Raw genomic sequence first — 57,671 nt, 5'->3', positions numbered from 1 at the left:
CAAGGGTTACATCTACAAGGGTTTGAAGCCTGTTTACTGGTGCCCTGACTGTAAGACAGCTCTTGCAGAAGCAGAAATCGAGTACGCAGAAGACCCATGTCACTCTATCTACGTAAAATTTAAGGTTAATGATGACCAGGGCAAGCTCAAGGCTTTGGGAATTGAACCTGAGAAGTGCTATTTTGTAATTTGGACAACAACCACATGGACACTTCCTGGTAACGTTGCAATTTGCCTTGGACCTGATTTTGATTATTCCATCATCAAATGCGGTGATGAATACTATATTATGGCAGAAGCACTTGCTGCTGATGCAATGAAGGAAGCCGGCAAAGAGGATTACGAAGTTGTAGGCACAATGAAGGGTATTGAGTTTGAATACATGAAGGCTCAGCATCCTTTCCTCGACAGAGAATCCCTTGTAATCGTGGGCGACCACGTTACTTTGGAAAGCGGTACAGGCTGCGTTCATACAGCTCCTGGCCATGGTGTTGAGGACTATGATGTATGCAAAAATTATCCTGAAATTCCGATCGTAGTTCCTGTTGATGCTGACGGCAGACTCACTGAGGAAGCAGGTCAGTTTGCAGGCTTGCTTACAGGAGATGCAAATAAGCCTATTGCACAGCATCTTGACAGCATTGGCGCATTGTTTGCTCTCAAAAAGATTATCCACCAGTATCCTCACTGCTGGAGATGTAAGAATCCTGTTCTCTTCAGAGCAACAGACCAATGGTTCTGCTCTGTTGAAGACTTTAAGGACGAAGCTGTAAAGGCTATCAACGAGGTTGAATGGATTCCTGGTTGGGGTAAAGACAGAATTACATCAATGGTTAAGGAGCGTAAAGACTGGTGTATTTCCCGTCAGCGTAAATGGGGTGTTCCTATTCCAATCTTCTTCTGCAAGGACTGCGGCGAGCCTTATATTGACAGAGATGCCATGATGGCAGTAGCAGACCTTTTCAGAAAAGAAGGTTCAGACGCTTGGTTTAAATATGACGCTTCTGAGATTTTGCCTGAGGGTACAAAGTGTCCTAAGTGTGGCGGCACACACTTTAACAAAGAACAGGATATCATGGACGTATGGTTTGACAGTGGCTCTTCACATGCTGCTGTTTTGGAGCAGAGAGATTATCTCAAGTGGCCTGCTGATTTGTACCTTGAGGGCGCAGACCAGTACAGAGGCTGGTTCCAGTCATCACTTCTCACTTCCGTTGCAACAAAGGGAACAGCTCCTTATAAGGCAGTTCTTACACACGGATGGGTTGTTGACGGTGAAGGAAGAAAGATGAGTAAGTCTCTCGGAAACGGTATCGACCCACAGGAGATTGTTGAGCAGTACGGCGCAGATGTACTCAGACTTTGGGTTGCTTCTTCCGACTACCATGCAGATATCCGTATTTCAAAGGATATCCTCAAACAGCTTTCTGAAGCTTACAGAAAGATTAGAAATACTGCAAGATATATTCTGGGTAACCTTAACGACTTTAACCCTGATACAGATATGGTTGATGTTGAGGACTTGTACCCGATTGATAAATGGGCTATTGCAAAGCTCAACGAGCTTAACGACAAGGTAAGAGCAGGTTATGATGCTTATGAGTTCCATCAGGTATATCATAGCATTCACAACTTCTGCGTTGTTGATATGTCTAACTTCTATCTTGATGTTTTGAAGGACAGACTTTACACAGAAAAAGCAGACAGCGCAAGCAGAAGAGCTGCTCAGACAACAATTTATATGATCCTTGACGCTATGACAAGAATGATCAGCCCAATCCTTGCATATACATCAGATGAAATCTGGAGATATATGCCACACGGCAGCAACTGCGATAAGGAATGTGTCCTCTTTAACGAGATGCCTGCTAAGGTTGACGTTGATATTGACGCTGAGTTTATGGCTCGTTGGGACAGAATTCACGAACTCCGTGACCTTGTTAAGAAGTCAATCGAGGTTGCAGTTAAGAACAAGCTTATCAAAAGCTCTCTTGAATCAAAAATCGTTCTTACCTGCGGCGGTGATAACTATGAGTTTGTTAATTCCGTTCTCGGTGAACTTACTGCTGTATTCATTGTTTCAAAGGTAGAACTTGTTAAGGGCGACAGCGACGAAATCAATGTAGTTGTTGAAAAGGCAGAGGGTGAGAAGTGCGAACGCTGCTGGGTTTACAGTGATACTGTAGGTCAGAACAGTGAGCATCCTACACTTTGCGCACGTTGTGCTGAAATTTTGAAATAATAATTGTGAAAAGCGGCGTGGATAACACACCGCTTTTCTTATAATATAAAAGCTAAAAGAGGTGTTGTGATTGGCAATTATAGCCCTTGGTTTGGCGGCTTTGCTTGTGGCGGCAGACCAACTTATAAAGTATTTTGTTGTGGCTTACTTACAGCCTGTAGGTGCAGTCAGTGTTATAGATAATCTTATAGACCTTGTATATTATGAAAACACAGGAATGTCCTTCGGTATGTTTGAGGGCGCAAGATGGATATTTGTTATCTTTACCGCAATAGCAATGGTGGTTATGGTGTATCTTTTGTTCAGAAATAAGAACGAGAAAAAGCTCTACTATATTTCCATTGCGCTGATTATCGGCGGAGGAATAGGAAACATGATAGACCGTATTCTTTACGGATATGTTATAGATTATTTCAGACTCTCATTTTTCCCGCCTATCTGTAATTTTGCCGACTACTGTGTTGTTTTCGGAGCGGTTTTGTTTGCAGTTTACGTATTGTTTTTCTCAGACTTTTTTAAATCGGAAAAGAAACTGGAAAACAGAGAAAAAATTGAAAAGTAAGGTTATAAAATGGACAGAGTTTTGAATTTTACTGCCGGCGAAACAGAAGCAGGCACAAGACTTGATAAATACCTTGCAGATATGGTTGAAGATTTGACAAGGTCTGCGGCGGTACTGCTTCTTGAAGACGGAAAAGTTACTGTAAACAAAAAAAGCGCAGCTAAAAACTATAAGATAAAAACAGGGGACGAAGTGGAAATTTTAATCCCCGAACCTGTTGAATACGAAGCTAAGGCGGAAAATATACCTTTGGATATTGTTTATGAAGATGACAGCCTTTTGGTTGTCAATAAGCCGAAAGGAATGGTGGTTCATCCTGCCGCAGGAAACTACGAGGGAACGTTGGTAAATGCGCTGCTTTATCACTGCAAAGACAGTCTGTCAGGTATAAACGGGGTTTTGCGTCCCGGAATAGTTCACAGAATTGATAAAAATACCAGCGGATTGCTCATTGTAGCTAAAACAGATTTTGCTCATAAGGGACTTGCTGAGCAGATAAAAGAGCACAGCTTTACCAGGGAATATGAAGCTGTTGTCTGCGGAAGATTTAAAGAGCCTGAGGGCACTGTAAATGCGCCAATAGGCAGGCACCATGTGGACAGAAAGAAAATGTGTGTTACTGAAAAAAACAGCAAAAATGCGGTTACACATTACAGGGTTTTAGAGGAGTTTAGAAACTATTCTCATATAGCCTGCAAGCTTGAAACAGGCAGAACTCATCAGATAAGGGTACATATGGCGTATATGGGACATCCTGTAGCCGGTGACGATGTTTACGGAAAGCCTTTAAATGATTTTACAGGACAATGTCTTCATGCTAAGAAAATAGGATTTATCCATCCTGTGACCGGCGAGTATTTGGAATTTGATTCAAATTTGCCGGAGTATTTTTCAAATTTTTTAGAAAAATTGAAGAAAATCGGATATTGACAGAAATATATTAAAAAAATGCCCTGAAAGACTTGAAAAAAGTCTGATTATATGGTATTATTTTAGAGCGTTTGAAACCGTCACGTTTTGTGATGGGGTTCAAATAACGGCGAAAGCCGTCATTTTGAAGCGGACAGTCCTCTGCCCAAAGGGGTACGAATGTCTGAAAATATTAGGAGGATGTTTATGGACGCATTAAAGACAATTGCAGCTAGTTCTGTAAAAAGTGAAATCCCTGAGTTTTCAATCGGTGATACTGTAAAGATTTCAGTTAATATCCGTGAAGGCGAAAGAGAAAGAATTCAGATGTTTGAAGGCACTGTTATTGCAAGAAAGGGCAGCGGTGTTGCTGAAACATTTACTGTTCGTCGTGTTTCTTACGGTGTTGGTGTAGAGAGAGTATTCCCTGTACATTCACCAAACGTAAAGGACATTCAGGTTGTTAGACACGGTAAAGTTAGAAGAAGCAAGCTGTACTATCTTCGTGACAGAGTTGGTAAGGCTGCTAAGGTTAAGGAAGAAATCCGTAAGTAAAACCTACTGGAAGGGGCGGTCTTACCCGTCCCTTTTTGCTTTTTTAGCTTAATTTTTTTAAAGAAGTGGTACTCATGAAAAAAAGTAAAAAAAATGACGAGATTTACTCAACAATAGAACCATTAGATAATTCCGGAGTTGCCGGAGTGTACGATATTTTGCGTTCTGTTTTAATTTCTGCGTCTATTTTGATACTGATAATTACATTTGTTTTTACAATGGTTATTGTTGACGGACGCTCTATGCAGCACACCTTGGAAAGCGGAGATAAAATCATTGTAACCAAGATGGGATATCAGCCAAAAGACGGCGATGTTATTGTTGTGGGTAAATCCGAAGATGGTTATTCAAAGCCCATAGTTAAGAGAGTTATTGCTACTGAAGGTCAAACCTTGGAAATTGATTTTGAAAATCAGCAGGTTATTGTTGACGGAAAGGTTCTTGATGAACCTTATATTTCCAGTGAAACTATTGAGGGAACAGCAGAAATCCCTGAGGTAATTCCGGAAGGATATGTTTTTGTTATGGGTGATAACAGATATATATCCATGGACAGCAGATATAAGGATATAGGTCTTGTAAATGTTGATGATATCGTTGGAAAAGCCGTTTTTGTGGTATTTCCTTTTGACAGATTTGGATTTATTGAGTAAAAAATCTAAAAGCTATTGTAACAGACTCTTATCTGTTTTATAATAGATAAGAGCCTTTATATTAAAAAGGAGGAGATCAGATGGGCAGATACAAATACGATGATAATTTTGATTATACACAACATAGCTATATGGGTACTGCAAACAACGATGATGCTATGGAAACCGTTGTGCTTCACAAAAGAGGTTTCGTAAGCGGTTTGTTTGGATGGATACGCTGTTTGGTTATCTGTGTTATTTTAATCGTGGTTCTGCTTGTATTCTTTTTCCGTCCGGTCACTGTAGTGGGCGATTCTATGGAGGATACTTTGGCTGAAAATGACACCATTATCCTCACAAATTTCTTGTATACGCCACAGCAGGGAGATGTTGTTGTTATAAATGCCGACAACGAATCCGGAGAAAGTACAGCTTTGATTGCCAGGGTAATTGCCGTGGGCGGTCAGAGTATTTCTATCGAGGAAGATAAAAACAGAGTTTTGGTAGATGGTAAAATAATAGACGAGCCTTATGTAAAGGGCGAAACAACAACAGGAATTGAGTGGGACGTGCCTTCCACAATTCCGGACGGTTACGTTTTTGTTATGGGCGACAACAGAGAAACTTCTGTTGACAGTAGACACCAGGCTGTCGGCCTTGTACATGAAAGCGACATCATCGGTAAAGCTCAGTTTTTAGTTTATCCATTTGACAGAATTTCAGTTATAGGTTAAAATTTAAAATTGATTAGGATGAAACGGTTTTATTTATTAAAGCCGTTTCAAATTTTATATGTAGATTTGAAAGGAAAGTTATGAGCGAAATTCAAAATATACAATGGTTTCCGGGTCATATGACCAAAACCAAAAGAAAAATACAGTCATCTCTGAAGCTGGTTGACGCAGTTGCAGAGATTATCGACGCAAGAATACCTGTAAGCAGCAGAAATCCGGATTTGGCTGAAATCGTCGGCTCAAAACCACGTGTTGTGCTTTTAAATAAGTGTGATATGGCTGACCCCAATGCAACTGCAAGATGGATTGAATATTTTAAAGCCAATAAAATAGTGGCTATTCCTGTTGACTGTAAAAGCGGAAAGGGACTTAACAAGTTTATACCGGCAGTTAAAGAGGTTCTTGCAGAAAGAATTGCCGCATGGAAAAATAAAGGAATGGTAAACAGAAGCATAAGAGTTATGGTTGTTGGAGTTCCGAATGTTGGAAAATCTTCATTTATAAACAGAATTGCAAAGCAAAACAGAGCTAAGGTAGAAGACAGACCGGGCGTTACAAGAGGTAATCAGTGGTTTACAGTAGCAAAGGGCTTTGAACTTCTCGACACCCCGGGAGTTTTGTGGCCAAAATTTGACGATAAGGTAGTTGGAGAACACCTTGCGTTTATGGGCTCTGTTAAGGATGAAATTGTGGATACAGAGCAGCTTGCTTCCCGTCTTTTGGAGTTTCTTTCAGTGAAAAGCACACCTCAGTTTGTTGAAAGACTGAAGCTTGCAGAGGTTGATTACAAAAATATGCAGGGCTATGAGCTGCTGGAGGTTGTGGCAAGAAAAAGAGGAATGCTTATATCCGGAGGAGAAGCAGACACAGAGCGTGCCGCATCAATGGTTTTGGATGAGTTCAGAGGGGCAAAGCTTGGCAGAATAACACTTGAGCTTTCTGAGAATATGTGAGGTTAAAATGGATTGGCTTTATTATGAAAATACAGCGTACGAAAAGGGATATAACCTTGTGTGCGGAGTGGATGAAGCGGGAAGAGGCCCTTTAGCGGGACCTGTATGTGCCGCCGCTGTTGTTTTGCCTAAAGGACTTATTCTTGAGGGTGTAAACGACTCCAAAAAGCTTACCGAAAAGAAAAGGGAAGCTCTTTTCGACGTTATAACAGAGCAGGCTCTTGACTGGTCTATAGCTTTTGCAACGGTTGAAGAGATTGAAGAAATAAACATTTTAAATGCCGCAATGCTCGCCATGAAAAGAGCGGTTGAAGAACTTAAAAATCCCGTGGATTTTGCCATCATAGACGGAAACAGAAAACCGCCATTGGAAATAGACTGCGAAGCAGTGGTGAAAGGCGACGCAAAGTCTATGTCGGTTGCCGCAGCTTCAATACTTGCAAAGGTTTCAAGGGACAGAATTTTGCGTCAGTATGCAGTTGATTATCCTCAGTACGGATTTGAAAAGCACAAGGGCTACGGCACAAAAGTTCATGTTGAAGCATTAAAAAAATACGGCCCTTGTGAAGTTCACAGACCCAGCTTTTTGAAGAAAATACTGAAATGATGTGGTGAAATAGTGGGAAGCTTTTTGAATATATTTGGCAGTAAGGAAATAAATCATCTTGATAAGGGAAAATTCGGGGAAGATAAGGCCTGCAAATACCTTAAAAAGAAAGGCTACAAGATTGTTGAAAGAAATTATCGCCTGAAATTTGCCGAAATAGATATAATAGCCAGGGATGAAAAAACCTATGTTTTTGTAGAGGTTAAAACACGAAAGCTGGGGTCTGTTATTCCTGCCTGTGTATCGGTTAACTTCAAAAAACAACAGAAAATAATGAAAGCTTCCTGCTGTTATTTAGCAGGTAAAAATATAAAGCCTCCAATGAGATATGATATCATAGAGGTGTACACCGACGAAAAACTAAAAAATTATGAGATAAACCATATAAAGAACGCTTTTGGAAGCAGGTCTGACTATGCGATTTTTTGATTTACACTGCGACACCCTGTACAGGGCTGTTACAGAAAATAAAACACTGAACGAAAACTTTTATAAACCTCAGAAAAACAGTTTTTCTCAGGGGGTTTTGTTTGAGGGGGATGAGCTTCCGCCTTTTCAGCTTTCCTTTGACAGAGGTAAAAAGTATTGTCCGTGGATTCAGTGTATGGCTGTTTGGATTCCAGATGATGTAACTGACGACTACGGTAAAAAGCTGTTTGATAAAGCATATCTGAAGCTTAAAAAAGAGTGTGAAGAAAATCATATGACAGTTTGCCGTGATTTTTCCGATTTAAAGTCTGTAGCTGAAAACAAGAAGCATGGTGTTATTTTTACTTTGGAAAACGGCAGACTTATAAAAAATATTGATGACTTAACTGCTCTTAAAAACTGCGGCGTGAATATGATAACTCTCACATGGAATGGTGAGAATTCTTTGGGAAGCGGCGTAAAGGCGGAGAGGGATTCAGGACTTACACCCCTTGGAAAAGATGTTATAAGGGAAATGAACCGATTGGGGATAGTGGTGGATGTGTCCCACAGCTCCGATAAGTTATTTTATGAGGCTGCTCAGATTTCAACGGCTCCTATTGCCGCAAGTCACAGTAATTCGAGAAAAATAACCGATAATCCCAGAAATATTACCGACGAACAATTTAAAATAATATGTCAAAAGGACGGAGTTGTTGGTCTTAATTTTTGCCGAAGCTTTTTAAACTACAATCCTGAGAAATCGGTAATCGAAGACATTCTAAGACACACAGAACATTTCCTCTCTTTAGGGGGAGAAAATCACCTGTGCATTGGCTCTGATTTTGACGGAACAGATATGCCAAAGGGCATTACCGGGATTGAAAGTATGGAAAATCTTTACGAGCTTTTCCTGAAACATAACTACAGCGAAAGGCTGGTTTCAAAACTTTTCTTTGAAAATGCCTATAATTTTTTTGAAAACTTTGACATTTAGCGCTCTATGGTGTACAATGTTATCTTGTATAGAAACTGTAAAAGAACCCGAAAGGATGGTTTTATGTTATATAACAGCACAGAAAATAAAAAAGAAGTCGTTTCTGCAGCTCGTGCCATTGCACAGGGCATCTCAAGCGAGGGCGGACTTTTTGTACCTTGTGATTTTCCTGCATATGACAAAAGTGTGTTTGAAAATCTCTGCAAAATGAGCTACAACGAAAGAGCAAAAAAGATTTTAGGAGATTTCCTCAGCGATTTTACTGCTGAAGAAATTGCTCAGTGTGTTGACAGCGCCTATACAGCAGAAAAATTTGAGAGCGACAATCCTGCTCCTCTCAAGGCAGAAACCTTTGACGGCAAAGAGATGAATATTTTGGAGCTTTGGCATGGCCCTACATCCGCTTTTAAGGATATGGCTTTGCAGATTCTTCCTCATCTCCTTACAAAATCTTTGCAGAAAACAGGCGACGGTAAGGACGCAGTTATCCTCGTTGCGACTTCCGGTGACACAGGTAAAGCCGCTTTGGAAGGCTTTAAGGATGTTGACCACACAAAGATTATTGTTTTCTATCCTGTTGACGGCGTAAGCCCTATGCAGAAAAAACAGATGAACACCCAGGAGGGTTCAAATGTAAATGTTTGCGCAATCGAGGGCAACTTCGACGATGCTCAGACAGGCGTTAAGAAGATTTTTACAACAGAGGAAATCATTGAAAAGCTTGATAAAAACAATATGCTTTTCAGCAGCGCAAACTCCATTAACTGGGGCAGACTGCTTCCTCAGATTGTTTATTATATTTCAGCTTACTGCGATATGGTTAACAGTGGTAAGATAGCTATGGGTGACAAGATAAATATTGTTGTTCCTACAGGTAATTTCGGTAATATTCTTGCAGCTTACTACGGCTACTGCATGGGTATGCCTGTAAACAAGTTTATCTGTGCTTCAAACTCCAACAATGTTCTTACTGATTTTATCAACACCGGAGTTTATGACAAAAACCGTGATTTTTACACTACAGTTTCACCGTCTATGGATATTCTTGTTTCCAGCAACCTTGAAAGACTTCTCTATAAGCTTTCCGGAAACGACGATGTAAAGACCGCTCAGTGGATTAAAGAGCTTAAAACAACAGGTAAGTACACTGTTGACGATGAGGTTAAATCTCAGATTCAAAAGCTTTTCTATGGCGGCTACTGCGACGATACTGCAACAAAGGAAACAATCGGTAAGATGTACAAGGAGAACAACTACCTCTGTGACACACATACTGCGGTTGCAGTAAATGTTTACGGCAAGTTTGTTGACGAGACAGGCGATAAAACTCCTTGCGTTCTTGCATCAACAGCAAGCCCATACAAGTTCTCAAGAGCTGTTATGGAGGCAGTTTCCGGTAATAAGGATCTTCCTGAGGATGATTTCGCTATTGTGGACATGCTCAAAGAGCTTACAAACACTCAGGTTCCAAAGCCTCTTATGGCTATTAAGGACAAGAAGGTTCGTTTTGAAGACGTGGTTAAGTCCGAAAACATGGCAGGCTACGTTTTGAATGTACTTGGTGTAGAGTGATGTCACTGTTTGCTATTGCGGACACACATCTTTCCATTGGTACTGACAAGCCAATGGATATTTTTAAGGGCTGGTCAGATTATGTGGAAAGACTTGAAAAAAACTGGCGTCTTCTGGTAAAAGAGGATGACACTGTGGTGATTGCCGGAGATATTTCCTGGGCTATGAAGCTTGAAGAGTGTGAAAAGGATTTTACCTTCCTTGAAAATCTTCCTGGTAAAAAAATCATCCTAAAGGGTAATCATGATTACTGGTGGGCAACCAAAAAGAAAATGGACGAGTATATTGAAAAAATGGGATTTAAAACCCTCAATATACTTTTCAACAACAGTTATTCCTGCGGTGATTTTGCTTTGTGCGGAACAAGAGGCTGGTGTCTTGAGCCTGAAAGCGAAGAGGACACAAAGGTTTTAAACAGAGAGCTTGGAAGATTGAAAACTTCCATAGACTGCGCTAAAAAGCTTGACTGCAAGGAAATGGTTGCTTTTTTCCACTATCCGCCGGTTTTCGGGGATAAGGAATGTACACCCATTATAGATTTGCTCATTGAAAACGGCATAAAAAAGTGCTATTATGGACACCTGCACGGTTCCATGGCAAAGAGATATGCGGTTAACGGAATTTACAGGGATATAGAATTTAGACTGATTTCCTGTGATAATATAAATTTTACACCGTTTTTGGTTAGATAATCGGTGAAAAAATCTTGAAAATATTAAAAAAACTATAGCAAAAATCTTATTTATATGCTATACTAACATAGTTATTGCGTTGTTAAACAGGAGGAAATGAAAATGGCTTTAAAAAATACCAATAAAACTGATACAAACACATATGTACTTGAGATTACTGTAGACGGCGATGCTTTTAAAAAGGCAATCGACAAGGTTTACCGTAAGCAGGTTAAAAACATTAACATACACGGATTCCGTAAGGGTAAGGCTCCTAAGGCTGTTATCGAGAAAATGTACGGAAAAGAAGTTTTCTATGATGATGCAATGCAGGAGTGCTATCCAGAGGCTCTCGAAGCAGCTGTTAGAGAAGCAGACCTTAAGCTTGTTGCTGTAGACGCTTTGGAGGCTGTTGAAGCAGGAGACGAGGGCTTCACATTCAAGGCTACAATCATTGTTGAGCCAGAAATCACAATCGAAGGCTACAAGGGAATCGAGTTTAAGAAGAAGTCAACTGAGGTTACAGAGGACCACATCAACGATGAGATTGAGAAGGTTAGAGACAGAAACAGCAGAATGGTAACTGTTGATAACAGAGCTGCAGAGAACGGCGACGTTGTTGTTATTGACTTTGAGGGATTTGTTGACGGCGAAGCTTTCGACGGCGGCAAGGCTGAAAACTATAACCTCAAGCTCGGCGCAGGCCAGTTTATCCCAGGCTTTGAAGAGCAGATTTGCGGACACAACACTGATGAGGAGTTCTCAATCAACGTTAAGTTCCCAGAGGACTATCAGGCAGAGGATCTCGCAGGCAAGGATGCAGAGTTCAAGATTAAGCTCCACGAGATAAAGACAAAAGAGCTTCCGGAAGTTAACGATGATTTCGTTAAGGATGTAAGCGAGAAGGAAACACTTGAAGAGTACAAGGAAGAGCTTAAGGAAACAATCGGCAAGCGCCTTCTTGAAGAGGCTGACAAGCACAAGGAAAATCAGCTTGTTGAAAAGCTTATCGAGCTTGTTCAGGGCGAAATTCCTGAGGCTATGTACAACAACATGGTAAGAGATATGATCAGAGAGTTTGACATGCGTCTGCGTTCACAGGGCATGGATATGGAAACATACCTCAGATATGTTGGCATGGACATGAAGGGTCTTGAGGATATGTACAAGCCAGAGGCTGAGAAGAGAGTTAAGATCAGACTTGCTCTTGAGAAGATTGCAGAGCTTGAGAACATCGAAGTTAATGACGAGGCTATTGAGGCTGAGTACAACAAGCTTGCAGAGAACTACAAAATGGATGTAGAAAAGGTTAAGGAAATCATCGGCAAGGATGGCCTTGTTGAGGATATCAAAGTAGAAAAGGCAATGGATCTCGTAAGAGAGAACGCAATCGAGAAATAATTTAGCAATATTATTATATTTCGCAGACGCTTTTTTGGCGTCTGCGAAAAGCCTATAAAATGGTTTTTTATTTTTTGGCAGCCGGCATGGATGTTTAACAAAAAATGTTCATTATTCCTGATAATGGTGAATAAAATATGTTTGGCTGCCGATAATTCTTTCCTGAAAGGATGGTATATTTATGAGCTTAGTACCTTATGTAGTAGAGCAGACCAGCCGTGGAGAGCGTTCATATGATATTTTCTCCCGCTTGCTCAATGATAGAATTATTATGCTGAATGAGGAAGTTAACAGCACATCAGCAAGTCTTATAGTTGCTCAGCTTCTTTACCTTGAGGGTCAGGATCCTTCTAAGGATATAAGCTTTTACATCAACAGCCCGGGCGGTTCTGTTACCGACGGACTTGCAATCTATGACACAATGCAGTACATCAAGTGCGATGTTTCTACAATCTGCATGGGCATGGCTGCAAGCATGGGCGCTTTCCTTCTTGCTGCCGGTACAAAGGGCAAAAGAATGGCTCTTCCAAACAGTGATATTATGATTCACCAGCCAAGCGGCGGCGCACAGGGTCAGGCAACTGACATTGAAATCCATACAAAGCACATTCTTCACACTAAAAAGCGTCTTAATGAAATTCTTGCAAAGAATACAGGACAGCCTTTTGATGTGATTGCTCGTGACACAGAGCGTGACAACTTTATGACCGCTCAGCAGGCTTTGGAGTATGGACTTATTGACAAAGTTATTGAGAAAAGATAAGAGAGGTTTAATTGATGCCCAGTAAAAAAAATGATCAGCAGGTGAGATGTTCTTTTTGCGGCAAACCACAGGAGCTTGCCGGAAGAATGATCGCAGGCAACGGGGTATATATCTGCGACCAGTGTGTTGAGCTGTGTATGTCTATAATTGAAGACGGAGAAATGGCAGCTCATAACCACGAAGATAACGAGGTTGTATTTGATAATTCACATCTTTTAAAGCCAAAGGAACTGAAAGCTATCCTTGACGATTATGTTATTGGTCAGGACAGTGCCAAAATCACATTGAGTGTTGCGGTTTATAATCACTATAAGCGTATTTTAAACCACGACGAGGATGTGGACTTTGCTAAGAGTAATGTGCTTTTGCTGGGACCTACCGGTGTTGGTAAAACATTGCTTGCACAGACTTTGGCAAAAGCTCTTGACGTTCCCTTTGCTATTGCGGACGCCACAACACTTACCGAAGCAGGTTATGTGGGCGAAGATGTTGAAAACATTCTTCTCAAGCTGATTCAGGCGGCTGATTATGATATTCAGGCGGCTGAAAACGGTATAATCTATATTGATGAAATTGATAAAATTGCAAGAAAATCCGAAAACCCATCTATAACAAGAGATGTAAGCGGTGAAGGAGTTCAGCAGGCGCTGCTGAAAATTTTGGAAGGCACAGTTGCCAATGTTCCTCCACAGGGAGGCAGAAAGCATCCACAGCAGGAATTCTTGCAGATAAACACAAAAAATATTCTCTTTATTTGCGGCGGAGCTTTTGAAGGTCTTGAAAAGATAGTTGAAAGACGTCTTGGTTCTTCTGCAATGGGATTTGGAGCAGATATCAAGTCTAAGGTTGAGCTTGATTCCACAGACTGGATGAAGGATGTTATTGCTCACGACCTTGTAAAGTTCGGAATTATTCCTGAGCTTGTGGGCAGACTTCCGGTTATCACTTCTTTAAGCGGTCTGGATGAAAATGCTCTTGTAAGAATTTTGACAGAGCCTAAAAATTCCATTGTTAAACAGTATAAGAAGATTTTTGAGCTTGACGGTGTTGAACTTGATTTTGAAAAGGGTGCTCTTCTTGCTATTGCAAAGAAAGCCTGCGAACAGCACACCGGAGCCAGAGGTCTTAGAGGAATAATGGAAGATACATTGATGAAATTGATGTTTGAAACTCCTTCCGACCCTGATATTGAGAGAATTACAATAACAGCCGGAGTGGTTAATCATACCGATAATCCGGTTATTAAAAAGAAATCAAAGCGTAAAATTGCGGTGAAAACTGTCAAAAGCCTTGAAGATGGTAAAAACGATGACGATATCTCCGGCAATTCCGCATCTTAATTAAGTATGGAAGCTGTGTGTTGTACTTTTTTCAACATACAGCTTTTGTGGATTTTATTTATTTTAGAAATTTTAAAGTTAGGAGGCAATGATATGAATGTACAGGAAGGTATGACTTCTATCATGCCGGTTTTGCCTCTCAGAGGACTTGTTATTTTCCCTGGTATGCTTATACATTTCGATGTGGCAAGGGAAAAATCCGTAAACGCATTATACAGCGCAATGGGTTCAGACCAGCATATTTTTGTGGTTGCACAGAAAGACCCTGCAATAGATGCTCCTCTGAAAGATGACGTTTTTGAAACAGGTGTAGTGGCAAAAATAGTACAGCTTGTTAAGCAGCCTGAAAATATGGTGAGAGTTGTAATTGAAGGCCAGTATCGTGCTGAAATTAAGGAATATAATGCAGACGGCGAGTTTATTTCTGCCATAGTTGAGCCGGTAAAATATATTAAAAACAAGACAACGGTAATGAATTTGGCATTGGTCAGATCAGTTAGAAATGTTTTCGAGGAATATCTGAAATATATGCCTAAAATGCCGTCAGATATATTATACAAATCTCAAAATGCCAAGAATGCCGATGATTTTTCAGATTTTATCGCAGCAAATATTCAGGCGGGATTTGAAAGCAAGCAGAGAATACTTGCTACTAAAGATGTTACAGAAAGACTTGAGTTTATACTTGATTTTCTCACAAATGAAGTATATCTTTTAAAAATAGAAAGAGAGCTTACCGATAAAGCGAGGGCGAAAATTGACGAAAGTCAAAAGGAATACATGCTCCGTGAACAGCTCCAGATAATCAAAAGCGAGCTGGGCGAGGACGAACCTGACGATGAAATACGTGAGTACGAAGAGAAGATAAGAGAGCTGAAGCTTCCCGAAGAGGTTGAAACAACTCTTTTGAAAGAGTGCGCTAAACTTGATAAAACTCCGTTTATGAGTCAGGAAGCTGCGGTTATAAGAACTTATCTTGACACATGCCTTGAACTTCCATGGAATGTGTACTCAGAAGACGATATAGATTTGAAAAGAGTAGCTGAGTCCCTTGATAAAAACCATTACGGTTTGAAAAAAGTAAAAGAGAGATTTTTGGAGTATTTGGCAGTTAAGAAAAATGCTCCGGATATGAAAGGCCAGATAATCTGCCTTTTAGGCCCTCCAGGCGTTGGAAAAACTTCTATTGCAAAATCAGTTGCTGAGGCGATAGGTAAAAAATATGCGAGAGTTGCTTTGGGCGGCGTGAGAGATGAAGCAGAAATCAGAGGTCACAGACGCACATATGTGGGTTCAATGCCGGGACGCATAATAAATGCAATGAAGCAGGCAGGAACTATGAATCCGCTTATTGTTCTTGATGAGATTGATAAGCTTGCTTCCGACTATAAAGGCGACCCAACATCGGCTCTTCTGGAGGTTTTGGACAGCGAGCAGAACAACACATTCACTGACCACTACATAGACTTGCCTTTTGATTTGTCTGACGTTATGTTCGTGACAACGGCAAACGATTACTCAACAATCCCTGCACCTTTGAGGGACAGAATGGAGGTTATAGAACTTCCAAGCTATACCCTTGTTGAGAAAATCAATATTGCGAAAAAGCATCTGATTCCAAAACAGCTTAAAAACTGCGGATTAAATGCTAAAGATTTTAAGTTTACACCTAAAGCTGTTGAGATTATTATAAACAACTATACAAAAGAAGCCGGCGTTAGAAATCTTGAAAGAACAATAGCTTCCGTTATGAGAAAGTCTGTTTATAAGAAGCTCACAGAGGATATTGAGAAGATTACTATTTCAAATAAAGATTTGGAAGAACTGCTGGGACCTGCAAAGTACAGCGATTCTGAAAAATCAAATAAAGATGAAGTTGGATATGTAAACGGCCTTGCATGGACTTCCGTTGGCGGAGAGCTTTTGCCTATTGAAATTGCAGTGATGCAGGGAACAGGTAAAATCGAACTTACAGGATCTTTGGGCGATGTTATGAAGGAGTCTGCAAAAACTGCCGTTACATGTATCAGAAGTCATGCGGATGAATTGAACATAGATCCTATGTTTTATTCAACAAAGGATATCCACATTCATGCGCCTGAGGGTGCTGTTCCAAAGGACGGACCTTCTGCCGGTATCACAATGGCTACTGCTCTGTATTCAGCCTTGTCAAACAAAAAGGTTAGACACGACGTCGCTATGACAGGTGAGATAACACTTAGAGGAAAGGTTCTACCTATCGGCGGACTTAACGAGAAGAGTATGGCAGCCTATAAAAACGGGATTAAAACCGTAATTATCCCGAAAGAAAACAGCCGAGATTTAGCTGAAATTGACGAAGATGTTAAAAACAATGTGACTTTTATACCGGTTTCCGATATAAAAGAAGTGTTGAAAATCGCTGTTTTAGATAAAACAGAAAAAACCCCATCGGGCAGAAAAAAGACAAAAAAATCACTTAATGCAAGTGGTATTGACGAAAGTATGAAGGAGGTTACCCTTTGAACATAAATAATGTGAAATTTGAGTTTGCTGCGGGAACTTCCTCACAGCTTCCGCCTTCTGAAAAGCCGGAGATTGTATTTTCAGGACGTTCCAATGTTGGAAAATCCTCCCTCATTAACAAGCTTGTAAACAGAAAGGCCTTGGCTCGTGTAAGCGCAACTCCGGGAAAGACCGCAACAATAAACTTTTTCAGCGTTGACAGATTTCATCTTGTGGACTTGCCCGGTTACGGATATGCTAAAGTTTCACGTTCAGAAAAAGAACGCTGGTCAGAGCTTATGGAGGGCTATTTTGCCCAGGACAGAAACTTTTGTCTTGTGGTTCAGATAGTTGACATAAGACATAAACCATCTGCAGATGATATGCATATGATAAATTTCCTTGTTGAAAATGGTTTTCCTTTTATTATTGTTCTCACTAAAAAGGACAAGCTTAAAAAGTCCCAGTTTATAAAGAGAATGGAAGAACTCAAAACAGAATTGGGAGAGTATGAGGGAATTTCACTTTTTCCTTTTTCTGCTCTTAACGGAGAGGGCGCAGAGGAAATAAGAAATGTTATAGATGAATGTGTAGATGATTTTTATTCCACTGAAAGGACAGAAGAATTTGATGAAGAATAATTTTAACAACAGTGTAAAAGTTAATTCCAAAGGTCATTTAGAAGTTGGCGGATGTGACTGCTTGGAGCTTGCCGAAAAATACGGAACACCTTTATATGTTCTCGACGAAACTATGATTAGAAATATTTGCAGAGAATATTTGCAGTCTTTCAAAAAATATTATGACGGAAACGGTCTTCCTCTTTATGCTTCAAAGGCTCTTTGCTGTATGGAAATGTGCAGAATAGCAAAACAGGAAAATATAGGTCTTGATGTTGTTTCAGGCGGTGAAATTTACACAGCTTTGAAGGCAGGTTATCCAGCTGAAAAAATACATTTCCACGGAAATAACAAGACTGTAGACGAGATAGAAATGGCTGTTGAGGCCGGTGTTGGCAAAATCGTTATGGACAACCTCAGCGAAATCCAGAGAGTTAATAATGCAGCTGAGAAATTCGGTAAAACAGTAAATGTTTCCATGAGAATTAAGCCCGGTGTTGACGCTCATACACACGACTTTATCAGAACAGGTCAAATCGACTCCAAGTTTGGATTTGCCCTTGAAACAGGAGAAGCTTTTGAAGGTGTAAAAGAGGTTTTGAAAGCTAAAAACCTTAATTTTACCGAACTTCACTGCCATATAGGTTCACAGATTTTTGATATTGCTCCTTTTGTTGCAGCTGCTGAAATTATGATGGACTTTATTGCAAAAATCAAAAATGAGCTTGGACATCAGATAACAGAGTTAAACCTGGGCGGCGGTTTCGGTATAAAATATGTGGACAGCGATAAGCCTGTTGCATATGAGAAATATATGGAAGCTGTTTCTAAGGCTATAAAGGCAAAGGCTGAAGAGCACAATATTCCTGTTCCTTATATATACATTGAGCCGGGCAGATCAATTGTAGGTGAAGCCGGTGTAACTCTTTACACAGTTGGTTCAGTAAAGGAAATACCAAATGTCCGCAGTTATGTAGCTATTGACGGCGGTATGACTGACAATATCAGATACGCTCTTTACGGTTCTGCATATACTGTAATAAATGCATCAAAGGCAGATAAAGACGCTGACTATAAAGCTACTATTGCAGGTAAGTGCTGTGAGAGCGGTGACCTGGTTCAGGAAAACTGCATGATTGCAAAGCCTGATGACGGAGATGTTATAGCGGTTCTCTCAACAGGAGCATATAACTATTCCATGGCTTCTAATTATAATAGAAATCCGAGACCTGCCATTGTAATGGTTAAGGATGGAGAAAGCAGAGTTATTGTTAAAAGAGAATCCTATGAAGATATTATAAGAAACGATATCTGATATTGAATTTGATAGGTGGCTGATTTTTATGCATAAACTTGAAGATTATTTGCCTTTTTGGGAAAAATTGAATAAAGAGGAACAGACATTGCTTAAGGATAACTGCAAAACTGTTAATTATAAAAAAGGCAGTCATGTTTACAGTGCTTCTGAAGAATGTCTTGGAGTCCTTGTTATTTTAAAAGGGAGTCTGCGTACTTATATATTGTCAGATGAAGGCAGAGAAGTTACTCTTTATAATCTTTATGAAAATGATGTTTGTGTTCTTTCAGCTTCCTGTGTCCTTTCTCAGATAACTTTTGATGTTTTTGTAGACGCCAGGGAGGATTGCAGTCTTTTACTTATATCTCCTGCGGCATTTTCTTCTGTAATGAAAACAAATGTATATGCAGAAAATTTTATGCTGAGGATTACAGCTGAAAGATTTTCTGATACTATGTGGGCAATGCAGCAAATTCTATTTATGGGATTTGATAAACGTCTTGCTATTTATTTACTGGATGAAATGAACAGGAAAAATACCAATGTAATTAAAACAACTCATGGTGACATAGCCAAAGAAATAGGAAGCGCCAGAGAAGTCGTAAGCAGGATGCTTAAGAGTTTTGCGGAAGATGGTGTTGTAAGTATAAACCGAGGTGCTGTTGAGATAATTAACAAAAAATATCTGCAAAACCTGGTAAGAAACCAATAAAAATAAGTTTATTTAAGAGCCGGATATTACTGAATTCAGTGGTATCCGGCTTTTTACACATATTATTTTTGTGATTGTAATAAGTGCACAAAAAAATATATAAAAAATATACATTTTAACTATTGTTGTCTTTTTTTTGTTGTGATATACTATATATTGTAAGTGGCATACGTGCCAATTTTAGCATTTATTATGAGAAAGGAGAAAAACAAAATGCAAAAAAATATCACAAAAAAAGCATTATCTGTTTTGCTGGCTTTGACGATGATAATGGGAATGTTTTCAATGATTTCCTTTAGTTCATCGGCAGCAGAGAACACAAATTTGGCAACAGGCAAAACAGCTACTGCTGACAGCAGTGAAACAAATGATTTTGCTGCACCGAAAACCGTTGACGGAAGCGATTCAACCCGTTGGGCAAGTGCTGTTGCTAACGCACCTCACTGGGTTCAGATCGACATGGGCGAGCCAACAGAGATTGCTGCTGCAACTATACACTGGGAGAGAAATACTGTAAAAAGTTTCGAGATTCAGTATTCAGACACAGCTGCTGCAGATTCTTGGAAAGTAGCTTACAGCTATTCAAGTACTGAACTTTATGATGGCTGGAATACAAAGGTAAATTTTGATACTCCTGCAACAGGTAGATATTTTAGAATTTACATTAAAGATTTCGCCGATAGAGGACAGGACGAATCAGGCAAAGAGGTAACTTGGAATACAATTTCAATTTTTGAAATTGGACTTTTTGCAGAACCACTTGTAATTTCAGACCATACACTTGCAGAATTAGTAAATTCTATAACTGCTCCTGAAATCACAGCTGACGACACAACTGTTCCACTTCCTGAAGTTCCAGAGGGCTTTAAAGTTACATTTGCAGGCAGTAACTATGATAATGTTATTACACCTGAAGGTAACATTGCAACTCCTCTCGTAGACAAGCAGGTGAAAGTTGCTTATGAGGTAACTGACGGACAAGAAACAAAGAGAACAGCTGATTTGACAGTTACAGTTCCTGGAAAGGTTGCTGCTTCAGCTGAAGAGAATAATGCTAAGCCGGTTGTAATTCCAGAAATCGCAGAATGGATTGGCTCAACAGGCGATATGACAATTACTGAGAGCAGTAAGGTTGTATATGCTTCTGAGGATCTTAAAGCAACAGCTGATTTGTTTGCTGCTGATTATCTTGAAGTTACAGGCATGGAACTTGCTGTTACAGCAGGCACAAAAGAAGATGTTGCCGCTGGTGACTTCTATCTTGCTCTTGATGCAGAAGACACAATGAATCTTCGTGACGAAGGTTACTATGTGAATATAGCTGACGGTGCAGCTTATGTAACTGCTAATACAGCTACAGGTGCTCGCTGGGCAACAGTGACATTCCTCCAGATTCTCAAGCAGAACGGAACAACAATTCCACAGGGTGAGATGAGAGACTATCCTAAGTATGAAATCAGAGGATTTATGCTTGACGTCGGCAGAATTCCAATCGAAATGGAAACAATCTACGATATCGCTAAGACAATGTCTTGGTACAAGCTTAATGACTTTGAGCTTCACCTTAACGATAACCTTATATTCCTTGAGGACTATGTAAACGCAGGTCTTGATCCTCTTGATGCATATTCTGCATTCCGTATGGAAAGTGATATAACAAACGACGAGGGCGAAGGTATCACAGCTGAGGACCTTTACTATACTAAGGATGAATTCAGACAGTTGATTACAGATTCAAGAGCAATCGGTGTAAATATTGTTCCTGAGTTTGACTTCCCTGCACACTCTCTTGCAATCACATCTGTATTTGATGAACTTGCGGTTGATTATATAAACGGAAGCGGCCGCTCATATGCAGACCATTTTGATCTTTCAAATCCTGAATCTACAGAACTTATTAAGGATATCTGGGATGAGTATTTGGACGGAGAAAATCCTGTATTTGACGAACTGACAACTGTAAATGTTGGTGCTGACGAGTACACACACAATAATGAAGATTACAGAAAGTTTGCAGATACTATCCTTAAGTACATCCAGCAGGAAAAGGGCAGAACTGTAAGAATTTGGGGAAGCCTTTCAACTATCACAGGTACAACACCTGTATACTCTGATGATGTTCAGATGTATATCTGGAACACAGGTTGGGCTAATCCTAAGGCTATGCTTGAACAGGGTTACGACCTTATCAACATCAACGACGGAAGTGTTTATATTGTTCCTGGTGCAAACTACTACTACGATTATCTCAACCCAACAAGCATATACAACAATTGGAAGCCAAACGTAATCGGCGGAACAACAATTGCTGAAACTGAAGATCAGATGCTCGGTGGCGCTTATGCTATTTGGAACGACTGCATCGACACAAGAGATAATGGTATCTATGAGTATGATGACTTTGACAGATTCTATAAGCCAGTAGCAGCTTTCAGTGAGAAGCTCTGGGGTGAAGGAACTGAGAAAACAGCTACTGAGTTGGCAGAAACATTTGAGGAAACTTCAACAGCTCCTGGCACAAATCCTTACAATGAAGTAGAGACAACAGCTAATGACAAGACATTTGCTGAGTATACTTTTGATGATGGCACAGGCACAGATGTAACCGGAAACGGCTATAATCTTACAGATAACTCTGAGAATGTAACATATACAGACATTGCTGAAGGTAATCAGGCTCTGGTTCTCAACGGTGATACAAGCTATGTAGAAACACCAATCGAGTATCTCCCAGTTGATACAAATCTTACAATAAGAGTTAAGAGAACCAGCTATTCTAACGAAGAGCAGATACTCTTTGAAAGTGATTATCAGCCTGCTAACGGTGCAGGTAAATATGCAATTCAGGCTGTTCAGGCTGATACAGGAAAGGTTGGCTTTGTAAGAGGCGCACGTACTTATACATTTGACTATGAACTTCCTGTAGGTGAGTGGGTAACACTTACATTTAAGGGAGAGCAGAACTTTGCAAGTCTTTATGTAAATGGTGAACTGGTTGATTCACTTGGATCAACAGCAGGTCTTGCGATGAGAGCTACACTTTCATCACCATTCAATAGAATAGGAAGCAAGACAAATGCATTTATCGGTCTTGTTGATTATGTAAAGGCTGATAATCTCAATGCACCAGACGAGACAATTATTTCAAATGACAGTTTCACAGTTGAGTGTGATAACCAGAACCCTGCTGCAGGATCTGAAGGACCAATTTCCTATGCATTTGATAACAATCTCAATACATTCTGGCATTCAAATTACACACCAATGCAGGCACTTCCTGCTAACATCGAAATTCACGCTAACGAAGGAACAACACTGGATGTTGGAGCTATAACATATGTTCCAAGACAGTCAGGCGATAACGGTTACATTACATCTGCAACATTCTATTACAAGAACACAGAAGCAGGTGTAAATGAATGGACTGAAATCACTTCTGTAAATTGGGCTGCTGATTCTTCAACAAAGAAGGTTAACTTTGATTCTATTATTTCTGCTACTGATATTAAGATCACAGTTAAAGCTGGTAAGAATAACTACGGTTCTGCTGCTGAATTCTATCTCCACAACCAGATGGATGCAAGTAATGCTGAAGGTCTTAACAATGCAAAGGCAAACGCTGATGAAGTAATTGCAGAATATGCTGATATCATGAATAACGAGAAGTTTGCAGAGGCTTATAATAAGGCAGCAGAGCTTCTTGAAAACGGCGGAACACAGGAAGAGTATGACGCAGCTGCATCTGCACTTGCTGCAATGAACGCAGTTGTTATTCGTGGCGGAGATATTGACGGAAGCGGTAATGTTACAGTTTCTGATGCAACAATTATTCAGCTTATCGTATCCGGAAAAACTATAGATAATGCAGATACATATAGTAAGTACTCAGATATAGATTTGGATGGTAGTGTTGATATTGAAGACGCAACTATAATTCAGACATATCTCACAGGTGCATCTGACATTTTTGGAAAGACAGTTTAATATTAATTAACATTTAATTTGATTATTTAACTAGAAGGTTAAATAATTATTGCGTATGTCGTCGGGCATAATTAAATGTCCGGCGACTTTGCTAATTAGAACAAAAGGAGGAGAACAATGAAAAAGATATTATCAGTTATTTTGTGTACGGCTTTATTGATTTCATCAGTATTGTCTGTTGGCTTTGTATCTGCTACGGAAAAAGTTAATACATATACAGGAACAGTTAATGACCTTAATACAGTTGAAAGTGTATACAATGATATAGCCTTAAATACACAAGATGACTTTACGGGAAATGTTGCCTTAGGTAAGACGGCAACCGCCTCCGGTTCCGAGAGCGATGTTTGGACTCCTGATAAAGCGGTTGATGGTGATAAAACTTCTGCTGATTCACGCTGGGCATCAGCAAGAGTGTATAATGTTACTCCAATAGTACCTCAATGGATTGCTTTGGATCTTGAGAAAGAAGTAACAAATATAACCGATATTACATTGACATTTGATAAGCTTGCATGGTCTACAAATTTTGATATTCAGACAAGAGCTTCAGAGGATGACGAGTGGGTTACTGTAAAAAATGTGACTTCAGATTCCGGCACAGAGCAAAATAAAGTATTTACAATAAATGACGTTACTGAGCTTGACAGATATGTTCGTTTCTATTTTAACGAGTTGAATTCTTCAGCTGCATGGGGAACAATCTCTATTAAAGAAATTGAAATTAACGGAACTCAGTCAGGCGGAGATGACTCAGAGCTTGTAGAAGTGACAGGAAATGTGGCACAGGGAAAAAATGCTACTGCTTCCGCTTCTGAAAGTTCAACATGGACTCCTGACAAAACAGTTGATGGCGATAAAGAAACCGCCGATTCACGCTGGTCATCCGGAAGAACTATGTGGAATGATCCGGTAGAACCTCAGTGGCTTGAACTTGATTTGAAAACAAATGTAACAGATATTACAGAAGTAAAAGTATACTTCAACGCTAAGGTTTGGGCAACAAAATATCAGATTCAGACAAGAGCTTCTGTTAATGATGAGTGGAGAACAGTAAAAGATATTTCTGTTGCTGCAAGCGACGAAACAAACAAAATAGATACCTTTACTGATATAACTGAACTTGACAGATATGTTCGTTTCTATTTTACAGAAATTAACTCAAAGGCAGTATGGGATTCTATTTCCGTAAAAGAAATTGAAATTTACGGAACTCAGCTTATCGACCCAAATGCACCTGCTTCAGCAGCAGAGATAATGAATAAGATAACATCACTACCTGAACTTACTGTAGACTCAACTTCTATTGAACTTCCTCAGGTTCACAGTGATTATAAGATATTTATCAAGGGCAGCGAGGTTAAAAATGTTATCAGCCTTGATAACGAAGTAACACCTTATAATATCGGAGACAGAGATGTTTCTGTTATTGTTAGAGTTGAAAACAAAGAAAACGCTGAAGATTATGCGGAGAAAAGCTTTGTTGTTACTGTTCCGGATAAAACAGCTGAATTTCCAAACATCTATCCTCCGGTTGAAAATCCTAACGAGGAGCCTGCAGTAATACCCAATATTCAGGAATGGTATGGCTATACAGGTAATTTTACAATCACTTCTGATACAAGAATTGTTTATAACGATGAAGCCAATTTGGGCATTGCTAAAGTTGCAGAGAACTTAAAAGAGGATCTTTTGGATGCTTATGGACTTGACCTTCAGGTTGTTGCCGGCACAGATGGAAATCAAAATGATATTTACATTGAAGCAATGACAGATGATACATATGATGTCGGTGACGAAGGTTATTTTATGATAACAAATCATCTGGGTCTTAAAATTTACGCTCCAGGCTATACAGGTGCTTATTATGGAACAGTAACTCTTGAGCAGATTTTGTTCCAGGATAATACTCTTGATGTTCCAATGGGTGTTATAAGAGACTATCCAAACTATGAAATCAGAGGAGTTATGATAGATATCGCTCGTGCTCCGTATAGAATTCAGATGCTTAAAGATTATGAGAAAATGCTTTCATGGTATAAGATAAACGAAGTGCATCTGCATATAAATGATAACATTCATAATCCTAACGGCGATGTTACAAGTTATGAGCATTGGAAGGATACAGAGGGATATTTCAGACTTGAAAGCGAAACATTCCCAAGTCTTACATCTACAGCTAAATCAAACGAGTATTATAATGAGAGTATGGGCGGAACACCTTCCTATACAAAAGAAGAGTGGAAAGACCTTCAGACCTATGGAATGGATTTCGGAGTTGATACAATAACTGAAATTGATATTCCGGGACATTCTTTGGCACTTACAAAATATGTTTATGAAAATGCTGATGAGGCTGCAGAAGCGGGAATCACAGGTCCGGTAAACAGCACCAGAAACTGGGAACTCTTGTCATTGGAAGATGGCAGATTTGAAAATTCCCTTAAGATGGTTAAACTTTTGTTTGAAGAGTATCTTGATGAAGATGATCCAACATTCCTTTCAGACACAGTTCATATAGGTATAGATGAATACTGGAATATTAAGTCTAACGAAAGTGCTAACATGGTAAAGCTTATTGACGAGTTAAAGGCACTTTTGGAGTCAAAAGGAAAGACAGTCCGTGTATGGGCAGGTCTTGGCTCTTATACAGGTTCTAATATCTCCAATTATACTGATGTAGAGATGGATTGCTGGGCAACATCATGGGATAACCCATTCCAGCGTCTTTCTGATGGATTCAAAATTATCAATGTTGATCAACCTATAATGTACAACAACCCAGGAAGAAACAACCGTGATATAGTTAATGTTGAGTGGATGTACGAAAACTGGGATCCTACTGTATTTGCAGTTGGAAAAATTACTAAGGGTGAGCCAGGTCTTCTTGGTGCAAAAACCGCCTGCTGGGCTGATGTTAACCTTATTGGTATTACAGAGAAGGATTGCGATGAAAGAATAATCAGAGCAGCTGCCGTTACTTCAGAAAAAACATGGGGCGGCGTAAGAGCTGATGACACATATGAAGAATATGAACTCACATTTAGCAAGCTCAGAGATAAGACTCAGAATACAGATATAGCTATGAATGTCGCCTCTCAGTCAAATCTTGTAATGAAGTATGACTTTGAAAATGTTTCCGGCGATGTTGTTTATGATATGAGCGGAAACGGTTATGATGCTTCAATAGTAAACGGAGGAGCTGTTGAGGATGGAATGATGACATTTACAGCAGATACAAAGATTACAACTCCGCTTAAAACCATAAGCTATCCATATACCGTAACTTTCGACATAGAAGTTGGAGAAGGCAACGGCGATAATTCCGCTATTCTGGAAGGATATGACGGCAGACTTTCAGTAAAAGAAGACGGTACTCTCAGAATAAACAGAAGCTATTTTGAACAGACATTTGGAAATTACAAACTTAATCTTAACGAAAAACATAATGTAACAATTGTCGGTACACAGCAGGCAACAAAACTTTATGTGGACGGCGTTTTGGTTAAGCATTTGGGAAGAGCTTCTGCTTCTGAAACCGATTACGAGAACCTTGCAACAACATTTGTACTTCCTGTTACAAATATAGGCGGAGGATTTGTTGGAAAGCTTGGTAACTTTGAAGTTTATAATAAAGCATTTTCACCAGAGCTTATCAATGCCATTGCAAAAGGAACAGCATATAACAAGGTCAATGTTGCACAGGATAAGGGCGTTGCCGGAGACGGACAGACTGTTGGAATGGGCAATTATGACGTTGACTGGAAGAAAATAAGAGTAGGCTGGAAAGCAACAGACGGAGACGGCTTTGCACTTGACGGTTCAAATAATGTAAGCGTAACAGAGATTGACTCTTTCTTCGAGGGTAACTATAACGGTGCTTTCCTTACAGTAGATCTTTTTGAAAATCATGAAATCAGCGAAGTAGTTTTACAGTGGGATAGATCACCTCAGACTTATAAGATTCAGGTTTCAACAGATGGTAAGGCATGGACAGACGTTAAAACTGTTACATATACAGATACCAATAAGAAACAAGAGGTAATTACTCTTGATACTCCTGTAACTGCCAGATATGTAAAAATGCAGGGCGTATCATTGCTTAACGGGACAACATTTAAGCTGAGAGAATTTATGGTATTTGAAAATGTTGATAAAACAAGTCTTGCAGAGAAAACTGCAGAGGCAGAAGCTCTTATGAATAAACTTGGCGTATCCATTGTTGATAAGGGCAATTACCAAGAGCTTGTAAACAGCTATATTTACGCAAAAGCAATGGAAGAAAATCCAATGGCTGAAGCTAATAACGTAAATGAAGCATTAACAGCTTTGGAAAGCGCAATTGAAGATGCTTCTTCAGTACCTGAGTATAAGTTGGGCGACGTTGATCACAATGGAACTGTAGATGTAAATGATGTCACATTGATTCAGAAATATCTTACAAGAATGGAACTTGATGTTGATTTCTTTGTTTCTGAAGCAGATATCGATAGCAGCAATTCTATAACTGTTTTGGATGCAACATTGATCCAAATTATGCTTGTTAAAAAGTAATAACGTGCATGATTTTTTGAGAAAATACTTTCTTAAAATAATTAAAACTTAAACAAACCTCGGATTTCAATTACTGAAATCCGAGGTTTTACATTAAATGAAAATTTGCTGCCAATAAATTGTGTTTTGAGTTTATATATTATGGACTTGCAATTATTTTATGTGTTGAGAATAGAATGTAGTACTAAAATGAAAAGAGTGATGAAATGCTGGATTTTCTTGCGTCTATTGGCAATTATCTCTATTTCTTAATACTACATGTTTGTTCAACAGGAGCTTTTCCAAAAAAGCTTTCTGCGGAAGAAGAAAAATATTGGATAGACAGACTAAAAACAGAGGATAAAAAGGCAAAAAATAAATTGGTAGAACATAATTTAAGATTGGTCGCACATATAATCAAAAAATATTATTCCGTCCAAAGTGATCAGGATGATTTGGTTTCTATAGGAACTATTGGTCTTATAAAAGCAATTAACACTTATGACCCTGATAAGAATATAAAGCTTTCAAGCTATGCGTCAAAGTGTATTGAAAATGAAATTTTAATGCATTTTAGAAACTGCCGAAAATCGGCTCAGGATGTTTCATTGAATGAGTCTATTGATACAGATAAAGATGGAAACCCACTGACCTTAATGGATGTAATGTCTGTGGATGATGATATAGTTGAAACACTGGATTTAAAAATCAAAAGTGAAAAAATTTCGAGATATATAGATGAAGTGTTGGATAGCCGTGAAAAAAAGATAATAATTCTTCGTTATGGACTTAACGGATGTAAACCGTTAACTCAGCGTGAGGTTGCACAAAAGCTTGACATATCACGGTCATATGTTTCACGAATTGAAAAAAAGGCAATATCTCTTCTTAGAAAACGATTTGATAAAGGAGATAATCTTTTTTAATAAAGAGTTTTTATTTTTGTGATATGGTCACTGAAATGTTATGTCAAAATTAGTATAATAAAGCCGTTATATATTTATTATAAGTATATTTTAAGAGAGTTATACAAAATTGAATGATTATTTGTTAACAAAACAAAATATATTGTATAAAAATCTAGTGTTTGTTGTTGATAAAGTATAATATTAGTTATATAATATATATGAATCAGAAAATAAGCTTTGCTTGTAATATCTTTTAATATGTGAAAACGGAGGAATATTTATGAACGACAGCAAAAAGAAAGTTGTTATTGTCGGCGGTGTTGCCGGCGGAGCTTCTGCCGCTGCAAGACTCAGACGTCTTGATGAAAACGCAGAAATTGTAATGTTTGAAAAAGGTGAATTTATCTCTTTTGCAAACTGCGGACTTCCTTATTATGTGAGCGGAGAAATTAAGGAGCAGTCTGCCCTTACACTTCAAACACCAAAGAGCTTTAATGCTAGATTTAATGTTGATGTAAGAATACTCAGCGAGGTTATTGCAATAAATCCTGATGTAAAGAAAGTAACAGTTAAAAAAGTTGTAGACGGAACTACATACGAAGAAAGCTATGACGAGCTTGTGCTTTCTATGGGTGCTGACCCTATTAGACCCAATATTAAGGGTATAGAGTCAAATAAAGTTTTCACAATCAGAAATATTCCTGATACCTTGAGATTGAAGGAATATGTTGATTATAAAAAGCCTCAGAGAGCGGTTGTTGTTGGCGGCGGTTTCATCGGTCTTGAAATTGCAGAAAACATTAAAGCTGTCGGAGTTGATGTAACAATCGTTGAGATGAGCAATCAGGTAATTGCTCCAATCGACTATGATATGGCAGCAGAGGTACATTGTCACTTGAGATCTAAAGGGGTTAAGCTTATGCTTAACAGTGCTTTAGAGGAAATCGAAGAGAAAGACAATGCTCTTGAGGTAACTATAAGCGGTAGAAAAGTTGAAACTGATATGGTTGTTATGGCTATAGGTGTTAAACCTGAAAGTAAAATGGCTATTGAAGCAGGTATTGAGGTAAACTCAAGAGGAGCTATTAAAGTTGACAGCCATATGAGAACAAATATAAAGAATATTTACGCTATCGGCGACGTTATAGAGATTACAAACTTTATAACTAAAGAAAAAAGCTATGTTCCTCTTGCAGGTCCTGCAAACAAACAGGGAAGAATTGTTGCAGATAATATATGCGGCCTTGGAACAGTCTATACCGGAACTCAGGGTTCTTCTGTTATGAAGGTATTCGATATAACTGTTGCATCTACAGGACTTAACGAGAAAGAAGCAAAAAGACAGGTTCTTGATTACGGAAAAGTTTATACATATTCCGCAAACCACGCTACCTACTATCCAGGTGCTTCCATGATGGCTATAAAGACCATATATGAAAAGAAAACAGGAAAGATTTTGGGTGCACAGATTGTTGGCAGAGACGGTGTTGACAAGAGATGCGATGTATATGCAGTTGCTATCAGAGCAAATATGACAGCTTATGATTTGACTAACCTTGAGCTTTGTTATGCTCCTCCTTACGGTTCTGCAAAAGACCCAGTAAATATGGCAGGTTATGTTATAGAAAATACACTTACAGGTAAAGTTGAGCATATTTGCTGGGAGGATTTGGAAGCTGCAAAAGCTGACGAAAACGGTATATTGCTTGATGTAAGAACAGAAGCAGAGGTTGCAAATGCAGGAATCATTGATGGTTTTATAAATATTCCTGTAGATAATCTTAGAGCAAGAATTTCCGAACTTGATAAATCCAAGACAATATATATCACCTGTCAGATTGGACTTAGAGGTTATATTGCAGCGAGAATTCTTTCACAGCTTGGATATAAGTGCAAAAACTTCAGCGGTGGTTATAGATTCTATAAGATACTCGAAGCTGATAAAAATGCTAATAACTAATTTTAAATTTATATACTAACATAAAAAACAGCGTGAGATTTAACGAAAGATAGTCTCACGTTGTCTTTTATGAAAAGCAAAAAAATAAACCGTCGAAAGACGGCTTATAAAAACACGAAATAAAATTTTGTAGTTTTAATAGTGAGTCGAAAGGATAAATATTGACATTTTGTCAAAGTAGAAATATACTTATCAGAGTGACTCGTTTACGACGTAATTTTCAATATCTTTTTTGAAGTCCTCAGGAACATCTCCGTCAACATTAAGAGAAATTGCGCCGGAAAATTCGCTGTTCAGTACACCCATAGAAATAACCCCCATTATTGAATGAGCGTCGATTGAATAATCGTCTTTAGAAATCTTGATACTCAAGTTTTTGTACTTGTTGGCGATGTTAACAATGGACTTTGCATCATCAAGATTTTTAATTATGATATTTCTCGTATACAATTTAAATACCTCCAAAAATCGAAATCAAGTACATGATACCATTTATTTGACGAATAATCAAGTATTTTGAAAAATTTCTTTTGATTTTCTGAAAATTATCTGATATACTATCCGCTGTGGACAGTTTTATTTTTCACAGAAATACTCTACCATTTCATATGGTATTAAAAATATTGAAAAAGGTGATAATTTGAATTTTAATGTGATAACTCTCGGATGTAAAGTGAACCAGTATGAATCACAGGTGATGAGAGAGAATTTGATAAAATCCGGATATATGCCATCCGATAACAAAGAAATAGCTGATATCACAGTTATAAATACATGTACGGTTACCTCTGTCAGTGACAGCAAAAACCGAAAGCTTATAAGAAGAATAAGAAGAGAAAATCCTCATGGAATAATTGTGCTGACCGGATGTATGCCACAGGCATTCCCTGATGATACATCTCTTTTTGAGGGCTGCGATATAGTTTTGGGGAACGCCTCAAGAAAAATGCTTGTCCCGTCAATAGAAAGATATCTTTCCGGCAAACAACAGATTATAGATATAACCGAACATCAAAACTCAGGGGAAGAATTTGAGTCTATGGCGATTTCTGATTTTGACGAGCGTACAAGAGCTTTTGTTAAAATCGAGGACGGCTGCAACAGATTTTGTTCCTACTGCATTATACCTTACGCAAGAGGAAGAGTTAGGTCAAAGAAACTTTCACAGCTTAAAGAGGAAATAGAGGCTCTTGCACAAAAGGGATACAAAGAGGTTGTCCTTGTAGGAATAAATCTCTGCGCCTTTGGCCAGGACACAGGAAGCAATCTCTGCGACGCTGTAGATGTAGCCTGTGCAGTTGATGGAATAGAGCGTGTGAGACTTGGTTCTATAGAGCCTGAAAAGATGGACAAGGAAACTATTAAACGATTGTCTGTTCAGAAAAAGTTCTGTCCGCAGTTCCATCTTTCTCTTCAAAGCGGATGTGATGAAACATTAAAGAGAATGAACAGACATTATACATCTGCTGAATATATGGATATCGTTAAAAATCTTTCAGAAGCCTTTGAAAATCCGGCTTTTACCACAGATGTTATGGTTGGATTTGCAGGGGAGACAGAGGAAGAATTTCAAAAATCTTTGGACTTTGTAAAGTCCGTTGGTTTTGCAAAAGTTCATGTTTTTTCTTATTCAAGAAGAAAGGGAACAGTTGCCGATAAAATGCCTAATCAGGTAAGCCCTGAGGAAAAAGACAGAAGAAGCAAAATTATGATTGAAGAAACAGATAAAAGCCGTCTCGGCTTTTTGGCTTCTCAAAAGGGCAGAACTGAACCCGTTTTAATAGAAACCATTCGCCGTGACGGCTTTCTTGAGGGGTACACAAAGAATTATACCCATGTAAAGATAAAAATAAACAAAGAAGATGAAGAAAGTTTCAAAAAGCTTTGCGGAACATTTGCAGATGTTTATATTGAAAGCTGTGAAAAGGATTGTTGTATAGGCAGTTTAGTACGATAAGGCTTTTATGAGGTTAAAAGATTTCTCATATTTTCAATTTCTTTTGAAGCTTCTTCACTTACAAGAGAGTTGTAGCTGTAAAGTATAAATCCGTTTATATCTGCTTCACGTATGATTTCAATTTGTGTTTTGATAATATCATCACGGTCAAGCCATGTTCCGGAATCGGCGTCACTGCCGGCTTTATAGCCTGCAAGACCGACATACAATTCTACACCCGGAGCAAAGTCAATATCAATCCAATCCTGCAATGCGTCCTCAAAAGTGAGTGCTGGGTTGTCAAGGCTAAAATATATCTGCGGGCAGATATAGTCGGCATATCCTTCAGTAGTACACCAGGTAACTACGTCGGCGTAAAGCTTTGCATTGTTGCTGAGATTTCCCTGAGGAGATATTCCGAAAACTGCGGTGTCGCTTGTTTCATGTACTGTTTTATAGACTTCTCTCAGCATGCTGTTGACGTTTTCCACTCTCCAGTCATCCAGTGACATGGCTTCTTCTCCTTTATTGAGCTGTGAGGAATAATATTCATTATATGCCTCCGAATCGAAGCTTTTATCCTGTGTGGGGTAGAAATAATCGTCAAATTGAATTCCGTCTACGGGATATTTTTCTAATATTTCCCTTACGCCATTGCAGATAAGCTCTGTGACCTCAGGAAAAGCTGGATTAAAATAGATACCTGTGTCCGTTACTACTCCAAGATTTTTATTTTTTATATAGGGGTTGTCATCGCTGAGTGGGTCAGGAAAATCTGTAGTTTTAATTCTGTATGGATTTATCCAAGCTTCTATTCTCAGATTGTTGTCGTGTGCGGCTTTGCACATGTATTCAAGAGGGTCATATGTAAGTTCTGCACCCTGTGTTTGAAAAGTGACATGGGATGTGGGGAAGTAGTCTGAATCATAAAGAGCGTCGGCAAATGGCCTAACCTGAACAATAAGTGTATTAAATCCGTTTTTTAAAGCGTCATCGACTATTGTATCAAATTTACTTTCAAAAGATTCCTGTGAATAGTCGGTGCCGCTCATATTTAAGTCTATATAACTTACCCAAAGTCCACGGACTTCCTCATCTGGAAGCCTTGAGATTTCTTCGGAACTGCTTGAAGATTGATTGTTTTGAGTGCTGTTGTTTTCCGAATGAGGAATTTTGAAATTCTCACCGAAAAAATCTGTCAGCTTTGTGCCTGCACCGGCTATGAGTATAGCGGCAGCTAAAATAATGATAGAAATAAACTTTAACCTATTTGTGATTTTCATTGAACAACACTTCCTATGGAGATGATTTTTATGGATAAAATTTTCATTGTGTATTTAATAGTAATAAATATCATAGCTGTTATTGTGACAGTATTTGATAAGAAAGCTGCTATAAACGGCTGGAGAAGAGTTCCGGAAAAAACCTTGCTTCTTTTGTCGGCAATAGGGGGAAGCGTAGGCATGTATCTTACTATGAGGGGAATCAGACATAAAACTCTGCATGCTAAATTTATGGTTGGTATTCCGGTTATATTCGTGATACAGTGTGTAATTGTATTTTTGCTCTGTAAATATGTGTTTTAATGGCAGGAAGTAAAATGGAAGGTAATTATACAAAAGATTTTTTATCTGCTAATAGCTGTGATAACGGAGCTATCAGCTTTACTGTAGGGGAAAATGATGACGGAAAGCTTTTAAAAGTATTTTTAAAAATCACCTGCGGTGTATCAACCAGAACCTTTACAAAACTGAAAAAAATACCTTTGGGAATAACAAGAAAAGGGCAGCTCATAAAAGCCGATGAAAAGGTTTTTGCAGGTGATGAGATAGTTTTAAAACAGGTCTCAGAAGATAACAATATTATTCCTGTAAAAGGCAGTCTTGATATAGTTTATGAGGACAGTCATATTATTATCATAAATAAGCCTGCGTCTACTCCAGTTCATCCAACAAAAATACATCAGGAAAATACACTTGCAAATTTTTTAAGATACTATAGTCTTGAAAAGGGAGAGGACTACACATTCAGAGCTGTAAACAGACTTGATAAGGATACATCAGGTCTTGTACTGATTGCCAAAGACAGACACTCAGCCGGTATTTTACAGAAACAGGATATTTACAAGGAATACATTGCAGTGTGTACCGGCATTACTCCTGAAAAAGGGACAATAGATAAGCCTATCAAAAAATCAGAAAACAGCACCATGCTGAGAATTATTTCTGACGACGGAGATAAGGCGGTTACCCATTTTGAAAGAATGGACTGTTTTGACAATTCATCCCTTGTTAAACTTTGGCTTGAAACAGGCAGAACACACCAGATTAGGTGTCACATGAGCAGTATAGGTCATCCTCTTGAAGGTGACGACCTTTATGGCGGAAGCCTTGAAAAAATAGAAAGACAAGCGTTACATTGCGCTAAAATGAAATTTTTTCATCCTATTGACGGGAAAGTTATGGAGCTTTGCTGCGACATACCGGAGGATATGAAAAAAATAATCAATACAATGAATTTGTATGAAATAAATATTGAATAAATGACATTTTTGTGATATGATAATAAACAGTTAATATTTAACACTATTTAATCTTGAGAGAAGGTTATTCTAATGCAGGAAATTAAAATTGAACTTACTAAAAATCCTAAGGCTAAGCCACAAGACGAGTCAAAGCTTGGCTTTGGTCAGATATTTACAGATCATATGTTCCTTATGAACTATGACGAGGGCGAAGGCTGGCACAATCCAAGAATTGTTCCTTTTGGACCTATTGAACTCAGCCCGGCTGCTATGTGTCTTCACTATGGCCAGGAAGTTTTCGAGGGCATGAAAGCTTACAGAGGCGCTAACGGCAAGCCATTGCTTTTCCGCCCAGAAAAGAATATGGCAAGACTTAATCTTTCAAACGAAAGACTCTGTATTCCTCTTATTGATGAGGAGTTCTGTGTTGAGGCTATCAAGGCTCTTGTTAAGGTTGACGAGGACTGGATTCCAAAGTCAGAGGGAACATCACTTTACATAAGACCGTTTATTTTCGGTATTGACCCACATGTTGGTGTGCATCCTGCTCATCACCTTATTTTCTGTGTAATCTGCTCTCCTGTTGGAGCATATTATCCAGAGGGTCTTAATCCTGTAAAAATTTATGTTGAACAGAAATATGTTCGTGCCGTTAGAGGCGGTATGGGCTTTACAAAGACAGCTGGTAACTATGCAGCTTCCTTGAAGGCTCAGGACGAGGCTGAGAAGCAGAACTACACTCAGGTTCTCTGGCTTGACGGTGTTGAAAGAAAATACATCGAAGAAGTTGGAACAATGAACGTATTCTTTGTTATCGGCGACGAAGTTGTTACACCTGCTCTTCAGGGTTCAATTCTCGGCGGTATTACAAGACTCAGCACAATCGAACTTCTCCGCAGCTGGGGCTATAAGGTTTCCGAGCGTCAGATTTCAATCGATGAGGTTGCAAAGGCATATGACGAAGGAAAGCTTGTTGAAAGCTTCGGAACAGGTACAGCCGCAGTTATTTCACCTATCGGTGAACTCAAATGGGGCGACAAGATTATGACTATCAACAACGGAGAAATCGGAGAGATTTCTCAGAAGCTTTACGACAATCTTACAGGTATTCAGTGGGGTAAGATTGAAGATAAGTTCGGATGGGTAGTAGAAGTTGAATAATATTATTTTGGCAACTCACTCAATCGTATAAGAGATCTGTGGCGGCCGGATCATGTGTTTTGTGGTTCGGTCGCCTTTTTTGTTTGTTAAGGTGTGGTTATGGAAGAAATAGTGAATAATGAAAAGAAAAACAGAAATTATAGGAAAAATGCAGCTTCCCCAAAACGCTTTAGGTGGGTAAAATATGTATCGGCTCTGGTTGTGATTGTTGGAGCTGCTTTGGTATATCTTTTTTTAACCGGATTTTTTAGTTTGCCAGGATTGTCGAAAGATGTGTATTATATCAGAGAAGGTGAAACTCTGAAAATAGAGGCGGAGGGAACAAGAGGAAGTTCCTTTTCCTCTGAAAATCAAGATATAGCTTCAATCTCGTCGGACGGTACTTTGGAAGGACTAAGTGTAGGAACTACAGAAATAACTATCAGTAATAAATACAATAAAAGCGACAGTGCAAAGGTTGTAGTTGTTGCTCAGCCTGATTCTCTTACTCTTGTTTCCGATAAAGAGTCCATTGCTTCGGGAGAAAAAATGCAGATATCCTTTGATGATGGAGTTGAAGAAATAGAACACAGCGTTACGTACGAGTCACTTAACCCTGATATTGCCTCTGTTGATGCTCAAACCGGAGAGGTTACGGGAATATCCTCCGGAAAAGCTGAAATAAAAGGTACTTTATATAACGGCGTTGAGGAAATTATTACTGTGTATGTCGATGTTACACCGGTTGATTTTAGAATTGAGGACGGAAACGATTCTATAGTTTTGGTTGTAGGGGAAACATCTGTGCTGGCAACCACTGAGGAAAATTCACAGCATCTTTCTTTTGCCTCTTCTGATACTTCTGTTGTGTCAGTTGCTGAGGACGGTACAATAACTGCTGAAGCGGTTGGTGAAACCACAATAAATGTTACAAGATACAATGAATCAGACAGTTGTACTGTGGAAGTAATAGAAATGCCATCGTCGGTTCTTGTCGATATGCCGCAGATTTGTCAAAAGCCGGATTATTATTACGCCTGTGAAAGCGTCAGCGCAGTAATGCTATTACAGGGTATGGGATATGATATCACCCCTAATACATTTATTGACGACTATTTGACAATAAGATATATGACTTTTACAGATGAAGGTATAGCTGCGGCGGATATGAATTCCGCTTTTATAAACAATCCGTATGATTCTTCCGGATACGGTTGTTTCAGTCCGGTAATTGCAAAATCAATAAATAAGTATTTCAGCGATATCGGTGAAACAGAGTACAAGGCTATATATGAAAAGGACATAGAGTTATCAGATATTATAAAGAAATACTTATCAAAGGAACAGCCGGTTTTGCTTTGGGCTACAACATATATGGTTGCATCATATCCGACTGATTCTTGGATAGTTGATTATGTGGATGAGAACGCCGAATATGAAATAGGTGATGTGTTTACTTTCCCTTACAATGAGCATTGTCTGCTTCTTGTGGGATATGATGACTATTATTACTATTTCAACGACCCGCTTTATGGTTCACTTGTTAAATACGATAAGAGTTTGGTAGAATTAAGATATGAACAGATGGGCAAGCAGATTGTAGCGGTGGTCCCTGCGTGAAATTTTGTGTTTATTATATGAAATAGCCTCAAAATTATTGAAAAGCTTTCTATATAATGATATAATAATATGCAGTTAAACGAATTGGCTTTTCGGAGGTTTTTGGATGAAAAAGATATTTACTTTCGCCGCTTTGTTGGTGTTTTGTCTTTCGCTTGCCGGCTGTGCAGCACAGCAGACCACTGCAACAGAATCAGGCATTGCAGATGACATGGATTTGGATTTGATTGTGTACAGGGATGTTCCTGAAGACGATAATGAATTTAATATTGAGCGTTTGACAATAACCTATTCTTGGGTAGGCGGATATGTTGACAGTATTCTCATGCAGTATGATTGCGCAACTGAAGAAGATGCTCAGGCGGCATACGATTCACTTAAGGAAACTTACAGTGACAGTCTGAAAATTGACGGAAAGAGAGTTACTTATAACGAAGATACCGCTGTTTGGAAATATTCAAAATATGATGAGGTTAGAAACTATTATCTTTCAATGTACTGGAGTATAATCGACGATGATAAGTATATTATGGCGATGAGTACAGAGAGCGAAACCTCTGAAACTGCTTCACTCGATGATAATTCAAACGCAACAGAAACAGATGCTACAGAAGCAGCATAAAACAAAATATTTACGCCCTTTCCTTATACTTAGGAAAGGGCGTTTTTGATAGGTTTATTTGATTTTAATTCGTGTTTTGCGGTTTACGCCTTTAATTCCTCCCAGCGCTCCGAAAATTAGAAGTATACCGAATGAAAGAACAGTTCTGTATGTAACTTCTTCAAATCCGCTTATCATTCCGCCTGTTAAAACCAGAATGAATAAAATGCCGCCTACAATGGCTCCGCAGACAATTCCTTTTTCTTTTTTGATTCTTGCGGCTACGTATCCTCCCACAAAAGCGCAGATAACATCGGCTCCTATTACTACACCTAAAACAGCTTCCGAGGAAAATGTTTTTGATACGGAGAACATGAAAGAGCAGAGGGCGACAATAGCGATGTTTATAAGTGCCGCCGTAAATACGCCTAAAATATAAGGGCGTAAAGTAGAAAAAATACTTTTCAATGATATTGTATAGCTATGCAAAAAAACACCTCCGAAAATATATCTTTAGTAGATATATATTCAGAGGTGTATGTTTTATATGTTTCCGGTAAAGCCGAGAAGAAGAAATTTTATTTTGTTTCTTCGTTTTTATCCTCAGACTTATTCTTTTTGAACCAGCCCTTGCTCTTTTTCTCTTCAGCAGGAAGCTCTTTTTCTGTGTCAACAGTTGAGATTGACCAGCGCTTTAATTTCATTTTAACACGGTCGGAACCTGTTTCGATAATGATTGCGTCTTCGTCGTCTCTGATAGCGATAACACGTCCCATAATTCCGCCGATTGTTGTAATCTCGTCGCCGATTTCAAGGCTTTCTCTCATCTTCTGATCCTGTTTCTGTCTTTTTGACTTTGGTCTGATGAGGAAGAGATAGAGCAAACCGAAAATTGCGGCGTAGATAACAATAATCATCAAAAATGAAGTACCGTCAGTGCCGGCTGCGGTGTCAAAAAAGTTTAAGTTCATAATTTCAAATCCACCCTTTCATGATATGCCATACAATTATAGCAGACATTTTCTTTATGTGCAATACTATTAAAGAAAATTATATAAATTTATGCGGAAAACTGGAAAATTCTTCTTTATATTCTCTTTCCAAGTATTTCTCTGTAGTGTCTGTAGTAACTTTCAAATTCACCGTTGTCAAGAGCATTTCTGATTTCTTCCATAAGATTGTTGTAGAAATACAGATTGTGCATAACTGCAAGTCTCATGCCCAGCATCTCACCGCTTTTAAGCAAATGTCTTATATAAGCTCTGCTGAAATTCTTACATACTGGACACTGACACTGGCTGTCGATTGGTGTGTCGTCCAATTCGTATTTTGCGTTTGAAATATTTATTATTCCCGACTTTGTGAAAAGATGTCCGTGACGGGCATTTCTTGAAGGCATAACGCAGTCGAAAAGGTCAACTCCTCTGTAAACAGCTTCCAAAATATTTACAGGAGTTCCGACACCCATGAGATATCTTATTTTGTCTTTTGGAGCATAGGGTTCAACAGCTTCGATTATCTCGTACATAACCTCCGCAGGTTCTCCAACTGCAAGACCTCCGATTGCATAACCGTCAAGATCGAGATCTGCAATGGTTTTCATGTGTTCAATTCTAAGGTCTTTGTATGTGCTTCCCTGGTTTATTCCGAAAAGCATCTGCTCTTTGTTTATTGTATCCTCAAGACTGTTGAGTCTTGTCATTTCCTTTTTGCATCTCTCAAGCCAACGCACGGTTCTTTCTATTGATTTTTTTGTGTAATCGTACGGAGCAGGGTTTTCAATGCACTCGTCAAAAGCCATGGCAATGGTTGAACCTAAGTTTGACTGAATTTGCATACTTTCTTCAGGCCCCATAAATATTTTTCTTCCGTCAATGTGAGAAGAAAAATAAACGCCTTCCTCTTTGATGTTTCTAAGCTTTGCCAAGGAGAATACCTGAAATCCGCCGCTGTCTGTAAGAATAGGGCCGTCCCAGCGTGTGAATTTGTGAAGACCTCCGAGCTGTTTTATAACCTTATCTCCGGGTCTTAAATGCAGGTGATATGTGTTGCAAAGCTGTACCTGACATTTTAAATCCTTTAAATCAAGAGCAGAAACCGCACCCTTTATTGCTCCGCAGGTTGCCACGTTCATAAACGCCGGAGTCTGTACAGTGCCGTGAGGAGTTATAAATTCGGCTCGCCTTGCGCTGCCTTCGGTTTTTATAAGTTTGTACATATTTCAATTTTACCTTTCATACAATAGTTTTTATATAATAAGCATAGCGTCACCAAAGGAGAAAAATCTGTATCTTTTCTCAACGGCTTCTTTGTATGCCGCCATAACGTGTTCATATCCGGCAAAAGCGGAAACCAGCATAATGAGTGTGCTTTCCGGAAGATGGAAGTTTGTTATAAGTCCGTCCAAAACTTTGAATTCGTATCCAGGATAGATGAAAATGCTTGTCCAGCCGTCACTTTCAAGGATTTTTCCGTCGTTAAAGGTTGCGACACTTTCCAAAGTTCTGCATGAGGTTGTTCCTACAGCGATAACCCTGCCGCCGTTTTTCTTTGTTTCGTTAATAAGGTCTGCTGTTTCTTTGGGCAGGTGGTAGTGCTCGCTGTGCATTTTGTGTTCGGTGATGTTTTCAGCCTTTACAGGTCTGAATGTACCAAGTCCCACATGAAGTGTCACATAGCCGATTTTTACGCCTTTTTCCTCTATTTTTTTCAAAAGCTCTTTTGTGAAATGAAGTCCGGCTGTGGGAGCGGCGGCAGAACCTAACTCATGGCTGTAAACTGTCTGGTATCTTTCCTGGTCTTTAAGCTCTGCTGTGATGTAGGGAGGAAGAGGCATTTTTCCAAGCTCCTCCAAAATTGTATAGAAATTTCCCTCACAGGAGAAATCTATAATTCTGTTTCCATCCTCAAGTACATCGGTAATTTTACCTTCCAAAACTCCTGGGGAAAATACAAATTCTGCGCCGACTTTAGCTTTTCTTCCGGGCTTTACAAGGGTTTCCCACCTGTTATTTCCCACGCACTTTAAAAGCAAAAATTCCACATGAGCACCGGTGTCTTTTTTTGTTCCGAAAATTCTCGCAGGCAAAACCCTTGAATCATTTAAAATAAGGCAGTCGCCTGGTTTAAGATAATCCGAAACATCATAAAAATGCTTGTGCTGAGTTTTTCCTGTTTCTCTGTCAAGCACCAGCATTGACGAATGGTCACGAGGCTCCACAGGAGTTTGAGCAATAAGCTCTTCAGGAAGCTCATAAAAATAATCGCTTGTTTTATTCTTTAAGGTCATATACAATCCCTTTCCTAAAATATGTTTATGTATATAAAATGTAATTCTATATGAGTTTTTAGCTAAAATTTGCTTTGTTCACCCGCTTAAAATATACTTTTCTGTAAATAATCAATTGACAATGTTCCTTTACCTGTGGTATATTATACTAAGTATAAACGGTTGAATAGGCTTTTAGCTTTAGGCTGCAATTCATATAATATAATATTATAGAGAAAATGACAACCGCTTTTTCAATTTTTTTATTTTTCGGAGGCAATTATGAAAAAATACAAAGTAGGAATTATCGGCGCAACAGGCATGGTAGGTCAGAGATTTGCTACTCTTCTTGAAAATCATCCTTGGTTTGAGGTTACAGCTTTGGCTGCCAGCAGCAGAAGCGCAGGAAAAACATATAAAGAGTGTGTAGAAGGAAGATGGGCAATGAAAACTCCTCTCCCTGCTTCTATGGCTGATATGGTAGTCATGGATGCTTCTGAGGTTGAAAAAGTTGCTGCTCTTGTAGATTTCGTATTCTGCGCAGTTGACATGAAAAAAGACGAAATCAGAGCTTTGGAAGAGGCATATGCAAAGGCAGAATGCCCTGTTATGTCAAATAACTCAGCACACAGAGGAACACCTGACGTTCCAATGATTATCCCAGAGATAAATGCAGATCATGCAAAAATTATAGAGTCACAGAGAAAGCGTTTGGGAACAAAGAAAGGCTTTGTTGCAGTTAAGTCAAACTGCTCACTTCAGAGCTATGTTCCGGCTATTCATCCTCTCAAGGCTCTTGGTGTAGATAAGGTGCTTGCATGTACATATCAGGCAATTTCCGGCGCAGGAAAAACATTTGAGCGCTGGCCTGAAATGGTAGATAACCTTATTCCTTACATCGGCGGTGAAGAGGAAAAATCAGAGCAGGAGCCTTTGAAGATTTGGGGACATATTGAGGGCGACAAGATTGTAAACTGCGACGATATCGCTATTACATCACAGTGCTTGCGTGTTCCTGTATCCGATGGTCATACAGCAGCCGTATTTATGTCATTTAAAGACGGTGTCGAGAAGCCATCAATTGATGAGATTATAAAGATTTGGGAAAGCTATAAGGGAAGAGCTCAGGAGCTTGAGCTTCCAAGCGCACCAAAGCAGTTCCTGCACTATTTCACAGAGCCTGACCGTCCTCAGATTAAGAGTGAGAGAAATCTTGAAAACGGTATGGCAATTTCTATCGGCAGACTCAGACCAGATTTACAGTACGATTATAAATTTGTTTGCATGTCACACAACACCCTCAGAGGTGCAGCAGGCGGTGCTGTTCTTATGGCAGAGCTTCTCTGCGCAGAGGGTTACCTTGATGACTGATTCAAATTTTATGAATCCAAATAATATAAAGTAACATACTTTATTATAGATAGTAGATAATAATCACGGAGGGAAACTTATGGGCAATCCAATTTTCAAAGGTTCTGCTGTTGCGCTGGTAACACCAATGCACAGCGACGGTTCTGTTAACTATGAAGTTTTGGGCGAGCTTATTGAGTTCCAGATAGCAAACGGCACAGATGCCATTGTGGCTTGTGGAACAACAGGTGAAGCCGCAACTCTTTCAGAAAAAGAACACTGCGAGGTGCTTTCATTTGTTGCTGAAAAGGTTAACGGACGTATCCCTGTTATTGCAGGTACAGGAAGCAACGATACAGCTACAGCTGTAATGCTTTCAAAATCAGCACATCAGTACGGAGCCGACGCAATTCTCTGCGTTACACCTTATTATAATAAAACATCACAGACAGGTCTTATCAAGCATTTTACAACAATTGCAGATGCTGTTGATATTCCAATGATCCTTTATAATGTTCCGTCAAGAACCGGCTGCAACATTAAGCCAAAAACATATGCCGAGCTTTGCAAGCACAAAAATATTGTTGCTACAAAAGAAGCAAACGGCGATATTTCTTCCGTTTCTCAGACAAGATCTTTGTGCGGAAACAATCTTGACATTTATTCAGGAAATGACGATCAGACAGTTCCATTTATGTCATTGGGTGGTCTTGGTGTAATTTCCGTATTTGCAAACTTCTGTCCAAGTGAAATGCATCAGATATGCCAGCTTTGCCTTGAGAATAATTTCGTAGAGGCTGCAAAGCTTAATTTCCACTATGTGGAGCTTATGGATATTATGTTCTCTGATGTCAACCCAATTCCGGTAAAAACAGCTATGAACTTGCTCGGATTTGATGTTGGTGAGTGCCGTCTGCCGCTTGTTCCTATGAGCTATGCCGGCTATCATGATTTGAAGGATTGTCTTGCAAAGTACGACCTTATAGGAAAGTATAATAAAAAGTGATTTTTGATAAGGGCGTATTATTACGCCCTTTTGTCTTTTCTATGTTAATATTTTCACATAAAAATTTTACAGAAATTTAACATGGAATTTTGTATAAAGTAAAAATAAGGAGATTTAAAATGGTTAAAATAATTCTTGGAGGCTGCAGCGGAAAAATGGGACGAGCAGTAACAGCCTCAGCAGAAGAAAACCCAAAAACTGAGATTGTCTGCGGTGTTGATATTTTCAATAACGGCAGTTTGAAATATCCTGTACATGAAAATTTTTCACAGGTTACAGAAGAAGCTGATGTAATAGTTGATTTTTCAAATCCGTCTCTTTTGACAGACTTGCTTACATATGCTAAGGAAAAATCTTTGCCATGCGTATTGTGCGCAACCGGATACAGCGAAGAACAAAAAGCAGAAATCTTGGAGGCTTCTAAAGTTATTCCAATCTTTTCTTCAGGAAATATGTCACTGGGTATAAATCTTTTGATAGAGCTTGCACAGAAAGCAGCAAAGGTATTCGGAAGCTCTTTTGATGTTGAAATAATTGAAAAGCACCACAACCAGAAAATTGACGCTCCAAGCGGTACAGCTCTTATGATAGCTGACGGAGTTTCAAAGGTTATGGAGCAGGAACCTCAGTATGTGTATGACAGACACAGCTACCGCAGAAAACGCAGTAAAAACGAAATCGGTATTCATGCGGTTAGAGGCGGTACAATCGTCGGTGAACACGAGATTATTTTTGCCGGCCACGATGAGGTTCTCACAATAAAGCACGAGGCTCATTCAAAGGAAGTTTTTGCAGTGGGCGCTGTAAATGCGGCAGCATTTATCTGCGGAAAAGAACCGGGAATGTATGATATGGGTGATATGCTCGCCGAAGAATAATTATTTATAAAAATACAAAAATGTAAACTCGGAGGTAGTTTAAGGTGTCAGATAAGAATACGGGTAAGTTAGCATCGATGGATATACCATATAACAACAGAGAATTAAGCTGGATGGATTTTAACTACAGGGTTTTGGAAGAGGCATTTGAAAAAGAAAACCCTGTTCTTGAGCGTTTGAAATTCCTTGCAATAACCGCTTCTAATCTTGATGAATTTTTTATGGTACGTGTTGCCGGAGTTATGGACGAAATGCACGACGGAAGAAAAAATCCGGATGTTTCAGGTCTTACTCCAAAGCAGCTTTTTAAAAAGCTTTCAGTGAAAGTACACGATTTCTGGAAAAAACAGTATTCCTGTCTCAACAGAAGCATAATGCCTGTACTTAATAAAAACGGTCTTATGTTTATTTCTATAGATGATTTAGACGAAAAACAGAAGGCTTTTATCGACGATTATTTTCATAAAATGGTTTTTCCTGTACTTACACCTCTCGCGGTTGATACAAGCAGACCTTTTCCGCTTTTGGCAAACAAAAGCCTTAACATCGCAGTAAGACTTAGAAGTGAAGATGAATCGGTATTTGCCGTGGTTCAGGTACCGTCCTTGCTTCCAAGATTTATTGAAGTACCTCAGAGCGATGAAAAAGATAAAACAAGAAAGTTTATCATGCTTGAAGATATTATTATGGACAAGCTTGATGTTCTTTTTGAACTTTATAAAATTGAAAAATTCTGTCCTTTCAGAGTTATCAGAGACAGTGATTTGGAAATAGATGAGGACGTTGACAACCTTTTGGTTGAAATTCAGCGTTCAATTAAGAAGAGAAAAAGAGGAAAGCCGGTTCGTCTTGAACTTATAAAACACTGTGACGAGGAGCTTAAGCATTTCCTTGTTGAGTCATTTGATGTTGAGGAGGACGAAATTTACGAGTCTACAGGTCCTCTTGACCTTACATTCTTCTCAAAATTCGGAGGTTTGGACGGCTGTGACAAATTGAGATTTGCTCCTATTGTTCCGGTTAACCCTCCTGCTGATTTTTACGGTTACGACGACTGCTTCAAAGCTATCAGAGAGAAAGACAGACTTGTACATCATCCTTATGAAAGCTTTGACGCAGTATTGAACTTTGTAAAACAGGCGGCTTCAGACAGCAATGTTTTGGCAATTAAGCAGACCCTTTACCGTGTAAGCGGTAATTCACCTATTATTGCAGCACTTATAAAAGCTGCGGAAAACGGCAAGCAGGTTACTGTATTGGTTGAGCTTAAAGCCAGATTTGACGAAGAAAACAACATCCAGTGGGCTAAAAAGCTGGAAAAAGCCGGCTGTCACGTAATTTACGGCCTTACAGGTCTTAAAACTCACTGTAAAATTTGCCTTGTTGTTAGAAAAGAAGAGGATACAATAAGACGTTATCTCCATATGGGTACAGGTAACTATAACGATATTACTGCAAGATTCTACACAGATATCGGCTTGTTTACCTGTAAGGAAGAATACGGCGAGGATGCTTCTTCCTTGTTTAATGTTCTCACAGGCTATTCACTGCCGCCAGAGTACAACAAATTTATTGTTGCTCCAAAGGGTATGAGAACGTTCTTTGAACAGGCAATAATTAAAGAAACTGAAAACGCTAAAAACGGACTTCCGTCCGGAATTACAGTAAAGGTAAATTCCCTTGTAGATCCAAGTATTATTAACTTGCTTTATAAAGCTTCTCAGGCAGGAGTTAAGGTTACAATGATAGTGCGTGGTATATGCTGTCTTGTTCCGGGATTAAAGGGTATAAGCGATAATATTACAATATACAGTATTGTTGGCCAGCTTCTTGAGCACAGCAGAATTTTCAAATTTGAAAACGCCGGTGATCCTATTATTTTCATGGGTTCTGCGGACTGGATGCCGAGAAATCTGGACAGACGTGTTGAACTTGTGTTCCCGATTGAAGACCCTGATATCAAGAAGAGAGCATTTAAAATTCTTGAAATTATGCTCAGCGATACTGTAAATATGAGAATACAGAAGCCAGATACAACATATCATATGGTTGACAGAAGAGGCAAAAAAGTTGTAAACAGTCAGCTTGAGTTCTCAAAGAGAGCCCAGAAACAACAAAAAGCTGCTATTAAAAATAATATCAATAGTGAGGAAGTAGGAAAACCAATCGGAACTCCTCAATTACCGAAATGAAAGGATGTTGAAACATGAAACGAATCGGTATTTTAACCAGCGGCGGCGATTGTCAGGGTCTTAACGCCACTATAAGAGGCGTTGCAAAAACACTTTACGCCCATTATGGGGACAACGTTAAGATTTATGGCATTATCGACGGTTACAGAGGCTTGATTTACGGCGAGTACAAAGAGATGAAACCTGAGGATTTTTCCGGAATTCTCACCAGAGGCGGAACAATTCTCGGAACTTCAAGACAGCCCTTTAAGCTTATGAGAGTAATCGACGAAACATCCGTTGACAAGGTTAAAGAGATGAAACGTCATTATCAGGAAATGAAGCTGGATTGCCTTGTTGTTCTCGGAGGAAACGGCACACAGAAATCTGCAAACATGCTTTCCGAAGAGGGCATGAATGTTATCGGACTTCCAAAGACAATCGACAACGACCTTTGGGGCACAGATATTACTTTCGGTTTCCAGAGCGCAGTTGACATTGCTACAAATGTTATCGACTGTATTCATACTACAGCTACATCTCATGGCCGAGTATTTATTGTAGAGCTTATGGGTCATAAAGCCGGATGGCTTACACTTCATGCAGGTATTGCAGGCGGAGCAGATGTTATCCTTATACCTGAAATTCCTTATGACATCAATTCTGTTATCAATACAGTAAAAGAGAGAACTAAGAGCGGAAAGAATTTCTCCATTATAGCTGTTGCAGAGGGTGCAATAACAAAAGAGGTTGCTGCTATGAAGAAAAAGGAAAGAAAAGCAGCTATTGCTTCTCTTGCATATCCTTCTATCTCTTATAAAATTGCCCATGAAATCGAAGAGGCTACAGGACAAGAGACAAGAGTTACTGTTCCGGGTCATTTCCAGAGAGGCGGAAGCCCTGTTCCTTATGACAGAGTTATTTCCACACGTTTCGGCGTTAATGCTGCAAAGCTCATCATAGAGGAAAAATACGGCTATCTTGTTGCTATGCAGAACGACAGAGTTGTTCCTGTACCACTCAAGGAGATTGCAGGAAAGCTCAAATCCGTACCACCTGATTGCGATATGGTTAAGGAAGCAAAGATGCTGGGCATAAGCTTCGGTGAATAATAAAACTTTTATAGTTTAATAAAACAGCGTGTCTTTATGAGATGCGCTGTTTTTTGACTGTATTCTGGAATTTTTAAATTTAGGTGATAATATGGGAATATTGGAAATGGTGCTCATAGGCGTGGGCCTTGCAATGGATGCATTTGCCGTGTCTGTATGTAAAGGGCTTGGTATGAGAAAAATAAACTATAAGCATGCACTTATTACAGCTGTATTTTTTGGAGGTTTTCAGGCTTTAATGCCCTTTATAGGCTGGCTGCTGGGAACACAGTTTGAAAAATATATAACAGCTGTTGACCACTGGATTGCGTTTATTTTGCTTTTATTCATAGGCGGTAAAATGGTGATTGAGGTTATAAAAGAGAGGGATTCTCAGAAAGAAATTTGCAAAGAGAAATTTAGCTATAAACAGCTTACTGCCGAGGCTGTTGCCACAAGTATAGACGCTCTTGCGGTTGGAATTACATTTGCCTTTTTGAACACGGGCATTGCTTTGCCAATGACTATAATCGGAGTTGTAACATTTGTTATAGCTTTCGGCGGAGTGGTGATAGGAAACCGTTTCGGAGCAAAATTTAAGTCAAAGGCAGAACTTGCAGGAGGCATTATTTTAATTTTAATAGGTGTGAAAATTTTGATTGAACACCTTATGGGCGGTTAAAATAAATAATAAAAGGTCTTGTATTTTTTTCGGTTATGGTGTATGATAAAAGTGCACAAACAAATTTTCGAAGTGTGAGGTAAGAATAATGCCTATAGAAAAAATTGTTGTAAAAGGCGCAAGAGAACATAATCTTAAAAATATAAATGTAGAAATCCCAAGGGACAAGCTTGTTGTAATAACAGGTTTGTCCGGTTCGGGTAAATCATCCCTTGCTTTTGATACAATATACGCAGAGGGTCAGAGAAGATATGTGGAGAGTCTTTCTTCATATGCACGTCAGTTTTTAGGTCAAATGGAAAAACCGGATGTGGACAGTATAGATGGACTTTCTCCGGCTATCTCTATTGACCAGAAAACCACATCAAAAAATCCACGTTCTACGGTGGGAACAGTAACAGAAATATATGATTATCTCAGACTGCTGTATGCCAGAATAGGTATACCGCACTGTCCTGTGTGCGGCAGAGAGATAACAAAGCAGACAGTTGACCAGATTGTTGATAAGGTTTTGTCCCTTGAAGAGGGAAGTAAAATCCAGATACTTGCACCGATTATAAGAGGACGCAAAGGAACCCACAAAAAAGAGCTTGAAGCGGCGAAAAAAAGCGGATTTGTCCGTGTGAGAATCGACGGAATAATTTACGATCTTTCAGAGGAAATAAGCCTTGAGAAAAATAAAAAACATATTGTTGAAATAGTTATTGATCGACTTGTTATAAAAGACGGAATACGTTCACGTCTTGCAGACAGCATTGAAACGGCTTCAAAGCTTACAGGAGGATTGTCGGTTGTAAATGTTATCGGCGGTGAGGATTTTCTCTTTTCTCAAAACTTTGCCTGTCCTGACCACGGGGTGAGCATCGACGAGCTTTCACCGAGAATGTTTTCCTTTAACAATCCTTTCGGAGCCTGCAAAAAGTGCACAGGCCTTGGAGTATTTATGAGGGTTGACCCTGAGCTTGTTGTTCCAAACAAGGAGTTATCCATAAATCAGGGAGCAATTAAAGCAGGCGGTTGGGCAATGGAGGGAAATACCATTGCAAATATGTATTTTACTGCTTTGTCAAAAAAATATAATTTTTCTTTGGATACGCCCTTTAAAGATCTTTCTGATGAGGTAAAGGATGTGGTTCTTTACGGAACAAAAGGGGAAAAGCTGAATTTAGAGAGAGTCAGCAATACCTTTACAGGAACCTATCAGGCAGTATTTGAGGGAATAATAAACAACCTTGAAAGACGTTTTAGAGAAACATCAAGCAACTGGATTAAAGAGGAAATTGAAGCATATATGACTGCCAGCCCATGTGAGGAGTGCCATGGAAAAAGATTGTCACCGGAAAGCCTTGCGGTTACTGTTGGCGGATTAAATATAAGCGATTTCTGTGAAATGTCAGTTGTCAAAGCTTTAGAGTTTATAAATAATCTTGAGCTTACCGAACGTGAACAGATGATAGCAAAGCTTGTTTTGAGAGAAATCAGGGAAAGACTGACCTTCTTAAATAGTGTTGGACTGGGATATCTCACCTTGTCCAGAAGTTCAGGTACACTTTCCGGCGGTGAGAGCCAGAGAATCAGACTTGCCACTCAGATAGGAAGTTCTTTGACAGGAGTTTTATATATTCTTGACGAACCGAGCATAGGACTTCATCAGCGTGACAATACAAAGCTTTTAAATACTCTTAAAAGGCTTAGAGATTTAGGTAATACGGTTATTGTAGTTGAGCATGATGAGGAAACTATGATGTCAGCAGATTATATTGTGGATATAGGCCCCGGAGCCGGAATTCACGGCGGCGAGGTTGTCTGCTGCGGCGATGCCAACGAGATAATGAAATGTGAAAATTCAATAACCGGTCAATATTTGAGCGGAAAGAGAAAAGTTTTAGTACCTGAAAAAAGACGTGAGGGAAACGGAAAATTCCTTGAAATAATCGGTGCTGAACAAAACAACCTTAAAAAGGTAAACGCAAAAATACCTTTGGGCAAATTTGTGTGTGTTACAGGCGTTTCAGGTTCGGGCAAGTCCTCTTTGATAAATGAAATCCTTTATAAAAAGCTTGCCGCAGATTTAAATGGAGCTAAAACTCGTGCTGGAAAGCATAAAGCTTTTAAAGGCATTGAAAACTTAGATAAGGTTATAGATATAAACCAAAGCCCTATCGGAAGAACACCACGTTCCAATCCGGCAACCTATACAGGAGTGTTTACCGATATAAGAGAGCTTTTTGCTTCAACTCAGGAAGCCAAAATGCGTGGTTTTACCGCAGGAAGATTTTCATTTAATATAAAGGGCGGTAGATGTGAAGCCTGCGAGGGCGACGGAATTTTAAAAATTGAAATGCATTTTCTCCCTGATATTTATGTCCCGTGTGATGTGTGCAAGGGAAAAAGATACAACAGAGAAACTCTTGAAGTAAAATACAAGGGAAAATCCATTTATGATGTTCTTGAAATGACCGTGGAAGAGGGCTGCGAGTTTTTCGGAAATATTCCTAAAATCAGCAGAAAACTGCAAACCTTAAAGGATGTAGGACTTGGATATATTAAAATCGGACAGCCTGCCACAACTCTTTCCGGCGGTGAAGCCCAGCGTGTAAAGCTTGCCACAGAGCTTTCAAAGAGAAGCACAGGCCGCACAATGTATATTTTGGACGAGCCTACAACCGGACTTCACATAGCTGATGTTCACAGACTTATAGATGTTTTGCAGAAGCTTGTAGATAACGGAAATACAGTTGTTGTTATTGAGCACAATCTTGATTTAATAAAAACCGCTGACCATATTATCGACTTAGGCCCTGAGGGCGGAAGCGACGGCGGACTTATAATAGCGGAGGGTACACCTGAAGAAATAGCTAAATGCGAAAATTCCTATACAGGTCAGTACCTTAAAGCAATGCTTGAAAAAGATAATAAATAGCATGAGAAATCACCTCTGAATAATATAGTTCAGGGGTGATTTTTTGCTTGGTTTCATAAATGGTATTCACGGTTTTTTAAAGTCTCTTTTTATATTTTTCTTTGGTAAACCTGATCTTTTGTTTTTTTCTTATTTGGCATTGATTTTTATAGGGTTTATTGTTTATACTGTTAAAAGTATTTATCTAAAGACATTTACCGGAAAAGGTGTTTTAAGATATTTAGGAAGAAAATTGCTTTCCCTTATACTTGTCTGTCTTGCTGTGATTTTACAGCAGATTATTTCCGTGGAAATGGCGTTTAGAGAGCTTACTTTGATGTTTTTGATTATAAATCAGAGCCTTGAGCTTTTAAGATATGTTGATAAGATTGTGCCTGTACCTAAAAAGATTACGGATGCGCTTAAAAAATTACAGCAGGACAACGGCGATAATGATGATACAAACAGAGAAGCAGAGGAATAATTCATTTTTTCTGAAAGATAAAAAGAGGCAGCCAAAGTAAATTTCAACAATCTTTTCCTTGACCTTTTATACATTATGGGTTATAATTGACTGGTATAAAAAACGGATTTATTATCCGTGGATTTTGAAAGGGAGTAGATCGATGGGTGTTTTTGAAGAATTGAAATCAAGAGGGCTGATTGCCCAAATGACAAATGAAGAGCAGGTTCGTGACTTGCTTAACAATCAAAAAACACATTTTTACATTGGCTTTGATCCGACAGCTGACAGCCTTCACGTTGGACATTTCGTACAGATTATGGTTATGGCTCATATGCAGAGAGCAGGTCATGTGCCGATTGCACTTTTTGGCGGCGGTACAGGCATGGTTGGTGACCCATCAGGAAAATCCGACATGAGAAAGATGCTCACAGAGGAAGATATTGACCATAACATAAACTGCTTTAAAAAGCAGATGTCAAGACTTATAGACTTTTCCGAGGGAAAGGCTATTATGGTTAACAACGCCGAGTGGCTTAAAAACCTTAACTATATCCAGTTTATCAGAGAGATAGGCGTTCACTTCACAGTTGCCAAGATGCTTGCCGCAGAGTGCTACAAGCAGAGAATGGAAAGAGGCGGCCTTACTTTCTTTGAACTTAACTATATGCTTATGCAGAGCTACGACTTTTATGTACTCAACCAGAGATACGGATGCCGTCTTGAGCTTGGCGGCGACGACCAGTGGAGTAATATCATTGGCGGTGTTGAGCTTACAAGAAGAATGGCTGCTAAGAAAGCAGAAGAAACCGGTATTGCTCCTGACAGCAATTCAGAGTGCTACGGTATGACATTTACTCTTCTTACAACCTCTGAGGGTAAGAAGATGGGTAAAACAGAGAACGGCGCAGTATGGCTTGACCCAGAAAAGACAAGTCCTTACGAGTTTTATCAGTACTGGAGAAACGTTGCTGACGCTGACGTTATCAGATGTCTTAAAATTCTCACATTTGTTCCTGTTCCTGAGATTGAAGAGCTTGCAAAGCTTGAGGGCAGCGAGATAAACAAGGCTAAAGAGATTTTGGCATATGAGGTAACAAAGCTCATACACGGCAAAGAAGAGGCAGATAAGGCTCAGGAAGCTGCACGTGCTTTGTTCGGCTCTAAAGCAAATACAGACAATATGCCAAGCACTGCATTGAGCGCAGAGGACTTTACAGACGGTAAAATCGCTGTTCTCGACCTTATGACAAAGTGCGGTCTTATCGCTTCAAAGGGCGAAGGAAAAAGACTCATCCAGCAGGGCGGTGTGGCTGTTGACGATAAAAAAGTTACAGACCCGTTTGCTAAGATCAATGCATCAGAGTTTGAAAAGGGCTATGTAGTAATCAAAAAAGGAAAGAAAGTTTTCCACAAAGCTACACTTTGATAAATTTAATTAAACATGTTTAGTACCAGAGATTTGCTGTAAACATACAGCAAATCTCTGAATACATATTAGGGGCTTTTTGCCAAATTTTTTTATTTATCGACGTGATGAAAAAGAATAGTAAAAATAAGGAAGGAGAAAATTATGAAGAAATTTTTCGGAGAATTCAGAAAGTTTATTTCAAAGGGAAATGTTATTGACCTTGCAGTCGGCGTTATTATAGGCGCTGCGTTTCAGGCAATAGTTAAATCCCTTACAGATGATGTTTTGTCACCTATTATCGGTTTGGTGGCTAAAACAGATTTCAGTGACTGGGTATTAACAATAAATGATGTTAATATCAGATACGGTGCTTTTATAACAGCCGTTATCCAGTTTTTGATTATGGCTTTGGTTGTGTTCTTTATTGTTAAGGCGATAAACAAGGTAAAGGACTTGGCAATAAAAAAAGAGCCGGAAGCTCCAAAAACAAAGAAGTGTCCGTACTGCTGTACAGATATAGATATTAAAGCTACAAGATGTCCTCACTGCACATCTGTTCTTGATGAAGAATTAGTCAAAGCATAACAGGAGGACACAATGAAAAGAAATATCACAGGGAAAAAGAATGGGGTAGGAAATGGGAACCTTTTCAAGCAAAATTCTTTCAGGATTTTGGCTGTGATAATTATCATGTGTCTTATGCTCGGAGTTGTGTGGAACGCTTCTTCTTGTAAAGATAGCAATGAAGAATTTAATGATGAGATTTCTCAGCAGGACAATGCAAGTGGTTATTCAGTTGATAATAAAGATATGTTGCGGCTTGTTATCACAGCTGATGACTGTAAAAGCGGAGATTTAATCCTTGTCAATAAGGATAATCCTTATGAAGATACTCCGGAAAACCTTGTTTCTGTTTTGGAACACTCAAATAAAACTTATACAGTGTCCGATTATAACGTTAAGCTCAATTCAAGGGTATGTGAAGCTTTAAATTCTTGGCTGGGAGAATTTTACCGTGAATACGGTGAAACAGATTTGCTTGTTGCCAGCGGTTATAGGAGCGTTGATACTCAGGAAAGCATATACGAAGATGATGTTTCAAAAAGAGGCCAGGAAGTAACCGACAAATGGATTGCCGTTCCGGGAACAAGTGAACATCATACAGGTCTTGCAGTGGATATGTCTATTTATAATACCGATAATAAAATATCTGAGGAATTTGACGGCGAGGGAATTTATAAAAATCTTTTGGAAACCTGCGATGAATATGGTTTTATTGTGAGATATCCTGAGGATAAAACCGAAATAACAGGTATTGATTATGAGCCGTGGCATTTCAGGTATGTGGGAAAAGGACATGCTTCGTATATTTTGGAAAATAATCTTTGTCTTGAAGAATACATAGAGCTGTTGAAAAATCATACATATCAAAATCCACTTACATTTGAATATGACTCAACAAGCTACGGCGTATTTTGGTTTAATGAAGATGAAATACCATATACGGCTTTTATTCCCGATGGTTATCAGTATAATATATCCTCTGATAACTGCGGCGGTGTTATTGTTACATACTTTAAAAAGAATTGACCAATTTTAGCTTAATTAAAGTAAAAAATCAGACAGGTTTGATCTTTAATCTGTTTGATTTTTTCATATTTAGGTAAAACTAAAACTAAATAATCAATTTAAAGTAAATTTTAGGTTGATATATAAAATTATAAGAAAGGAGGGAATAATCATGCGATTATTACTGGCTGAAGACGAAAGAGAGCTTTCAAAAGCTCTGTCAACTATTTTGAAACATAACCTTTATACTGTAGATACTGTTTTTGATGGTGAGGAAGCTCTCGCTTATATTGAAAACGGTAATTATGACGGTGTTATACTTGACATAATGATGCCGAAGATTGACGGTATTTCTGTTCTTAAAATCATAAGAAGCAAAGGAATAAATGTGCCTGTTCTCATACTCACCGCAAAGTCCGAAGTTGATGACAAGGTGCTTGGTCTTGATTGTGGCGCAAATGATTATCTCACAAAACCATTCTCTATTAAAGAACTTTTGGCTAGAATCAGAGCTATGACAAGGATTAAAACAGAAGCTGTTGACTCACTTTTAAAGTTCGGAAATGTTACTCTTAACAGAGTTACTTTTGAGCTTTCAACTGCTTATGGTTCTTACAGACTGGCAAATAAAGAGTTCCAGATTATGGAAATGTTTATGAGCAATCCTAAAAACCTCATATCCACAGAAAGAATACTGGAAAAGATTTGGGGATATGATACAGAAACAGAAGTAAGTGTTGTATGGGTTTACATTTCTTACATAAGGAAAAAATTAGCTTCAATAAATTCCAATATTTATATTAAAGCTACGAGAAACCTCGGTTATTCCCTTGAGGAGAAAGTAAATGATTAAAAAGCTTCGGCAAAAATTTATTTTGTCGGCTATGCTTTCACTGGTTTTGGTCCTGTTTGTAATTTTGTCTGGTATACATATCATGAATTATAATAAAATAACTTCTGATGCAGATAATATTTTAACAGTACTTAATCAGTATGGAGGTAAATTTCCAAAATATAATTCACCTGAACGAAAATTCAGAAATCCTCTTTCTCCGGAAACTCCCTATCAGTCAAGATATTTTACTGTGTCCTTTAATTCAGACGGTTCAGTAGGATTTATCGATACAGGAAAGGTAGTCGCCATAGATACGGAATCTGCCCAGGAATATGCGATTAAAGTATATGAGTCTGGAACAAATAACGGTTTCTATGACGTGTATAGATACGGAAAATTCTACAACGAGGAAGAGGATATGACACTGATTATTTTTCTTGATTGTAGTAAAGAATTATCAAATCTATATTCCTCAATTATTTTCAGTGTTATTTTAAGTTTAATAGGAATTTTTTCTGTTTTAATTCTTGTTATAATATCTTCTAAATTCTATTTAAAGCCTGTATACGACAGCTATAAAAAACAAAAACAGTTTATCACCGATGCGGGCCATGAAATCAAAACACCTCTTGCAATAATTGATGCAAACTTGGAATTGATTGAAATGGAAAACGGAGAGTCAGAGTGGACAGGAAGTATCAGAAACCAAATTCAAAGACTTACATCACTTACTTCTGACCTAATTACTCTGTCAAAAATGGAAGAAAACGATAAAATTATTATGGAAAAGTTTTCTTTGTCTAATATAGTTTGTGAAGCTATAGACCCATTTATTATTCCAGCTGTAACACACAAGAAAAATTTAGATTATGATGTTGACGCAAATATTGAGTTGTGCGGCGATGAAAAAGCTATACGAAGACTTATAAATATTCTGCTTGACAATGCAATTAAGTACACACCGGAAAATGGAAGTATTTTTGTGTCATTAAAAAAGCAGGACAAAAATATAATTCTATCGGTAAAGAATGATGCGGAAAATCTTAAAATAGGTGACATGCCGTATATTTTTGATAGATTTTACCGTGAGGATAAATCAAGAAATTCCTCAGTTAAAGGGTATGGCATAGGATTATCGGTTGCTAAAGCGATTGTTGATTCACACAAAGGAAAAATATCAGCAAAAAGTCCAGACGGAAAGACTTTTGTTATAACTGCTGTGTTTAATGCATAGTAAACTTAATATATTATCACCGGAAGAGAAAATCTTCCGGTCAGCTTGTCCAAAAACCCTGAATTTCTATCTGAAATTCAGGGTTTTTGCGTTTATCAAGCAACCAACACTTTGATAAAAAAGAAGGAGGAATTGGGGTTTAGCCT

At 38.8% G+C, this 57,671-nt stretch carries 47 protein-coding genes and 2 pseudogenes (1 of these 49 running past the window's edge); 42 read left to right on the top strand and 7 right to left on the bottom strand.

Going from position 1 to position 57,671, the window contains the following annotated elements:
* From ileS to yihA, 17 genes and pseudogenes are all read left to right on the top strand, one after another.
* Nucleotides 1-2,242, top strand: the 3' portion of a protein-coding gene (ileS, locus tag B5F08_RS03825) for an isoleucine--tRNA ligase (RefSeq protein ID WP_087376541.1). The gene continues 527 nt to the left of window position 1, outside the view; the window shows 2,242 of its 2,769 coding nt (coding positions 528-2,769); the start codon falls outside the window, past its left edge; it ends in the stop codon at nt 2,240-2,242.
* Nucleotides 2,243-2,312: 70 nt separating this feature from the next.
* Entirely contained in the window at nt 2,313-2,804 is a 492-nt protein-coding gene (lspA, locus tag B5F08_RS03820; protein ID WP_087376539.1) for a signal peptidase II, read from the top strand.
* A 9-nt stretch (nt 2,805-2,813) separates the two neighbouring features.
* The gene (locus B5F08_RS03815; protein ID WP_087376537.1) at nt 2,814-3,734 is read left to right on the top strand and encodes an RluA family pseudouridine synthase; all 921 of its coding nucleotides are present in this window, start codon (nt 2,814-2,816) and stop codon (nt 3,732-3,734) included.
* Nucleotides 3,735-3,920: 186 nt separating this feature from the next.
* Complete coding sequence (rplS, locus tag B5F08_RS03810) at nt 3,921-4,268, top strand: 50S ribosomal protein L19 (protein ID WP_087376535.1); 348 nt, start codon at nt 3,921-3,923, stop codon at nt 4,266-4,268.
* A gap of 74 nt (nt 4,269-4,342) precedes the next feature.
* Nucleotides 4,343-4,921: a signal peptidase I gene (gene lepB, locus B5F08_RS03805; RefSeq protein ID WP_087376533.1), complete on the top strand. Its 579-nt coding sequence runs from the start codon at nt 4,343-4,345 to the stop codon at nt 4,919-4,921.
* 80 nt (nt 4,922-5,001) lie between these two features.
* Nucleotides 5,002-5,634 (top strand): signal peptidase I, encoded by a 633-nt coding sequence (gene lepB / locus B5F08_RS03800; protein ID WP_087376531.1) that lies wholly within the window; start codon nt 5,002-5,004, stop codon nt 5,632-5,634.
* Nucleotides 5,635-5,714: 80 nt separating this feature from the next.
* Nucleotides 5,715-6,587, top strand: coding sequence for a ribosome biogenesis GTPase YlqF (gene ylqF, locus B5F08_RS03795; protein ID WP_087376529.1), 873 nt, complete (start codon nt 5,715-5,717; stop codon nt 6,585-6,587).
* A gap of 7 nt (nt 6,588-6,594) precedes the next feature.
* On the top strand, nt 6,595-7,194 hold the full coding sequence (locus B5F08_RS03790) for a ribonuclease HII (protein ID WP_087376527.1): 600 nt from the start codon (nt 6,595-6,597) through the stop codon (nt 7,192-7,194).
* A gap of 24 nt (nt 7,195-7,218) precedes the next feature.
* Nucleotides 7,219-7,623, top strand: a complete 405-nt coding sequence (locus B5F08_RS03785) for a YraN family protein (protein WP_242968252.1) — start codon at nt 7,219-7,221, stop codon at nt 7,621-7,623.
* Entirely contained in the window at nt 7,610-8,599 is a 990-nt protein-coding gene (locus B5F08_RS03780) for a dipeptidase (RefSeq protein ID WP_087376525.1), read from the top strand. The genes B5F08_RS03785 and B5F08_RS03780 overlap by 14 nt, the downstream gene beginning before the upstream one ends.
* A 63-nt stretch (nt 8,600-8,662) precedes the next feature.
* Complete coding sequence (gene thrC / locus B5F08_RS03775) at nt 8,663-10,171, top strand: threonine synthase (RefSeq protein ID WP_087376523.1); 1,509 nt, start codon at nt 8,663-8,665, stop codon at nt 10,169-10,171.
* On the top strand, nt 10,171-10,863 hold the full coding sequence (locus tag B5F08_RS03770) for a metallophosphoesterase (RefSeq protein ID WP_087376521.1): 693 nt from the start codon (nt 10,171-10,173) through the stop codon (nt 10,861-10,863). The genes thrC and B5F08_RS03770 overlap by 1 nt, the downstream gene beginning before the upstream one ends.
* 102 nt (nt 10,864-10,965) lie before the next feature.
* Nucleotides 10,966-12,243 carry a trigger factor gene (tig, locus tag B5F08_RS03765; protein ID WP_087376519.1) on the top strand — a complete coding sequence of 426 codons (1,278 nt, stop codon included), beginning with the start codon at nt 10,966-10,968 and terminating at the stop codon, nt 12,241-12,243.
* A gap of 181 nt (nt 12,244-12,424) precedes the next feature.
* Nucleotides 12,425-13,006 carry an ATP-dependent Clp endopeptidase proteolytic subunit ClpP gene (clpP, locus tag B5F08_RS03760; RefSeq protein ID WP_087376517.1) on the top strand — a complete coding sequence of 194 codons (582 nt, stop codon included), beginning with the start codon at nt 12,425-12,427 and terminating at the stop codon, nt 13,004-13,006.
* Between the two features lie 14 nt (nt 13,007-13,020).
* Entirely contained in the window at nt 13,021-14,346 is a 1,326-nt protein-coding gene (gene clpX, locus B5F08_RS03755; protein ID WP_087376515.1) for an ATP-dependent Clp protease ATP-binding subunit ClpX, read from the top strand.
* Between the two features lie 93 nt (nt 14,347-14,439).
* Nucleotides 14,440-16,851: an endopeptidase La gene (gene lon, locus B5F08_RS03750; RefSeq protein WP_087376513.1), complete on the top strand. Its 2,412-nt coding sequence runs from the start codon at nt 14,440-14,442 to the stop codon at nt 16,849-16,851.
* Nucleotides 16,848-17,444: pseudogene (gene yihA, locus B5F08_RS03745) on the top strand (ribosome biogenesis GTP-binding protein YihA/YsxC); the annotation flags it as partial. The gene lon and the pseudogene yihA, both read left to right, overlap by 4 nt.
* Here yihA and B5F08_RS13740 read toward each other — a convergent pair.
* A pseudogene (locus B5F08_RS13740) lies at nt 17,418-17,480 on the bottom strand (hypothetical protein); the annotation flags it as partial. The pseudogenes yihA and B5F08_RS13740 sit on opposite strands and share 27 nt — an antisense overlap.
* Here B5F08_RS13740 and lysA point away from each other — a divergent pair.
* The 6 genes from lysA (at nt 17,461) to B5F08_RS03715 (ending at nt 30,844) form a co-directional block, all read left to right on the top strand.
* Nucleotides 17,461-18,765 (top strand): diaminopimelate decarboxylase, encoded by a 1,305-nt coding sequence (gene lysA / locus B5F08_RS03740; RefSeq protein ID WP_087376509.1) that lies wholly within the window; start codon nt 17,461-17,463, stop codon nt 18,763-18,765. The pseudogene B5F08_RS13740 and the gene lysA overlap by 20 nt on opposite strands.
* A 28-nt stretch (nt 18,766-18,793) precedes the next feature.
* The gene (locus B5F08_RS03735; RefSeq protein WP_087376507.1) at nt 18,794-19,459 is read left to right on the top strand and encodes a Crp/Fnr family transcriptional regulator; all 666 of its coding nucleotides are present in this window, start codon (nt 18,794-18,796) and stop codon (nt 19,457-19,459) included.
* A gap of 213 nt (nt 19,460-19,672) precedes the next feature.
* Nucleotides 19,673-23,443, top strand: coding sequence for a discoidin domain-containing protein (locus B5F08_RS03730; RefSeq protein ID WP_158096206.1), 3,771 nt, complete (start codon nt 19,673-19,675; stop codon nt 23,441-23,443).
* A 117-nt stretch (nt 23,444-23,560) separates the two neighbouring features.
* Nucleotides 23,561-27,997 carry a discoidin domain-containing protein gene (locus B5F08_RS03725; protein ID WP_087376503.1) on the top strand — a complete coding sequence of 1,479 codons (4,437 nt, stop codon included), beginning with the start codon at nt 23,561-23,563 and terminating at the stop codon, nt 27,995-27,997.
* 206 nt (nt 27,998-28,203) lie between these two features.
* The gene (gene sigK / locus B5F08_RS03720; protein WP_087376501.1) at nt 28,204-28,902 is read left to right on the top strand and encodes an RNA polymerase sporulation sigma factor SigK; all 699 of its coding nucleotides are present in this window, start codon (nt 28,204-28,206) and stop codon (nt 28,900-28,902) included.
* A gap of 262 nt (nt 28,903-29,164) precedes the next feature.
* Nucleotides 29,165-30,844, top strand: coding sequence for an FAD-dependent oxidoreductase (locus B5F08_RS03715; RefSeq protein WP_087376499.1), 1,680 nt, complete (start codon nt 29,165-29,167; stop codon nt 30,842-30,844).
* 192 nt (nt 30,845-31,036) lie between these two features.
* Here B5F08_RS03715 and B5F08_RS03710 read toward each other — a convergent pair whose 3' ends face one another.
* A complete protein-coding gene (locus tag B5F08_RS03710) occupies nt 31,037-31,294 on the bottom strand; it encodes an HPr family phosphocarrier protein (RefSeq protein ID WP_158096205.1) in 258 nt (85 codons plus the stop codon).
* 202 nt (nt 31,295-31,496) lie between these two features.
* Between B5F08_RS03710 and mtaB the strand changes: the two genes are divergently transcribed.
* Nucleotides 31,497-32,801 carry a tRNA (N(6)-L-threonylcarbamoyladenosine(37)-C(2))-methylthiotransferase MtaB gene (gene mtaB, locus B5F08_RS03705; RefSeq protein WP_275532165.1) on the top strand — a complete coding sequence of 435 codons (1,305 nt, stop codon included), beginning with the start codon at nt 31,497-31,499 and terminating at the stop codon, nt 32,799-32,801.
* A gap of 5 nt (nt 32,802-32,806) precedes the next feature.
* Here the strand turns inward: mtaB and B5F08_RS03700 are convergent, their stop codons facing one another.
* On the bottom strand, nt 32,807-34,063 hold the full coding sequence (locus tag B5F08_RS03700; protein WP_087376494.1) for a glycoside hydrolase family 10 protein: 1,257 nt from the start codon (nt 34,061-34,063) through the stop codon (nt 32,807-32,809).
* A 30-nt stretch (nt 34,064-34,093) separates the two neighbouring features.
* On the opposite strand from B5F08_RS03700, the gene B5F08_RS03695 reads away from it, so the two are divergent.
* The 5 genes from B5F08_RS03695 to B5F08_RS03675 all read left to right on the top strand — a co-directional run bounded on the left by B5F08_RS03695 (nt 34,094) and on the right by B5F08_RS03675 (nt 38,686).
* Nucleotides 34,094-34,366 carry a DUF1294 domain-containing protein gene (locus tag B5F08_RS03695; RefSeq protein WP_087376492.1) on the top strand — a complete coding sequence of 91 codons (273 nt, stop codon included), beginning with the start codon at nt 34,094-34,096 and terminating at the stop codon, nt 34,364-34,366.
* Between the two features lie 14 nt (nt 34,367-34,380).
* Nucleotides 34,381-35,322: an RluA family pseudouridine synthase gene (locus B5F08_RS03690; protein ID WP_158096204.1), complete on the top strand. Its 942-nt coding sequence runs from the start codon at nt 34,381-34,383 to the stop codon at nt 35,320-35,322.
* A 72-nt stretch (nt 35,323-35,394) separates the two neighbouring features.
* Entirely contained in the window at nt 35,395-36,465 is a 1,071-nt protein-coding gene (locus B5F08_RS03685; RefSeq protein WP_087376488.1) for a branched-chain amino acid aminotransferase, read from the top strand.
* 252 nt (nt 36,466-36,717) lie between these two features.
* Entirely contained in the window at nt 36,718-38,064 is a 1,347-nt protein-coding gene (locus B5F08_RS03680; RefSeq protein WP_158096203.1) for an Ig-like domain-containing protein, read from the top strand.
* 106 nt (nt 38,065-38,170) lie between these two features.
* Entirely contained in the window at nt 38,171-38,686 is a 516-nt protein-coding gene (locus tag B5F08_RS03675; protein ID WP_087376484.1) for a hypothetical protein, read from the top strand.
* A gap of 54 nt (nt 38,687-38,740) precedes the next feature.
* On the opposite strand, the gene B5F08_RS03670 is transcribed toward B5F08_RS03675, so the two are convergent.
* From B5F08_RS03670 to queA, 4 genes are all read right to left on the bottom strand, one after another.
* A complete protein-coding gene (locus B5F08_RS03670; RefSeq protein ID WP_158096202.1) occupies nt 38,741-39,154 on the bottom strand; it encodes a TIGR04086 family membrane protein in 414 nt (137 codons plus the stop codon).
* Between the two features lie 89 nt (nt 39,155-39,243).
* Nucleotides 39,244-39,636: a preprotein translocase subunit YajC gene (yajC, locus tag B5F08_RS03665; RefSeq protein ID WP_087376481.1), complete on the bottom strand. Its 393-nt coding sequence runs from the start codon at nt 39,634-39,636 to the stop codon at nt 39,244-39,246.
* Nucleotides 39,637-39,752: 116 nt separating this feature from the next.
* Nucleotides 39,753-40,883 (bottom strand): tRNA guanosine(34) transglycosylase Tgt, encoded by a 1,131-nt coding sequence (tgt, locus tag B5F08_RS03660; RefSeq protein WP_087376480.1) that lies wholly within the window; start codon nt 40,881-40,883, stop codon nt 39,753-39,755.
* Nucleotides 40,884-40,913: 30 nt separating this feature from the next.
* Entirely contained in the window at nt 40,914-41,954 is a 1,041-nt protein-coding gene (queA, locus tag B5F08_RS03655; protein ID WP_087376479.1) for a tRNA preQ1(34) S-adenosylmethionine ribosyltransferase-isomerase QueA, read from the bottom strand.
* Nucleotides 41,955-42,215: 261 nt separating this feature from the next.
* Between queA and asd the strand changes: the two genes are divergently transcribed.
* From asd to B5F08_RS03590, 13 genes are all read left to right on the top strand, one after another.
* Nucleotides 42,216-43,304, top strand: coding sequence for an aspartate-semialdehyde dehydrogenase (gene asd, locus B5F08_RS03650; RefSeq protein ID WP_087376478.1), 1,089 nt, complete (start codon nt 42,216-42,218; stop codon nt 43,302-43,304).
* 79 nt (nt 43,305-43,383) lie between these two features.
* On the top strand, nt 43,384-44,289 hold the full coding sequence (gene dapA, locus B5F08_RS03645; protein ID WP_087376477.1) for a 4-hydroxy-tetrahydrodipicolinate synthase: 906 nt from the start codon (nt 43,384-43,386) through the stop codon (nt 44,287-44,289).
* Between the two features lie 119 nt (nt 44,290-44,408).
* Entirely contained in the window at nt 44,409-45,167 is a 759-nt protein-coding gene (gene dapB, locus B5F08_RS03640; RefSeq protein WP_087376476.1) for a 4-hydroxy-tetrahydrodipicolinate reductase, read from the top strand.
* 77 nt (nt 45,168-45,244) lie between these two features.
* Nucleotides 45,245-47,359 carry an RNA degradosome polyphosphate kinase gene (locus tag B5F08_RS03635; RefSeq protein ID WP_087376650.1) on the top strand — a complete coding sequence of 705 codons (2,115 nt, stop codon included), beginning with the start codon at nt 45,245-45,247 and terminating at the stop codon, nt 47,357-47,359.
* 14 nt (nt 47,360-47,373) lie between these two features.
* Nucleotides 47,374-48,450 carry a 6-phosphofructokinase gene (locus B5F08_RS03630; protein WP_087376475.1) on the top strand — a complete coding sequence of 359 codons (1,077 nt, stop codon included), beginning with the start codon at nt 47,374-47,376 and terminating at the stop codon, nt 48,448-48,450.
* Nucleotides 48,451-48,541: 91 nt separating this feature from the next.
* A complete protein-coding gene (locus B5F08_RS03625; RefSeq protein WP_087376474.1) occupies nt 48,542-49,111 on the top strand; it encodes a manganese efflux pump MntP in 570 nt (189 codons plus the stop codon).
* 88 nt (nt 49,112-49,199) lie between these two features.
* Nucleotides 49,200-52,034, top strand: a complete 2,835-nt coding sequence (uvrA, locus tag B5F08_RS03620; protein WP_087376473.1) for an excinuclease ABC subunit UvrA — start codon at nt 49,200-49,202, stop codon at nt 52,032-52,034.
* Nucleotides 52,035-52,077: 43 nt separating this feature from the next.
* Nucleotides 52,078-52,497, top strand: coding sequence for a phage holin family protein (locus B5F08_RS03615; RefSeq protein ID WP_087376472.1), 420 nt, complete (start codon nt 52,078-52,080; stop codon nt 52,495-52,497).
* 142 nt (nt 52,498-52,639) lie between these two features.
* On the top strand, nt 52,640-53,905 hold the full coding sequence (tyrS, locus tag B5F08_RS03610; RefSeq protein ID WP_087376471.1) for a tyrosine--tRNA ligase: 1,266 nt from the start codon (nt 52,640-52,642) through the stop codon (nt 53,903-53,905).
* A gap of 144 nt (nt 53,906-54,049) precedes the next feature.
* Nucleotides 54,050-54,472, top strand: a complete 423-nt coding sequence (gene mscL, locus B5F08_RS03605; protein ID WP_087376470.1) for a large conductance mechanosensitive channel protein MscL — start codon at nt 54,050-54,052, stop codon at nt 54,470-54,472.
* Between the two features lie 12 nt (nt 54,473-54,484).
* On the top strand, nt 54,485-55,477 hold the full coding sequence (locus tag B5F08_RS03600) for a M15 family metallopeptidase (RefSeq protein ID WP_087376469.1): 993 nt from the start codon (nt 54,485-54,487) through the stop codon (nt 55,475-55,477).
* Nucleotides 55,478-55,628: 151 nt separating this feature from the next.
* A complete protein-coding gene (locus B5F08_RS03595; protein WP_087376468.1) occupies nt 55,629-56,309 on the top strand; it encodes a response regulator transcription factor in 681 nt (226 codons plus the stop codon).
* 82 nt (nt 56,310-56,391) lie between these two features.
* A complete protein-coding gene (locus B5F08_RS03590; RefSeq protein WP_242968245.1) occupies nt 56,392-57,525 on the top strand; it encodes a sensor histidine kinase in 1,134 nt (377 codons plus the stop codon).
* Nucleotides 57,526-57,671: the final 146 nt, after the last annotated feature.

This window comes from Anaeromassilibacillus sp. An172, from assembly GCF_002160515.1.
In the GTDB taxonomy this organism is placed as follows: Bacteria; Bacillota; Clostridia; order Oscillospirales; family Acutalibacteraceae; genus Limousia; species Limousia pullorum.
The sequence above is the reverse complement of the archived record's forward strand: the minus strand, read 5'-3'. Positions and strand labels throughout refer to the sequence as shown.

Bases quoted from the DNA above. Each gene is read 5' to 3' on its own strand.
- rplS (WP_087376535.1), top strand. From the start codon at position 3,921: ATGGACGCATTAAAGACAATTGCAGCTAGTTCTGTAAAAAGTGAAATC.
- dapA (WP_087376477.1), top strand. From the start codon at position 43,384: ATGGGCAATCCAATTTTCAAAGGTTCTGCTGTTGCGCTGGTAACACCA.
- B5F08_RS03715 (WP_087376499.1), top strand. From the start codon at position 29,165: ATGAACGACAGCAAAAAGAAAGTTGTTATTGTCGGCGGTGTTGCCGGC.
- dapB (WP_087376476.1), top strand. From the start codon at position 44,409: ATGGTTAAAATAATTCTTGGAGGCTGCAGCGGAAAAATGGGACGAGCA.
- lysA (WP_087376509.1), top strand. From the start codon at position 17,461: ATGAAGAATAATTTTAACAACAGTGTAAAAGTTAATTCCAAAGGTCAT.
- B5F08_RS03780 (WP_087376525.1), top strand. From the start codon at position 7,610: ATGCGATTTTTTGATTTACACTGCGACACCCTGTACAGGGCTGTTACA.
- clpP (WP_087376517.1), top strand. From the start codon at position 12,425: ATGAGCTTAGTACCTTATGTAGTAGAGCAGACCAGCCGTGGAGAGCGT.
- uvrA (WP_087376473.1), top strand. From the start codon at position 49,200: ATGCCTATAGAAAAAATTGTTGTAAAAGGCGCAAGAGAACATAATCTT.
- lepB (WP_087376533.1), top strand. From the start codon at position 4,343: ATGAAAAAAAGTAAAAAAAATGACGAGATTTACTCAACAATAGAACCA.
- B5F08_RS03630 (WP_087376475.1), top strand. From the start codon at position 47,374: ATGAAACGAATCGGTATTTTAACCAGCGGCGGCGATTGTCAGGGTCTT.
- tyrS (WP_087376471.1), top strand. From the start codon at position 52,640: ATGGGTGTTTTTGAAGAATTGAAATCAAGAGGGCTGATTGCCCAAATG.
- mscL (WP_087376470.1), top strand. From the start codon at position 54,050: ATGAAGAAATTTTTCGGAGAATTCAGAAAGTTTATTTCAAAGGGAAAT.
- B5F08_RS03790 (WP_087376527.1), top strand. From the start codon at position 6,595: ATGGATTGGCTTTATTATGAAAATACAGCGTACGAAAAGGGATATAAC.
- B5F08_RS03690 (WP_158096204.1), top strand. From the start codon at position 34,381: ATGGAAGGTAATTATACAAAAGATTTTTTATCTGCTAATAGCTGTGAT.
- clpX (WP_087376515.1), top strand. From the start codon at position 13,021: ATGCCCAGTAAAAAAAATGATCAGCAGGTGAGATGTTCTTTTTGCGGC.
- sigK (WP_087376501.1), top strand. From the start codon at position 28,204: ATGCTGGATTTTCTTGCGTCTATTGGCAATTATCTCTATTTCTTAATA.
- B5F08_RS03735 (WP_087376507.1), top strand. From the start codon at position 18,794: ATGCATAAACTTGAAGATTATTTGCCTTTTTGGGAAAAATTGAATAAA.
- B5F08_RS03725 (WP_087376503.1), top strand. From the start codon at position 23,561: ATGAAAAAGATATTATCAGTTATTTTGTGTACGGCTTTATTGATTTCA.
- B5F08_RS03590 (WP_242968245.1), top strand. From the start codon at position 56,392: ATGAATTATAATAAAATAACTTCTGATGCAGATAATATTTTAACAGTA.
- lon (WP_087376513.1), top strand. From the start codon at position 14,440: ATGAATGTACAGGAAGGTATGACTTCTATCATGCCGGTTTTGCCTCTC.
- queA (WP_087376479.1), bottom strand. From the start codon at position 41,954: ATGACCTTAAAGAATAAAACAAGCGATTATTTTTATGAGCTTCCTGAA.
- B5F08_RS03595 (WP_087376468.1), top strand. From the start codon at position 55,629: ATGCGATTATTACTGGCTGAAGACGAAAGAGAGCTTTCAAAAGCTCTG.
- tgt (WP_087376480.1), bottom strand. From the start codon at position 40,883: ATGTACAAACTTATAAAAACCGAAGGCAGCGCAAGGCGAGCCGAATTT.
- asd (WP_087376478.1), top strand. From the start codon at position 42,216: ATGAAAAAATACAAAGTAGGAATTATCGGCGCAACAGGCATGGTAGGT.
- B5F08_RS03730 (WP_158096206.1), top strand. From the start codon at position 19,673: ATGCAAAAAAATATCACAAAAAAAGCATTATCTGTTTTGCTGGCTTTG.
- ylqF (WP_087376529.1), top strand. From the start codon at position 5,715: ATGAGCGAAATTCAAAATATACAATGGTTTCCGGGTCATATGACCAAA.
- B5F08_RS03770 (WP_087376521.1), top strand. From the start codon at position 10,171: ATGTCACTGTTTGCTATTGCGGACACACATCTTTCCATTGGTACTGAC.
- lepB (WP_087376531.1), top strand. From the start codon at position 5,002: ATGGGCAGATACAAATACGATGATAATTTTGATTATACACAACATAGC.
- B5F08_RS03700 (WP_087376494.1), bottom strand. From the start codon at position 34,063: ATGAAAATCACAAATAGGTTAAAGTTTATTTCTATCATTATTTTAGCT.
- B5F08_RS03815 (WP_087376537.1), top strand. From the start codon at position 2,814: ATGGACAGAGTTTTGAATTTTACTGCCGGCGAAACAGAAGCAGGCACA.
- thrC (WP_087376523.1), top strand. From the start codon at position 8,663: ATGTTATATAACAGCACAGAAAATAAAAAAGAAGTCGTTTCTGCAGCT.
- B5F08_RS03685 (WP_087376488.1), top strand. From the start codon at position 35,395: ATGCAGGAAATTAAAATTGAACTTACTAAAAATCCTAAGGCTAAGCCA.
- B5F08_RS03635 (WP_087376650.1), top strand. From the start codon at position 45,245: ATGGATATACCATATAACAACAGAGAATTAAGCTGGATGGATTTTAAC.
- B5F08_RS03600 (WP_087376469.1), top strand. From the start codon at position 54,485: ATGAAAAGAAATATCACAGGGAAAAAGAATGGGGTAGGAAATGGGAAC.
- B5F08_RS03625 (WP_087376474.1), top strand. From the start codon at position 48,542: ATGGGAATATTGGAAATGGTGCTCATAGGCGTGGGCCTTGCAATGGAT.
- tig (WP_087376519.1), top strand. From the start codon at position 10,966: ATGGCTTTAAAAAATACCAATAAAACTGATACAAACACATATGTACTT.
- B5F08_RS03675 (WP_087376484.1), top strand. From the start codon at position 38,171: ATGAAAAAGATATTTACTTTCGCCGCTTTGTTGGTGTTTTGTCTTTCG.
- yajC (WP_087376481.1), bottom strand. From the start codon at position 39,636: ATGAACTTAAACTTTTTTGACACCGCAGCCGGCACTGACGGTACTTCA.
- B5F08_RS03695 (WP_087376492.1), top strand. From the start codon at position 34,094: ATGGATAAAATTTTCATTGTGTATTTAATAGTAATAAATATCATAGCT.